This window comes from Frankia sp. CeCAU1 (assembly GCF_977971845.1).
Genome location: NZ_CDWWXA010000002.1, coordinates 72,833 through 113,591, shown reverse-complemented (window position 1 = coordinate 113,591; position 40,759 = coordinate 72,833). Strand labels below are relative to the sequence as shown.

Annotated in this window: 34 protein-coding genes, 1 tRNA gene and 1 pseudogene; 23 read left to right on the top strand and 13 right to left on the bottom strand. The window is 68.3% G+C overall.

Annotated elements, in window-relative coordinates:
- Window positions 1-133 precede the first annotated feature (133 nt).
- Window positions 134-1,546, top strand: a complete 1,413-nt coding sequence (gltX, locus tag AC08OO_RS01025; protein ID WP_476611773.1) for a glutamate--tRNA ligase — start codon at window positions 134-136, stop codon at window positions 1,544-1,546.
- A gap of 323 nt (window positions 1,547-1,869) precedes the next feature.
- Here gltX and AC08OO_RS01020 read toward each other — a convergent pair whose 3' ends face one another.
- Window positions 1,870-2,358: a winged helix-turn-helix transcriptional regulator gene (locus AC08OO_RS01020; RefSeq protein ID WP_476618153.1), complete on the bottom strand. Its 489-nt coding sequence runs from the start codon at window positions 2,356-2,358 to the stop codon at window positions 1,870-1,872.
- A complete protein-coding gene (locus AC08OO_RS01015) occupies window positions 2,348-2,644 on the bottom strand; it encodes a hypothetical protein (protein ID WP_476608597.1) in 297 nt (98 codons plus the stop codon). Before AC08OO_RS01015 ends, AC08OO_RS01020 begins: the two co-directional genes overlap by 11 nt.
- Before the next feature lie 141 nt (window positions 2,645-2,785).
- On the opposite strand from AC08OO_RS01015, the gene AC08OO_RS01010 reads away from it, so the two are divergent.
- The 8 genes from AC08OO_RS01010 to AC08OO_RS00975 all read left to right on the top strand — a co-directional run bounded on the left by AC08OO_RS01010 (window position 2,786) and on the right by AC08OO_RS00975 (window position 12,957).
- Window positions 2,786-2,858, top strand: a tRNA-Asn gene (locus tag AC08OO_RS01010).
- Window positions 2,859-3,102: 244 nt separating this feature from the next.
- Window positions 3,103-4,260, top strand: coding sequence for an endonuclease/exonuclease/phosphatase family protein (locus AC08OO_RS01005; RefSeq protein ID WP_476618152.1), 1,158 nt, complete (start codon window positions 3,103-3,105; stop codon window positions 4,258-4,260).
- A 1,032-nt stretch (window positions 4,261-5,292) separates the two neighbouring features.
- Window positions 5,293-6,348 (top strand): SDR family oxidoreductase, encoded by a 1,056-nt coding sequence (locus AC08OO_RS01000; RefSeq protein ID WP_476610028.1) that lies wholly within the window; start codon window positions 5,293-5,295, stop codon window positions 6,346-6,348.
- On the top strand, window positions 6,345-7,430 hold the full coding sequence (locus AC08OO_RS00995; protein ID WP_476610027.1) for a bifunctional lysylphosphatidylglycerol flippase/synthetase MprF: 1,086 nt from the start codon (window positions 6,345-6,347) through the stop codon (window positions 7,428-7,430). The genes AC08OO_RS01000 and AC08OO_RS00995 overlap by 4 nt, the downstream gene beginning before the upstream one ends.
- A 94-nt stretch (window positions 7,431-7,524) precedes the next feature.
- Window positions 7,525-8,226: a lysostaphin resistance A-like protein gene (locus AC08OO_RS00990; protein ID WP_476618151.1), complete on the top strand. Its 702-nt coding sequence runs from the start codon at window positions 7,525-7,527 to the stop codon at window positions 8,224-8,226.
- 19 nt (window positions 8,227-8,245) lie between these two features.
- Window positions 8,246-9,433 (top strand): MFS transporter, encoded by a 1,188-nt coding sequence (locus tag AC08OO_RS00985; protein ID WP_476610025.1) that lies wholly within the window; start codon window positions 8,246-8,248, stop codon window positions 9,431-9,433.
- A 90-nt stretch (window positions 9,434-9,523) separates the two neighbouring features.
- Window positions 9,524-10,450: a class I SAM-dependent methyltransferase gene (locus AC08OO_RS00980; protein ID WP_476610024.1), complete on the top strand. Its 927-nt coding sequence runs from the start codon at window positions 9,524-9,526 to the stop codon at window positions 10,448-10,450.
- An 80-nt stretch (window positions 10,451-10,530) separates the two neighbouring features.
- The gene (locus tag AC08OO_RS00975; RefSeq protein WP_476610023.1) at window positions 10,531-12,957 is read left to right on the top strand and encodes an MMPL family transporter; all 2,427 of its coding nucleotides are present in this window, start codon (window positions 10,531-10,533) and stop codon (window positions 12,955-12,957) included.
- A gap of 139 nt (window positions 12,958-13,096) precedes the next feature.
- Here AC08OO_RS00975 and AC08OO_RS00970 read toward each other — a convergent pair whose 3' ends face one another.
- Window positions 13,097-14,020, bottom strand: a complete 924-nt coding sequence (locus AC08OO_RS00970; protein ID WP_476610022.1) for an alpha/beta fold hydrolase — start codon at window positions 14,018-14,020, stop codon at window positions 13,097-13,099.
- 729 nt (window positions 14,021-14,749) lie between these two features.
- On the opposite strand from AC08OO_RS00970, the gene AC08OO_RS00965 reads away from it, so the two are divergent.
- Together AC08OO_RS00965 and AC08OO_RS00960 are read left to right on the top strand one after the other, a co-directional pair.
- Window positions 14,750-15,283 (top strand): NUDIX domain-containing protein, encoded by a 534-nt coding sequence (locus AC08OO_RS00965; protein WP_476610020.1) that lies wholly within the window; start codon window positions 14,750-14,752, stop codon window positions 15,281-15,283.
- A 197-nt stretch (window positions 15,284-15,480) separates the two neighbouring features.
- Entirely contained in the window at window positions 15,481-16,389 is a 909-nt protein-coding gene (locus AC08OO_RS00960) for a hypothetical protein (RefSeq protein WP_476610019.1), read from the top strand.
- 142 nt (window positions 16,390-16,531) lie between these two features.
- On the opposite strand, the gene AC08OO_RS00955 is transcribed toward AC08OO_RS00960, so the two are convergent.
- Window positions 16,532-17,032, bottom strand: a complete 501-nt coding sequence (locus tag AC08OO_RS00955; RefSeq protein WP_476618150.1) for an ArsR/SmtB family transcription factor — start codon at window positions 17,030-17,032, stop codon at window positions 16,532-16,534.
- 205 nt (window positions 17,033-17,237) lie between these two features.
- Between AC08OO_RS00955 and AC08OO_RS00950 the strand changes: the two genes are divergently transcribed.
- From AC08OO_RS00950 to AC08OO_RS00930, 5 genes are all read left to right on the top strand, one after another.
- On the top strand, window positions 17,238-17,459 hold the full coding sequence (locus AC08OO_RS00950) for a CbtB domain-containing protein (protein WP_476610031.1): 222 nt from the start codon (window positions 17,238-17,240) through the stop codon (window positions 17,457-17,459).
- A gap of 35 nt (window positions 17,460-17,494) precedes the next feature.
- The gene (locus AC08OO_RS00945) at window positions 17,495-18,283 is read left to right on the top strand and encodes a CbtA family protein (protein ID WP_476607489.1); all 789 of its coding nucleotides are present in this window, start codon (window positions 17,495-17,497) and stop codon (window positions 18,281-18,283) included.
- Entirely contained in the window at window positions 18,264-18,962 is a 699-nt protein-coding gene (locus tag AC08OO_RS00940) for a histidine phosphatase family protein (RefSeq protein WP_476610017.1), read from the top strand. Before AC08OO_RS00945 ends, AC08OO_RS00940 begins: the two co-directional genes overlap by 20 nt.
- Before the next feature lie 325 nt (window positions 18,963-19,287).
- Window positions 19,288-19,413, top strand: a complete 126-nt coding sequence (locus AC08OO_RS00935) for a hypothetical protein (protein ID WP_023842045.1) — start codon at window positions 19,288-19,290, stop codon at window positions 19,411-19,413.
- Between the two features lie 11 nt (window positions 19,414-19,424).
- The gene (locus AC08OO_RS00930; RefSeq protein WP_476618149.1) at window positions 19,425-20,489 is read left to right on the top strand and encodes a methyltransferase domain-containing protein; all 1,065 of its coding nucleotides are present in this window, start codon (window positions 19,425-19,427) and stop codon (window positions 20,487-20,489) included.
- Window positions 20,490-20,735: 246 nt separating this feature from the next.
- Here the strand turns inward: AC08OO_RS00930 and AC08OO_RS00925 are convergent, their stop codons facing one another.
- Window positions 20,736-23,354 (bottom strand): SulP family inorganic anion transporter, encoded by a 2,619-nt coding sequence (locus AC08OO_RS00925; protein ID WP_476610015.1) that lies wholly within the window; start codon window positions 23,352-23,354, stop codon window positions 20,736-20,738.
- Between the two features lie 398 nt (window positions 23,355-23,752).
- Here AC08OO_RS00925 and AC08OO_RS00920 point away from each other — a divergent pair, with 398 nt between their 5' ends.
- The 3 genes and pseudogenes from AC08OO_RS00920 to AC08OO_RS00910 all read left to right on the top strand — a co-directional run.
- The gene (locus AC08OO_RS00920; protein WP_476610014.1) at window positions 23,753-25,282 is read left to right on the top strand and encodes a phytoene desaturase family protein; all 1,530 of its coding nucleotides are present in this window, start codon (window positions 23,753-23,755) and stop codon (window positions 25,280-25,282) included.
- Between the two features lie 323 nt (window positions 25,283-25,605).
- Entirely contained in the window at window positions 25,606-26,628 is a 1,023-nt protein-coding gene (locus AC08OO_RS00915; protein WP_476610013.1) for a DUF2278 family protein, read from the top strand.
- Window positions 26,629-26,652: 24 nt separating this feature from the next.
- Window positions 26,653-26,874 (top strand): annotated as a pseudogene (locus AC08OO_RS00910) (general stress protein); the annotation flags it as partial.
- 63 nt (window positions 26,875-26,937) lie between these two features.
- Here the strand turns inward: AC08OO_RS00910 and AC08OO_RS00905 are convergent.
- The 5 genes from AC08OO_RS00905 to AC08OO_RS00885 form a co-directional block, all read right to left on the bottom strand.
- On the bottom strand, window positions 26,938-28,275 hold the full coding sequence (locus tag AC08OO_RS00905) for a 2-oxoacid:acceptor oxidoreductase family protein (RefSeq protein ID WP_476610012.1): 1,338 nt from the start codon (window positions 28,273-28,275) through the stop codon (window positions 26,938-26,940).
- A 232-nt stretch (window positions 28,276-28,507) separates the two neighbouring features.
- Window positions 28,508-28,684: a hypothetical protein gene (locus AC08OO_RS00900; RefSeq protein WP_476608671.1), complete on the bottom strand. Its 177-nt coding sequence runs from the start codon at window positions 28,682-28,684 to the stop codon at window positions 28,508-28,510.
- Window positions 28,685-28,818: 134 nt separating this feature from the next.
- Entirely contained in the window at window positions 28,819-29,151 is a 333-nt protein-coding gene (locus AC08OO_RS00895) for a hypothetical protein (RefSeq protein WP_476610011.1), read from the bottom strand.
- 95 nt (window positions 29,152-29,246) lie between these two features.
- A complete protein-coding gene (locus tag AC08OO_RS00890; RefSeq protein ID WP_476610030.1) occupies window positions 29,247-31,007 on the bottom strand; it encodes a sensor histidine kinase in 1,761 nt (586 codons plus the stop codon).
- 190 nt (window positions 31,008-31,197) lie between these two features.
- Entirely contained in the window at window positions 31,198-32,739 is a 1,542-nt protein-coding gene (locus AC08OO_RS00885) for a P-loop nucleotide/nucleoside kinase family protein (RefSeq protein ID WP_476610010.1), read from the bottom strand.
- 253 nt (window positions 32,740-32,992) lie between these two features.
- Here AC08OO_RS00885 and AC08OO_RS00880 point away from each other — a divergent pair, with 253 nt between their 5' ends.
- Complete coding sequence (locus tag AC08OO_RS00880; RefSeq protein WP_476609208.1) at window positions 32,993-33,634, top strand: response regulator; 642 nt, start codon at window positions 32,993-32,995, stop codon at window positions 33,632-33,634.
- Between the two features lie 286 nt (window positions 33,635-33,920).
- Window positions 33,921-34,505, top strand: a complete 585-nt coding sequence (locus AC08OO_RS00875; RefSeq protein ID WP_476609207.1) for a TetR/AcrR family transcriptional regulator — start codon at window positions 33,921-33,923, stop codon at window positions 34,503-34,505.
- A 16-nt stretch (window positions 34,506-34,521) separates the two neighbouring features.
- Here AC08OO_RS00875 and AC08OO_RS00870 read toward each other — a convergent pair whose 3' ends face one another.
- The 3 genes from AC08OO_RS00870 to AC08OO_RS00860 form a co-directional block, all read right to left on the bottom strand.
- A complete protein-coding gene (locus tag AC08OO_RS00870; protein WP_476609206.1) occupies window positions 34,522-35,544 on the bottom strand; it encodes a CaiB/BaiF CoA transferase family protein in 1,023 nt (340 codons plus the stop codon).
- The gene (locus tag AC08OO_RS00865) at window positions 35,544-35,666 is read right to left on the bottom strand and encodes a hypothetical protein (protein WP_476609205.1); all 123 of its coding nucleotides are present in this window, start codon (window positions 35,664-35,666) and stop codon (window positions 35,544-35,546) included. The genes AC08OO_RS00870 and AC08OO_RS00865 overlap by 1 nt, the downstream gene beginning before the upstream one ends.
- Before the next feature lie 165 nt (window positions 35,667-35,831).
- Window positions 35,832-38,240 carry a WD40 repeat domain-containing serine/threonine protein kinase gene (locus AC08OO_RS00860; protein ID WP_476609204.1) on the bottom strand — a complete coding sequence of 803 codons (2,409 nt, stop codon included), beginning with the start codon at window positions 38,238-38,240 and terminating at the stop codon, window positions 35,832-35,834.
- A 357-nt stretch (window positions 38,241-38,597) separates the two neighbouring features.
- Here AC08OO_RS00860 and AC08OO_RS00855 point away from each other — a divergent pair, with 357 nt between their 5' ends.
- Together AC08OO_RS00855 and AC08OO_RS00850 are read left to right on the top strand one after the other, a co-directional pair.
- Window positions 38,598-40,487, top strand: coding sequence for a glycosyltransferase family 2 protein (locus tag AC08OO_RS00855; RefSeq protein WP_476609203.1), 1,890 nt, complete (start codon window positions 38,598-38,600; stop codon window positions 40,485-40,487).
- Window positions 40,488-40,493: 6 nt separating this feature from the next.
- Window positions 40,494-40,634, top strand: a complete 141-nt coding sequence (locus AC08OO_RS00850) for a hypothetical protein (protein ID WP_023842071.1) — start codon at window positions 40,494-40,496, stop codon at window positions 40,632-40,634.
- The last annotated feature ends 125 nt before the right edge of the window (window positions 40,635-40,759 follow it).

The following is a 40,759-nucleotide window of genomic DNA, read 5'->3' as shown; positions in this document are numbered from 1 at the left end:
CCAACCCACCACCCCCCTCGACCTCCTCGGCTGAGCAGGGGCGTGGCCGGCCGCCCGGGAGACCGGTTCCGCGGCCGGTCACCATCGGCCCACGCCCGGTTCGCCCGTCGAGATCCGCTGTACGCTGCGCGGCATGGGATCTGGGCGGGTACGGGTTCGATTCGCGCCATCTCCCACCGGCATCTTCCATGTGGGTGGGGCGCGGTCGGCGCTGTTCAACTGGCTGGTCGCGCGGCGCGCCGGCGGCGACTTCGTGCTGCGCGTCGAGGACACCGACGCGTCCCGCAACCGGCCGGAGTGGACCGACGGCATCATCAGCGCGCTGGACTGGCTCGGCATCAGCCCCGGCGGGTACGAGGGTCCGGTGCTGCAGTCGTCGCGCACCGACCGGCACCGGGCCGCGGCCGAACGGCTGCACGCCGAGGGTCTCGCCTACTACTGCGGCTGCACCCGCGAGGCCCTGGCGGAACGCACCGGCAACGCGCAGCGCGGCTACGACGGATTCTGCCGGGACCGCGGGCTCGCCCCGGGTCCCGGCCGGGCGCTGCGCTTTCGCACGCCGGACGACGGCGTGACGATCGTCGAGGACCTCATCCGCGGCACGCCGGAGTTCCCGAACGAGACCATCGAGGACTTCGTGGTCGCGCGGGCCGACGGGTCGGCGGTGTTCCTGCTCGCCAACGTCGTCGACGACCTGGAGATGGGGATCACCCACGTCATCCGGGGTGAGGAACACCTGTCGAACACCCCTAAGCAGCAGCTGCTCTGGGCAGCGCTCGGCGCGGACGCGCCGCCGGTGTGGGCGCACGTCCCGGTGATCGTCAACGAGAAGCGCCAGAAGCTGTCGAAGCGGCGCGACAAGGTGGCGCTCGAGTCCTACCGGGACGAGGGATACCTGCCCGCCGCCATGAAGAACTACCTGATGCTGCTCGGTTGGGCCCCGCCCGGCGAGGACGAGATCGTGCCCTGGGAAACGATCGAGTCCACCTTCGACCTTGCCGACGTGAAGCCATCGCCGGCGTTCTTCGACGAGAAGAAGCTCAAGGCGTTCAACGGTGAGTACATCCGGCGGCTGAGCGTCGCGGAGTTCATCGAGGCGGTCCGGCCCTGGCTCTCGGCGCCGGCCGCGCCGTGGGAGCCGGCCGCGTTCGACGCGGACGCGTTCGCCGCTCTCGCCCCCTTGGCGCAGAGCCGGGTCTCCGTGCTGTCGGAGATCGTGCCGATGGTCGACTTCCTCTTCCTGCCGGAGGCACCGATCGACGACGCGGCCTGGGCCAAGGCGATGAAGGGGCCGGCGGCGGAACTGCTCGCCGACGTCCACGACCTCTACGACAAGATCGAGTGGGAGGCCGAGACGTTGAAGGCCGGACTCACCGAGGTGGGCGAGCGGCACGGTCTCAAGCTCGGCAGGGCGCAGGCACCGGTGCGGGTCGCCGTGACCGGGCGGAGCGTGGGACTGCCCCTGTTCGAGTCGCTGGAGGCGCTCGGCCGGGAGACCACCCTGCGGCGGCTCGCCGAAGCGCGGGAACGGCTCACCGGCGGCTGACCTCACGCCGGTCCACGACGGCCTCGCGCGCACACCGGTCCACGACGGCCTCGCGCGGCGGGCAGGGCTGAGCCCGGGTCGCGGCTGGGACGAGCCGCGACCCGGGCTGGGGAGACCCACCAGAAGCCGGGGTTACCTCTGGTGGGTGAGGCTGCTCCAGTTCGCCAGCCAGCCGGGCGACAAGGACCAGCACACCCCGCTGGGCCTAAGAGATCCTTAAAACGAGCTCAAGACAAGCTGTGATCTTGCTGTCACGAGATGCCTCTCGATAGCGATCATTCCGCGATGTCGGGATATTGCCGCCAAGCGGGAGTCCACCGAACTCAGGGCTCACCATGACCCTGGGTGGCTGATCCTCGGGGCGTGCGCTGGCGCGGGCTCAGCCCGGACCAGTCGTCCGCCCAGGCCGCCAGCGGTTCCAGCACTCCCTGCAGGCGACGGCCGTGCGCGGTCAGCCGGTACTCGCCGGCCTCGTCCACCTCGACGAGGCCGGCCTCGCGCAGCTCCCGCAGGCGTTGGGTCACCTGGGCCTGCGGCGCGTCGAGCCGCGCCACGAGCGCGCGGAACGGCAGGGCCGTCCCGCGCAGGTTCCAGTAGACGGCGAGGGCGAAACGCCGACCCAACAGGTCCACAAGACCGGCGAGGGCGGACGGTGCGCCGTCCGGAGTCTCGGGATGAGTCTCGGGATGACCGGAGGCGTGCGGTCGTCCCGACCCGTTCGGCCTCGCCTGCCTCATCGGCATGTCCCGCCGGGACCGCTCATCGGTGGTCTCCGGGGTCTCCGGCGCGAGGGTTCCTCGATCAGCGGGCACCGACCGAACCGACGCCGTTGGATCCGACACCGTTGGAGCTGTGCGAGCCGAGGGGAGCGAACAGCCTGGTCGCGGACTGCCCGGCATGGGCACCAAGCAGGTCCCGGGCCTTCTGGTAGACGGTGGCCGCCTGCGCGGAGACGAGTCCCGCCACGCTCTGGACCTCCGGGCGCTCCTGGAGGTCACGGACCTGCCGCATGATGGCGTCGTAGTGCTCCCGGCCGGCCCGGGCGCCGAGGACGTATCCGAGACCGAGGGCCAGGATGACGCTGGGCCTGATACGCATGTTGCCTCCCAGGAGACCGAGGGACGTGCAGGCGGATGGCCGCCGGCCGCTTGACGTTGTGCCGTCGGGTTGATTCCTACCCCACGTCCAAGACCGCCCGAACCTCAGGTAGGCTGACGACGTCAGGTGCACGGCACCCGATCCCGCGTAGCTCAATTGGCAGAGCAGCCGGCTGTTAACCGGCAGGTTATAGGTTCGAGTCCTATCGCGGGAGCTTGGTCTCAGGTCGGATACTTGATCCCTTTCGAAGATCATTCCGAGTCATGCCAGTACCGCTTCAGCCTCGCCCGTCCACATTACGATCTTGATCGATGCAGGATCAAGAGAGCCGTCACAGGCGCGGCCACAAGTGGACCACCGAGATCATAAAAGATTCACCTGCCGGTGGGTCGACAGCAACTCCTCGGGTTGCCACGCTGTGCAGCAGAGCCGACACGACGGTGCTGTGGGGGTGGCCGGTGCGACTGGCGTCGTTCAACGTGGAAAACCTGTTCGAACGGATCCGGGCGATGGACCTGCCCACCTGGGACGAAGGCCAGCCGGTCCTGGCCGCATTCGACCGGTTCACCACCCTCGCCCAGCACGAGGTCTATACCGTTCAGAACAAGACCGACATGCTCGCCGACCTGGAAACGATGGAGATCCTGACCCGCACCAGCGAGGGTCGGCTGCAGCTCAACCGGGATCCACAGCCGCGGTGGGCCCGGCTTCGTGAGAACCGCGGGAACTTCCTCACCCAACCCCCCGGTAAGGACGCTGTGATCGACGCGACCGGGCGGCAGGATTGGATCGGCTGGGTCGAACTGGTCACCGGCCCCGTCGACGAGACCGCGATCCGCTCCACTGCTCAGGTCATCACGGACATCAACGCCGACGTTCTCGCCGTGATCGAAGCCGAAAACCGTCCGGCGCTGGTCCGGTTCAACACCAGTCTGCTCGCCGGCCTGTACGCCCACGTGATGCTCGTCGACGGCAACGACCCCCGCGGCATCGACGTCGGCCTGCTGGCCAAACCCGGCCACACGATCGGCTCGATCGTCAGCCACGTCGACGACCCCGACCCGGCCCGCCCCGACCGGCCGCTGTTCAGCCGCGACTGCCCCGCCTACGAACTGCACACCCCCGCCGGCAACACCATCTGGGTACTGCCGAACCATTTGAAAAGCCAGTCCTGGACCTCCGGAAACCCCGACCCGCTACGCCGCCGGCAGGCCCACCGGGTGGCGGAGATCTACACCGCGCTCCGCGACGCCGGCGCCCGGTACATCGCCGTCGTCGGTGACCTCAACAAGCCACCCCCGCCCACGTTCCCCAGCCTCGAACCCCTCCTCGGCCCCGACAGTCCACTCGTCGACGCCGCCAGCCGGGCCGGATTCGACACCGGCCCCCGACCCGGTACCTTCCAGTCCTGCACCGCCCGCAACCGACTCGACTACATCCTGCTTTCCCCCGACCTCGCCGACCGGATGACCGGCGGGCAGATCGTCCGCACCGGCCTGTGGGGCGACCCCGACAACAAACACCCATCCGCCCAGTGGGTGATCCACCCCAAGATCACCCGAGCCGAACAGGCCGCCTCCGATCACGCCGCCCTTTACGTCGACCTCGATATCTAAAAACACCGCGGTATCTAGAACACCCAGGCGACGCTCTGTTGTGCCGCTGAGCGGACGCCTGCCCCGCCGCTCGATCTGGCCCCGCCCCCGAACCATCCGAGGAATTACCAGCGGAGGTGGGCGATGTCGTGGATGCGTTCGCCCGGTGCGGCGAGGTCCCAGTCGTCGCCGTGGTCGAACGGAACCACGAACCCGGCGCAGCCGTACTCTCGGCCGATCCGGCGAGCGGCCCGGGTCGGCGACCGCGGCCGGGTCCACTCCCACCCGCGGCCTCGACGACTGCCAGGTCCGCGACTACCGGGCCCGGTACGCGCACAGCACCTTGTCCAGGCTCGCCTACCGATAGTTGCCCTACAGCACGGTTTATCACTCCAGCCAGCCGCTAAAGATCACTATCCGTACGACACGTCGGTGGATGCCACTCGCATCTTCCGAATTCTAGACTTAAGTTGTGAAAATAGCCCATAACGCCCCACTGTGAGACAGCCAACATCGTAGAGACTCCAACGGAGGCTGACGGCCACCGGAAGCGCTGGTCAGCCCGCTGCGGGCACAGATTACTTGCTATTAAGCGGCAGCTTAATTTTTCTTCTCAACAACCGATGGCCCGTCCTTTCTCGTAGACTTCGCCAGTTGGTTGTGGCTAGACTGACGACCGAGCGATTCCAGGAGACGTTACAAGAACAGTAAGTCGCGGCTTCGCCTACTTGACGGCACGGATGCGACGCATGGCGACACGGGGGGTGCGACAACGTAGCGCTGGAGTGCGCAACGGCCGCTACTGTAACTACAGTAAGCGCGCCCAGGCCACGCGTATGCCTGGAGAATCACGGCAGACCCGGCCCTGTCGAATTCATCCACAGCTGATGATGATAATCAGGAAAACGATCATTGACGCAGGCATGCACGCCGTTCCACGGAATATCGACGGGCATCGCTGGCATATTTCTAATACCAAAAGGTCGTTGACAGCTTCTACCAGTGATCCGGCCGCATCGCCATGCGGACATTCCCTGCTGGAAAAGGAAGTAGATGACTGCGCAAACCGCACGACGGGTGCTTTTGACGGGGGCGTCGGGCGTGCTCGGTCAAGAGCTCCTGAGCCAGTTGAAAAGAGTTCCTGACATCGAGCCGGTGTGCCTGGTGCACCGCACCGTCCTGGCCGAGCAGACGATTACCACCGTGCGCGGTGACATCGCTCGTCCACAACTCGGCCTGGATGGATCGGAGTACCGATCCCTGGTCGACAGCGTGGATGCGGTGGTGAATTCAGCCGCCGTGGTCGCATTCAACGGTACCGAGAGGACATTAAGGTCGGTCAACGTCGAGGGAACTTCGCGGATAGCGCAGCTGGCCGCGGCGGCAGACGCACCCCTCTACCATGTGAGCACCGCCTACATTGGCGCCCGCAGCGACGGCGCCGGCGAGTCCGGTGCTCGCTACGCCAGCAGCAAGCGCGAGGCCGAGGACGTAGTGCGCGGCGCGGGGGTCCCCTATACCATCCTCCGGCCCTCGATCATCGTCGGCCACTCCGATACCGGTGCCATAGCCAGCTTCCAAGGCTTCTACCAGATGGTGGCCAGATTCCTGCACGACAAACTACCGATAATACCCTTCTCCCCGGCCTCTCGGATCGACCTGGTGCCCGTTGATTATGTAGCCGAGGCAGTTGTTGCCGCTGTACGTAAGGAGGCTCTGGGCAGCGAACTCTGGCTCGCCAATGGGCCGGCGGCACTGACCCTCACCGACGTCGTTGACATGGCGCTCGATATCGGCCGTGATTTTGGCTATCCAGCCAAGCCTCCGATGCTGATATCCGGTAATGCCCCGGATGAATTCGCCATCACGGATCCGGCACTGTACGCGGGGATGATGAAGGCAGTAGCCTATTTCTCCGCGTACGTCCACTCAAGCCTGATACTGCCGACATCGGCTGATGAGCTCGCCGCCCTCGGCGTCCGGCCGCTCCCCGACGCCAGGACAGTCGCGGATCGGAGCATGCGCTACTGGGCGGCCCGCGACGCTCGGCCGAACCAGGGCACGACAAAGATCGACCGAGCGGCCGTTGCTGGGAGCAGCCGGCCGTGACCCGTACCAGCAGCACAGGGGTCGCACAGACGCGATCCGTCGCGGAGCCCACTTTGGACGTGCTGACCCGGCACGCTCACAACCCATCTGCATACCTGGCGCTGAACGAAGGAAATCTGACGTTCGAGGTGGATGGAATCGACGGCGTCGTCATCTACCGGCCAAGCGGGAGGTTCCTGATCCAGTTCGGCGGAGTCTTCGCGCCGCCGGACCAGCAGGCTGAGCTGCTGACTGAGTTCGTCCGTTGGGCCAGGCAGAACCGCCGTCGGGTGATTAGCGTCCAGCTGATGCCCGAAGATACTGACATCTACCTGCGTGCCGGTTTTGGCGTGAACCAGCTCGGCGCCTCCTACGCCCGTTCACTGGACGGGTTCAGCATGTCGGGGAAACATTTCGTGAAGATCCGGAATAAGATCTCCCGAGCTAATCGGGACGGCGTCCGGGTACGCGAGGTGGCGGCGGTCCGTGAGCGGACGCCGCAGCTGGTGGAGGCACTGAACGAGGTGGACTGGGTATGGTTGAAGGCAAAAGGTTTTGGCGTCGCCGAGATCGACTTTATGATCGGCCAACGGGGCGGTTGGGCCGAGTGCAGGCGCCGGTTGTTCGTTGCCGAGCACGCCGGCCGGCTGGTAGGCTACCAGGTATTCTCGCCGGTCTTCGGGCGGCACTCCGGTTGGCTGCACGACCTGAGCCGGCGGATACCGGACGCTCCCACCGGAGTCAGCGAGCTGATCCTGTCCACGGCCGTACGGCAGTTCGTCGGGGAGAAGACGCCGTACCTGCACTTTGGTCTCACTCCCTTCACTTCGCTTGATCCGAAACATCGGCTTCCTGGACACAGCCCCTTCGTGGACCGTTTCGTGCACTGGCTCGGCACTCGCGCCGAGTGGATCTACCCAGCCCAGTCCCAGGTGGCATACAAGCTGAAGTGGCAACCAGACCTGATCCAGCCGGAGTATGTCGCGTTCCAGGACGGCGTCTCGCTCTCCGCCGTCTGGCGGTTGATGCGGGTGACGAAGGCCGTCTCGCTGCGCCGGGGTAGGAAGAGCGTCACACGTCGCCCAGCGAGTCCCCATGAGTGATAAAATTCTTTCTCGCGATGTCGGAAATAAAGATCAAGTCCTTCGCTCCGCCCCGAACGCGGTCCCGCATGGGAGCGGGACGGCGGAGTCGGGGGTGACCGGGTCCGGTCGGGTCCCAGGCCGGCGGCTCCCGCGTTACGAAGCGCGGCCCGTGCTTGTCGCCTGCGTTGTGTTCGCCATCCTCGGAACGCTACGTATTGCCGGCGCGTTCGACGAGTGGCTCATGGTGTTCTCTATCGTGCTCACCCCGTTCGCACTGTTCGTCGTGCCGCGGCGAATGTGGTCGGATGTCGGCGTGCAGGCCATATCCTCGCCACGGCAGTTGGCCCGCGGGATCGGGGTGGTGACCGCCGGCTACCTGCTGGCCCTCGTCGCCTGCCTGACGCTGCTCGGGCGGGGTGAGGACAACTGGGCGGCCCTGCTGCCCGGCCTCTTCCGCGAGATGTTCCCGGACTCTCCGGCGCTCGCCTACATCTCCTTGTTCCTCTGTATGGGTTTGCTCGTCCCGATCGCTGAGGAGGTCTTCTACCGAGGCGTGCTGCTGCACGCCGCCTCCCGGCGCATGGGGCTCTGGAGGTCCGTCGTCACGGTCAGTGCCGGCTGGGCACTCGTGCACCTCGGCGATTACGGACTCAATCCTTTCAACCCGCTGGTCCTGGCCGGGATGGTCCCCTCGGTCTTCGTGATGGGCCTCGCCCTGGGTTATTGCCGGGTGGTGACGGGATCGGTGGTCGGTACGACCATCGCGCAGGGTGTGGCCAACGTTCTGTTCACCATCTGGGCAATCTCGCTCTAACGTGATCGGAGAAGGCGAGATGACTGCCAGCCAGGACGCGGTCGAGACGAACTCCACCGCGGTTCGCCACGACGTATTCAAGGTGACCGCCGCGACCTGTGGCGCGCTGTTCGTGGACAGCCTGCTCTACAGCATCGTGGTACCTGTCCTGCCGAACTACGCGGACCAGTTCGATGTGGGGTCGGCCGGGGTGAGCCTGCTGTACGCCGCGTACGCGGTCGCCCTGCTGGCGGGGACTCCCCTGATGGGCCGGGTCGGCGACCGGTTCGGGCATGAACGGCCATTCCAGGTCGGTGCCGCCGGTCTGCTGATCTCGACGGTCGGTTTCGCGCTGGCTCATAGTTATCCCGAACTTCTGGCTGCCCGCACGCTCCAGGGAGTCGCCGCGGCGGCGCTGTGGACGAACGGAATCGCTCTGCTCGCCCAGCGGGTGCGGCCCCCCAGGGCCGGCGGCGCGATGGGAGCGGCGATGTCCAGTATGTCCGTCGGTATGGTCGCTGGCCCAGTGATCGGCGGGCTGCTGGCCGAACGCTTCGGCGACGCGGCGCCGTTCGTGGTGTGCACGGTGCTCACCGCGGTACTCGCCGCCGTCCTGCCGTGGCTGGTCCGCGGCGCCGCGCAGCCGGTACGTGAGCAGCAGCCATCCGGCTGGCGTTCGCTCCTGCCGACCCTGCTCGCTGTCGCCTTCGGAGCGGCGACGCTGAGCATGCTGGAACCGCTGCTCCCGCTGCACCTGGCCGACCGGTTCGGCAGCGGCCCGGCCACGCTGGGTCTGATCTTCGGAGCGGCGACGCTGGCGCACGGGCTCGCCGGGGTGCCGGTCGGCCTGCTTGGGGACCGGCGGCCGGATCTGCCGTTGATCCCGGGCGGGTTGCTGGGGATGAGCGCCGTCCTGCCGCTGCTCCCCAGGTTCGACGTTGGCTGGACGACGGTGCTGCTGGTGACGTTCGCCGTTTGCTTCTCCTTTGTCCTCATCCCTGCGCTGGGGATTCTCACCGCAGCGGCGGAACGGCGGGGGGTCGGGCATGGGGCCATCTTCGCGATGTTCAACATCGCCTATGCCGTGGGGATGATGAGCGGCCCTCTGCTCGGCGCGCTGGGTACCGGCTTCAGCAGTGTCACCACCGCGCTTACCGGCATGGCGGCGGTTCTCGTCCTGGGCGCCGTCCTGATCCTGACCGCGGCGCAACGCCGCTCCGTCACCTGACGTCCGAGCCAGGATGCCCGGCTGCAGTCGGGCATCCACCTCACCGAAAAGACATCCCGTCCTTCTGCTCGCGATCCACTGGGAGTTGCTATGAGCCGAGCCGGTCTGGCGCTGCGCGCCGCCCGTCTCCTACTCACCCGCGCCGTTGCCGACACCACACCTGATTACGACATCGCCAGCAGCACCTATGACGAGGCGTTCACCGCCCTCATGGGCCCGAACTCGACGGCGATGCTGGACCTGGTGGGGATCGCCCCGGGGATGGACGTCATCGAGCTGGCATGCGGCACGGGTCACCTGTCCGAACAGATTCGGATCCGGCAGCAGGGCCTCGGTTCGCTGCGGGTGGTCGAGAAGTCCCCGGGGATGCTGGCCGTCGCGAAGGCCAAGATGGAGACGCTCGGCCAAGCCTCCAAGGATGTCAGCTGGCAGCAGGGCGACATGCTGGAGTTCCTCAAGGCCCAGGCGACCGACAGCGCCGACGCGATCGTCTGCGGTTGGGCGATCTGCTATAGCAAGCCCTCCCAATTGTTCCGCGAGGCGCGGCGGGTGCTCCGCCCAGGAGGTCGGATCGGCATCATCGAGTCCCGCGCGGACGCATTGGCCTCGCTGCGCAAGGCTTTCGAAGACGTCGTCGCGGACGAGCCGACTCTGCTCACCGCGATGGTGCGGGTGGCCCTGCCGAAGGACGCCGAGACGGTGGCCAGGTGGATGCGCAAGGGCGAACTGCGGGTAATCAACCAGTACGAGGGTGAACAGCGCTGGCCGGTGGCCACCGCCGAGGAAGCCGTAGAGTGGGTGGAACGGTCCGGCGCCGGCGCCGGCTTCCGGGACTCGTTCGACATGTCCCGCGAAGACGACGTCAGAGGCAAACTGACAGAGGCGCTACGCAAGCAGGCCAGCCGGCCGGGGGGCCTCACACTCCTCCATCCGTTCGTCGTGGTCGTCGCCGGGACCACACCGGAGCCGGCAGCTCCCGTCCAGCCGGGCGTCACCAAGGCGAATGGGATCCAGTGAACTCTGGGGCTGGCGGGATCGGATCGGAGTCGACGCCTTCCCCTTCCGCCCATCCGGTGCTGGGACGGATCGCCCGGGCCGTGGTCAGACACCCCGTGGTCGTCATCGTCCTCTGGCTGGTCGCTATCGGGGCCTGCGCGCCGTTCGCGCTCAAGCTCTCCGAGGTACAGTCTCGGCAGGGCAGCTCGAAGATCGTTCCCGGCTCGGTCGGCGACGCCGTAGCGCAACGGCTCGTACAGGCATTCCCGCATCACTCCGAGCGGGAAACCCTCATCGTGCTCAGTGCGCCCGATGTGACCGCCGCGAGTTCGCGGCGGCTGATGGGTATGCTGGACGCCTCGCTACAGCCACTCGTCCACGATGGCTCAGTCATGAGCACGACGTCGCCGTACACGCTGCACCGCGACGCTCTCCTGGCCGCGATGCGCCACGTGCTCGCGCCGACGGGTACGCCGCCACCGAGCACCGAGGAGGCCATGGGCCGCCTGGCCCAGGCGCGGGCCACGGGTCAGGTGCCCGCGGCGCTGGTTCCACTCCTGCAACGGGCCGCACGTACCGACCAGGCGGAATGGCCGACGCTGGCCGGCACGCTGGCCGAGGAGGCGGACTGGGCGGACTTCCCCGTGCCGGTGGACGCCGCCAGCCTGATCTCCGATGACCACAGGGCGTCGCTCGTTACCGTCGCCTACTCGAAGCATGGACCTGACCCGGACCTGACAGCGCTGCGCCGCACTGTGGCCGCGGACACAGCCCGGCTGGGCCCAGCCTCCCCGGTGCACGCCGCCGTCACCGGCGAACTCGCACTGATCAAGGACACGTACGACAAGGCCGAGGCCGACAACGCGAAGATGGAGTACGCGGCTTACATCATCATCATCATCGTTCTGCTGCTGTTCTTCCGTGCCGTCGTTCCGGCAGTCCTCACCCTGACGATGATCGGGCTCGCCATGACGATCAGCCAGGCATGGCTGTACGCCGTCGGCAGCCAGGTGGAACTAACCCAGTTCACCACGACAATCATGACCTTCGTCATGCTCGGTGCTGGCGTCGACTACAGCATGTTGCTGTCCTCCAGATATCGACAGGAACGCCTGGCTGGCCGCGACCCGAAAGAAGCCGTCGTCAACGCCACCATCCACGCTGGTGAAAGCATTGCCCTCGCGGGAAGCACCGTCATCCTCGCGTTCGCCGCAACCCTGCTCTCACCGGTCGACTGGATCCCGCCGCTCGGCTATGGGGGGCTCGCGGGCATCCCGGTGATGCTGCTGGCCGCACTGACGATCACACCGGCGCTGCTGGTTCTGCTGGGCGACAAATTCTTCCTGCTCGGTGTCCGGCCGCTCACGGATATGGAGTCCAAGGGCTGGCTGACCGACCTGCTGCGACGGCTGGCCGTGCTGCCGCGACGGGCACCCGTCGCCGTCGTCGCGGTGTTCCTGCTGGCGACGATCCCCATCATTGTCCTCCTGGGATCCCACCGGCTGACCTCCGACCCGGTCGCGCTGAGCCCGGACACAGACGCCCGCCGCGGCTACAATCTTGTCGCCGAACACTGGCAACCCGGTCTGTTGCAGCCGACGACCGTCATCGGTGACATCGGCGACAACGGTCACCGAGGCGACACTCTCACCCTTGCCGGCTGGCAGCGACTGGACAGCCTAAGCGACGCGATCGCCCGCACTCCCGGCGTGGTCTCCGTCTCGAGCCTGTCCCGCCCCACGGGCACGAAGCTGTCCTGGGAGGACACGTCGGCGCTACCACAAAACATCCGACAGGACTTTCTGGCCCCGGACGGCGCCCTGCGGCTGTCCATCGTGCTGGCTGGGGACCCACTGTCGGAGCAGGCGAGGTCGACGATCCGGACGCTGACCACGCTGGTCGCCGACAGTACCATCGACAACGCTCAGGTCGGTGGTGCCACCGTCATCGACCAAGAATACGATGCGGCGCTGACATCGTCCTTCTGGAAGATGATCGCCTTTGTGTGCGCCGGCGTCATAGTGCTGCTGACCTTCGCATTACGATCCATCCTGGTCCCGATCCGGCTGATCCTGACGATCGCGCTCAGCAACATTTGGGCACTCGGCGCCACGCTCGCGGTCTTCGCCGTCTGGCTCGATGAACCCGTCATCAACGACCTACCAATCTTCCTGGTGATCCTCATGATGGGTCTCGGCATGGACTACGAAATATTTCTGATAACCCGGATCCGAGAAATAACCCGGCAGGGAAGCAGTGACGCCGACGCGGTGACGACAGCTATCGTGGACACCGGCCGGGTAATCACCGCTGCCGGCCTGGTTATGGCGGGAACACTGGGGACGATGATGCTCTCGTCAACGTTGATGCTGCGCGAGTATGGCTTCGGCCTCAGCGTCGCGGTGCTGCTCGACGCCACGCTGATCAGGCTCGTCCTGGCGCCCGCCACACTCCTGATAGCCGGGAAGTACAACTGGTGGCTGCCCTCCCTACGGCGCCGCGCCGCCGCCCCGGACGGGCCGGCGTGAGGTAGACGGCGCCATTCCGTAACCATGCCGTGTCACGCGTGACACCGCCGTATCCCGCATGACACCAAGATTTACCGGCCAGGCCAGGACACGCCCGACACGGCATACCGGAGTTGACACTTCCTTGCAGGATGCGCCATTATTGAAGAAATTTCAACAAGAGTGCGTTGACCCTTTCCGGCTGCTCTTCATGCGGTAGGTGGCCGGCATTTTCTATGGAGACGAACCGGGCATTTGGAAGCCTCGCCTCAAGATTCTGGCCAAATTTTATTGGTATGTAACGATCATCCTTGCCCCAGATCACAAGAGTCTTGCTGTGTACCTTTTCGAGATGCCGGTCGACTTCGCTCCAGTTCAAATTACGTTGCAGGATGTACTGAGCTTTGAGGTTGCGAGAATAAGTGATAGGAATATATATCTGGCGAATCTCCGCGTCAGATACGGCCGATGGGTTGCTGAAGAGATTTTTGTGTATATCCTTCCTGACGTTGCCAAAAGAAAAGAAGTGTACGAGCAACTCGCCTACCAGCGGATACGACAGGTACTTCCAGGAGCTCCCGTCGTGAGCCGCGATCTCCGCCGTCCCCGTGGCATCAATGAGCACTATCCTGCCGACCTCACCAGGGTAAACCTCGGCAAAATAAAGCGCCCAACCGCCACCCCATGAACTCCCGATAAAATCAGCCCGGACAATTCCTTGCTTTGCCAAAAAACCTTTCAGGAGCGTCGCGAATCCGTCCAAGGTGAGCGTAGCAGGATCCTGGTAGGTGGTGAAACCATGCCCGGGCATATCCAGGGCATACACAGTATGCTCCCGGGCAAGCTCATCGATGTTCTTCCGGAAAGAATACAGCCAGGTGCCACCGCCATGCAGGAGAATGACAGGGCTACCAGCGCCTTGCTTCAGATAGTGGAGCCGCGTATCACCTATGTCCGTGTATCGAGTTGTACGTTCCTTCAGAAACGAGGGCGCCTCCTTGAGATTCCGCCCGGGCTCGACGCCGTAGGCAAAAAAGCTAACAGCCAGAAAGCCCAACAAGAACAGGATAATAATAGAAAGCATATATATCCTGGCTACAGCACAACTCATTCTTGGACTCCAACTAAAGTGCCAAGCCTGCTAGCTTGACAAGTCCTGATTCCACGCCAAGAAATCTATCCTTAATCTTCTTGAAGAATAGAACGCCCTCGCCCACCGTAACACGGTCGGGAACATACTCTTCAGCTCCACCAAGCCCTATAGTGCCAAGGCGCGAGGAATCTCCCGGAAAAATGTCTGAACCGCCTCGGCGTGTCCGGCGCTGAGGTGTCCTCGGTTCTGTGGGGTCGGCTTGCTGGATGGTGACCATCCAGCCTTGGCGGCTGGCCGGCAGACGAGGATGTAGCCGGGATGGTTACCGTCCCCGTCCCGTGCCACCGCCCTACCCACCGGTCGGTACGGGACGGGGACGGCGCGTCAGGAACTCCAGGAGGGAGAACTGCCGTGGCGTCGGCTCGACCGGTGACTCACCCCGCCAGTCCCGGTGCGACGCGGGTCGAGCCGGAGATCGCCAGCCGCCAGGACGACCGGGCGCTCCCCACCACCACGGCGCAGCAGCGCCCGCAGTCGCGCCACCAGACTCCGGTCGTCGTCCGCCACCAGGATGCGCATGCGCGGAACAGTGCCGCCCTGCCGCTGGGCGCCGGCCGAATCCCTGCTGAATCTTCACTCTGAAGGACGGGGCCCTGCGCGCTACGTTTCCCGGTCACGGGCCTCGAGTCGGTCCGCGGGAAGAAGAGCACGAGGAGGATCATGCGGCACGAACACCGGACCCCGGTCGACGTTCTTGCGCTACTGATACGGGACGGCCGCCTGCTCCTGACGAAACGCGCGGGAGGCATCTACGGAAGCGGCTGCTGGGCGCTGCCCAGCGGACGGATCGAGCCCGCCGAGGACGTCGTGACCGCGGTGATCCGGGAGCTCGACGAGGAGCTCGGTATCGGGGTCGGACCCGAGGAGGTCACTTTCGCGGGTATCACGCATGCCCTTCCGCCGGACAGCGACGCTCGTATCGGTTTCGGCTTCCTGGTGTCGCGGTGGAGCGGCGAGCCCACCAATCGGGAGCCAGCCACCTGCTCCGCCCTCGCCTGGCACCCACCGGACGATCTGCCGGCCGACACGCTGGCGTACAGCAGGGAGATCATCCGTCTGCATCTGCGGGCGGAACCGTTCTCCCGGTTCGGCTGGCCGCCGAGTCGGGGAGCGGGCGCACGATCGCGGCAGGCTTTCTCGGCTATCCGGTCCCGCGACCGGTCCACGGCTCCCCCGCCAGACCGAGCTGGCTGATCCAGGTCTGGTAACAGCTGCGGTCGGCGCGCCGGGTCCAGTCGCCGCCCCACCGCTCCATGGCCGTACGGACACCGCACCCGCAGAATGCGCATGGCGGCGACGTGGATGCAACATGTAACAAAACCTTCACGGCCGTCGACCGATAGCAATGGAGATGCTACTTTCAGTTCACACCTTGAGCGAGAGGGGAGAGGGTGACGATCATCGCCATCGCGCCGCATCGAACGCCCGTACGTACCGCCGTCGCGATGATCATCATCCTCGCTCTCACCACCGTCCTGATCGGCGTCGGCCTGGCCGGATCCGCCGTGGCCGGCGCCTGCCCGACGGCCGGGTCCAGTGACGTGGGGAAGACGGGGAAGATCAGAAAAACCGAGAAGATCAAGAAAACCGAGAAAACCTGTCCCGATGGGGACGATGCGCCGCCGTTCGGCTTTCTCGATCTCGCCGACGCATCCCCCGCCGGCATCCGCGTCGCCGGCTGGACCATCGACCCGGGGGACCTCACCCGCCCCCTGGCCGTAACGATCATTCTGGACGACGTCGCCACCGCCACCGTCGTCGCCGACCGCTCCCGTCCCGACGTCGCCCGGGCCCACCCGGGCGCCGGCCCCGACCACGGCTTCGACACCACCGTGGCCGCCGCACCCGGCACCCACACCGTCTGCACCGCCGCGGTGAACATCGGCCCGCTCGGCTCCTTCCACCGGCGGAGCCTCGGCTGCGCCACCGCGACCGTGGACGCGCCCGCCGTCGACCACACGCCCCTCGGCTACCTCGACCTCGCGACGCCCAACCCGTGGATCACCGCCGGCTGGAGCAGCGTCCGCGTCGCCGGCTGGACCTACGACCCCGACGACCCCGCCGACCCCCTCATCGTCACGGTCACTCTCGACGGTGCCACCGCCACCACCGCCACCGCGGACGCCTCCCGACCGGACGTCGCCCGCTTCTACCCCGACGCCGGCTCCGACCACGGCTTCGAGACCACCGTCATCACGAGCGCCGTCCCGCACACGGTGTGCGCCTACGCCACGAACGCCGGGCCCGACGGCCCCATCCGGCATCAGCTCGGCTGCGCCACCGTCTCCTGGCTCCCCTGACCGCTGCTGGTCCCTGACCGCTGCTGGTCCCTCTGACCACCGCCGGCCGCGATGCGCAGGTCCCGCCCGGCAGTCGTCTCACTCGGTAGGCGTCTCACTCGGTAGGCGTCTCACTCGGTAGTCGTCTCACTCGGTAGTCGTCTCACTCGGCGTCTGGAGCGGCGGCCGGAGCGAAGACCGTGGCGAGCGCGGGCAGCGCTCCGGGCACGAGTCGGTAGTAGGCCCACACGCCACGCTTCTCCCGGCTGATCAGGCCGGCGGCGACAAGAACCTTCAGGTGGTGGCTGACGGTCGGCTGGGTCAGCCCGAGCGGCTCGGTCAGTTCGCAGACGCACGCCTCACCACCCTCCCGCGCATAGATCATCGACAGCAGCCGCAGCCGGGCGGGAACGGCGATCGCTTTGAGCACACCGACGAGACGTTCGGCGTCCTCCGCGGACAGCGGGGTGCGAGCCAGCGGCGTGCAGCAGGACGCGACGGTGCCCGCGAGCCCGCTCGGTGCGTCACCCTCGTCACCCTCGTCACCTTGATCACCTTGATCACCTTGATCACCTTGATCACGCGCGGTCAGGGGCACCAGGGTCGATGCGAACGTCGTCGTCATGCACACCAGCATGCCCCACGGGACCGCACCCGGGCCCATCCAGCCATCCTGGCGGCCCATAAAACTTGACAGGATTACATAGCGCTGTTTATCTCTACATGTTCGTGTGATGGAAGCCGGTGTGATTCCGGCATGGTCGCGCCACTGTGATCGGCCCGTCCGTCCTGGATGGTCTCGGAAGTCAGACCCATTGCCCGAACCCGTCCTACCCGTGGAACGCGTGATTCCAGTGGAGGTTCTCCTCATGGCGCACCCCGCCGTCTCCCCCGCACCGCTCGCCCTGCCGGCCCTGCCGACCATCCCGATACGTGAGCTGGTGCCCTTCCTGCTCTTCGGCGGGCTGCTGGCGCTGCTCGGGCTGTACTTCGTCGGCGCCGAGCAGGGCGCGCTGTCAATCTTCGGCGGGAACTACGTCCACGAGTTCGTGCACGACGCCCGCCACCTGCTCGGCTTCCCCTGCCACTAACGCCTCCTCCCGATCTGTTCCAGCGAGGAGACGCTGTGGCACGAACACTGTTGATCCGTGGCATGCTCGTCGGTCTGGTCGCAGCCGTGCTCGCCTTCATCGTCGCGAAGACCCTCGGCGAGAGCCAGATCGGTCACGCGATCACCTTCGAGTCGGCAGGCGAGAGTTCCACTCATGCGCACGAGGTGGTGGGTCTCGCCGCTCACGCGCACGAGGAGTCCGAGCCGGTGTCCCGGACCGTGCAGTCGACGCTCGGTCTGTTCACCGGTCTGCTGCTCTTCTCCGTCGCCATCGGCGGCATGTTCGCCCTGGCGTATGCGTGCGTACAGGGCCGCCTGGGCACCCTCGGGCCCCGCGGGACGGCCGCCCTGGTCGCCCTCGCCGGGTTCACCGCGGTCTACCTCCTGCCCGATTTGAAGTACCCGGCGAATCCCCCCGCGATCGGGAATCCCGACACGATCGGCCGGCGGACCGTCCTGTACTTCCTCATGATCCTGATCTCGGTGATCGTCGTGGTCGGGACGGGTGTGGCCGCGCGGCGGCTCACCGGCCGGCTCGGCGGCTGGAACGCGACGATCGCCGCCGCCGTCGGCGGGCTGGTGGTCCTGGGCGTCGTCTACGCCGTTCTGCCCCGCGTGCACGAGACGCCGGAGGGCTTCCCGGCCGACGTGCTGTGGCGGTTCCGGATCGCCTCGCTCGCCATCCAGGCGACCGTCTGGGCGGCCATCGGCCTGCTGTTCGGCACGTTGACCGAACGCGCGTTCCGACGTACCGCGGCCCCCACCAGCGCGATCGGTGCCGCCGGTGCGGCTGGCCCTGGTTAGTTGCGCGCCGACCGTGGCCCTGCGGGCCGCCCGGTTCCCTGTCGACGAGCCTCTCGACGCCGACGGGCTGCGCCGAGCCGCCGGCGCCGCCGAGGCGGTAGCGGCTGGCGCACTTCCCGCGACGGGACGGGTGCTCTGCGACGGATCCGCGCGGGCCTGTCAGACCGCCGCCGCCCTGGGCCTCGGTGCCCGCAAGGGTGACGTCACCATCCCGCGGGCCCCGGGCCCACCCGTCGTCCCCGAGGTGGATCCGGCCCTGCGCGACCTGGACGTCGGGGCCTGGCGGGGGCGCAGCCTGGACGAGATTCCCCCGGACGAGCTGCGCCGGTGGCACAGCGATCCGGCGGTGGCCCCGCCGGGCGGCGAATCCCTACTGAGCTTGCTCAGCCGCGTCGAGAACTGGCTGGTCCGGCGAAGCACCGAACCGAGCCACATCATCGCGGTGACCCATCCGGCGGTCATCCGGGGCGTGCTCGTGGCCGCCCTGCGCTGCCCGGTCGAGATGTTCTGGCGGATCGACGTCGCCCCGTTGACGGCGACCCTCCTGCACCATCGGATCGGCGCGGGCGGTCATGACGGCACGACCGGCACGCAGCCGAAAACGGAGAGTGCCGCGACCGGAACCGGAACCGGAACCGGAACCGACTGGACCTTGACACACGTCTGCCGCCCGCTTTAGCGAGATCCGCCGGGCCCGGCGTCCATCGGCGCCGGTGCGCGGGTGGGAAGGCTCATGGTCGCCCAGGGGGCTCGGGGTGACCGTTCTGCCCGACTACAGCATCGTGGGCGACCCGCCCGAACGCAGCGGCGTCATCACCCACCGCTCGCTTGGAGGTCGAGTGAAAATCGCATCAGAATCGTCAGGTTCGACCGGTTTCCCGGCCCGGCCACGAGGCTGCCGCGGCCCCTTGACGCGCGGCACCGTACGGATGGAATCATGGCCGTGGGTCCGAACCCCCAGGTGGCCCCAGTTGGCTAGATGACCCCGGGTGAGAGGCGGTCGGGTGGGTAAGCACGCGAAACCGGTAGCCTGCCCGACCTGCAACGGCAGCGGGAAGATCACCGTGACCAGCGACGGCAAGAACGAGACCGTCTCCTGCGGCGTGTGCAAGGGCTCAGGGAAGGCGTGAGCGTCCGCCGGGTGAACCGCGAGGATTTCATCCCGGATGAGATCTGGGTCCGGGACGAGGACGGGTTCTTCCTGGTCCCGCTCCGGCGCCAGGATGATCCACAGCGGTGGTCGGAGCTGTGCCGCGGCGACGACGGGATCACGACGCAGGTCGACGACGGGACGGGCAGGTACGACGGTAGGGGCGTCATACCGACCAGTTCCAGCAGCGCGCCGTGGGTCATGGCCCGGATGCTCGACCTCCTCGATGTGCGGGACGGGATGAACGTCCTCGAGATCGGTACCGGGACCGGCTATAACGCGGCGCTGCTCGCCGAGCGGACCCCGACCGGCCAGGTCACCACCATCGAGATCGATCCGGGAATCGCGGGGCACGCCCGCGCGGCCCTCGCCAGGATCGGCCGTCCGGTGACGGTGGTCGTCGGGGACGGCGCGGCGGGGTTTCCCGATCGGGCTCCCTACGACCGGATCATCGCCACGGCGTCGGTGGTTACCGTTCCCTACCCCTGGATCACGCAGACCCGGCCGGGCGGGCGGATCGTGCTGCCGTTCACGAGCGAGTTCGGTGGGGCGCTGCTGTCATTGACCGTCGCGGACGGCACCGCCTCGGGCCATTTTCATGATGATGCGGGTTTCATGCGGTTGCGCGGCCAACGGGCCGACAAACCCGTCTGGTGGCTCGGCGAGGACGACGCCGACGTCAGAACAACCTGCCGGTATCTGGATGAGCCCTTCGCGGACGCCGCGGCCGGATTCGCGGTCGGCCTGTGGCTGCCCGGCTGCACCACCGGGCAGATCGAGGAAGGCGGCCCGGCGAGAACACTTCTGCTGTCCCACGCGGCGTCACATTCGTGGGCGTCACTGACCGCCGGGTCGGACGGGCAGTCGGACGGGCAGTCGGACGGGCACGAGGTCACCCAGTATGGGCCACGACGGTTGTGGGACGAACTCGAAATGGCCTACGACTGGTGGGTGAACGCAGGGCGGCCGTCCTGCACCCGCTTCGGGCTCACCGTCACCCCCGACGGTCAGACATCCTGGCTGGACTACCCGGAGCGGGTCATCCCGGCCTCGTGACCCCCGCGGACGAACCGCGCGACGGCGAACTGGCGCGACGGCGAATCGCCGAGGGTTGGTAACGGTCTCCGGTCTTGAAACCGCGCCTCACCCTCGGCAACTCTCTGTCATCAAAAGGTCGACGTCATCAAAAGGTCGACGTCGCCGACCATCGGTGCATCTGCGGGGTCAGCACCTCGGATCCCTGGATCCCGGGATCCGGGATCCGGGATCCAGGGCGATCGGCGGCCCTTCACCGCTGCGGCATTACCGCGGCAGGCCGAGCCACCGGGCCCGCCTGCCGGCGGGCGGCGGTTGCTCGTCGGCAGAAGCCGCGCCGACCACGACCATGGGTGCGGGCACCCGCACCGGTGCGTCCCACCGGCGACGCGAGCCGGTCCCGATGACCGCCGTCGGCAACGCGTCCATCGGGTCGACGAACCGGCCGGTCGACTCCTCGAACACCCAGATGCGCGCGTCGGCGATGTCGAAGTACAGGCCGACGAGTTCCAGCGTGCCGCGTGCCAGGGCACGGCGCACGGCCGGATGCGCGCGCAGGTTCTCCAACTGCTGCGCCACGTTGGCGCGGCCCAGCCTTTCCACCGGGGGCAGGTCCTCCGTGCCGGCAGGGGGCGTCCGCTCAAGCGAGGCGGCGGCGTGCGACAGCCAGCCCGCCAGGGCCGAGTCGGGTGCGCCGTCGAGCGCGCCGGACAGCAACGCCTGCATGGCGCCACAGCCGGAATGGCCGCACACCACGAGCGAGGGCACCCGCAGGACGTCGACGGCGTAGTCCAGCGCGGCGGTCACCGACAGGTCGCCACCGCGCCGCAAGGGCGCGTCCGGGTCGGATCCGGCGGGGTCGTCCACCGGGACGATGTTCCCGACATTACGGATCGTGAACAGATCACCGGGACCGCTACTGGTGATGATGTTGGGAACAATGCGGGAGTCGGCACAGGTGAGGAACAGGGCGCCGGGCTGCTGTCCCCCGGCGAGCTCGTCGAAGGTGCCCCGCAGGAGCGGGGCGGCCCGCCGGTGGAACTCGTTCACCCCGAACAGCATTGTGCTGACGTGGTCGAATGTCCGGTCGGGGGAGGCCTGCGCCGGCACCGACACCGCCGTGTCCGGGCCCTGGACTGGGTGGATCGCCGGCGGAGTGACGCCGGCGGGCTGGGAATCCGAGGACCGCGATCCCGACGAAGGGGAATCAGAAGAGGAGGGATCCGACGATGACGAGGCGAGTTCCAGTTCCTGCCACTGCGACCAGGGCGCGAACCAGCGCGGGAGGTGCGGGACGACGGTACGGCGCCGCTGCTCCGCGACCTCGGCAGGCCGGCGGAACCAGACCTGGCCGATCTCGTCGACGCTCACCGTCCCGCCGGACGCCTCGTGGTTCGCGCACCAGCCGCGCAGATGCTCATAGGCGGCGTGGTCAAGGTAGTCGACGATGAGTTCGATCGAGACGGGGGCACCGACGGGGATACGGCCCAGGATCCGCGCGAGGCGGGGCAGGGACAGGAAGCTCAGTGTCCCCTCGACTTCTACCTGCCAGAGCTCGCCGGTGCGGACCAGCCGGACACTCGACCACAGCACCCGGCGCAGGACCAGGGCGAGCGCGGTGAGCAGACCCAGGGCGACGCCCTGCAGGAGGTCGAGGGCGACGACACCGACGATTGTCACCAGGTAGACGGGCAGCTCCCCGTGCCGGCGGACGTGGCGCAGATGCGCGACGTTGACCAGCCGCGCACCGACGACGACGAGCAGGCCGGCGAGGGCGGACAGCGGGATCCACTCCACGATGCGACCCAGGAACACGGCGAACAGCAGCACCCAGACGCCGTGCAGGACGGCAGACTTCCGGGTACGCCCGCCGGAGGCGACGTTGGTGGAGCTGCGCACGATCACCCCGGTGATCGGCAACCCGCCGGCCAGGCCCGAGACGAGGTTCGCCGAGCCCTGCCCGAGCAGCTCGCGGTCGAGGTCGACGCGCGGCCCCCGCCAGCCTCGGGTGGTGGCAAGCTGGTCCACCGCGACGGCCGAGAGCAGGGACTCGACGCTGGCGACGATGGCCACGGTGACGACGCCCAGCGCGATGCCGGACCAGTCGCCGTGTGGGAGGCCCGGCAGGGCGACCGCGTCGAACAGGGACGAGGGCAGGTCGACCCTGGGCAGGTCGAAGCCCGCGACGGCAGCGAGCAGGGTGCCCGTCACGACCGCCGCGAGATAGGCGGGGATGGCTCGGACGGCGTTCGGCAGCCTCTTCGGCAACCGGGGCCAGAGCAGGATCGTGGCGATGGTGACGAAGCCGACGAGGGTCGCGGAACCGTGCGGATCGATGATCGCCTCGGGCACTGCCACGACGTTCTCCCAGGCGTGGCTCTCGGCCTGTCCGCCCAGCACCACGTGGAACTGGCCGAGGACTATCGTCAGCCCGATGCCGCCGAGCATCCCGTGGACGATGGCCGGCGAGACGGCCAGGGAGGCGCGGGCGACCCGGCAGAGCCCGAGCAGGATCTGCAGAATCCCGGCCCCTGCGGTGATCAGGCAGGTAACGCGCCACCCGTAGGTGTGGACGAGATCGGCGACGATGACGGTCAGCCCGGCTGCCGGCCCGCTCACCTGCAACGGCGCACCGCCGAGGGCGCCGGCGACGACGCCGCCGATCACCGCGGCGAGGAGACCCGCGGCGACCGGCGCCCCCGAGGCGACGGCGATGCCCAGCGACAGGGGCAACGCCACGACGAACACGACCAGGGAGGCCTGGAGATCGGGACGCAGGGGGTTGTGGTCACCCCGGGTCCGGCGCACGTTCTTGGCGGTGGACCCGGACATGGGCGGCGAATGGCTGTGCCGGGACGGTGACGGCGGGGAAACCGAAGCGGTCATGGCATCCTCCTCGAGTTCGATGCGGCGGGACGGGTGTCTCGTCGGAGATCGGCCCCGAAGTGTCACCATTGGCGACGGTTTGCCGGCGCCCGTCGGACACTGCGGTCCGACCACATCCGACGCCCACCCTGGACCCGCAGAAACGGAAAGTGACTAATGATGCACAGATCTCAACGTGCAAGTCCACAGCCGAGTTTCCCTCTGTGACAAAAGCCCCATTTATGCGTGACGCTGGACACCTTCTGTGGCATCTGCTCCTGGGCTCGGACCAGCGGCGCGACGGCGGCCCCGGGTCGCTACCGGACGGGCGGGCATCACGTTCGGGCGGGCATCACGTTCGGGCTCGATGCCCGGCGGCGGCACGATCCTGCCTGGAATCCGCATGGAAGAGGTGCACCGTGAGCACGGACAGCTTCGACGCGGTGATCGTCGGGGCCGGTCCAAACGGGCTGACCGCAGCCCTGACGCTGGCCGAGGCCGGCTGGCGGGTACTCGTCCGGGAGGCTGCGGGCACTCCCGGTGGTGGGCTGCGAACAGAAGAGCTGACGCTGTCCGGCTTCCGGCACGACGTGTGCGCAACCGTTCTGCCGCTCGCGCTCGCATCCCCCGCCCTGCGCGCCTTCGGCACAGGGCCGGCGTCCTCCGCGAACCCGGCGTCCTCCGCAGACCCGACCCCCACCGCAGACCCGACCCCGACCGAGGGGCTTCGGTGGGCGCATCCGCCGGTGCCGCTCGCCCACCCGCTCGACGACGGCCCGGCGGCGCTGCTGCGCCGCGACCTCGACGCCACCGCGGCGGGCCTCGCCGACCGGGACGGCGTCGATTCCGGCTGGCGCTGGCTGGTCGGCCCGCTGGCGTCCGACGGCTCGCGGCTGGCCGAGGGTGTGCTGGCACCGTTCGACCTGCCGCCCGCCGCGCCCCTGGCCCTCGCCCGGTTCGGCGTGCGCGGGCTGTGGTCCGCGACCGCGCTCGCCCGCGCCGCGCTGCGCGGTGAGGCGGCGCGAGCGCTGTTCGCCGGGCTCGCCGCCCATTCCATGATCGATTTACATCGCCCGGTCACCGCGGGCTACGGGCTGTTCCTCGGGGTGCTCGCGCACCAGGTCGGCTGGCCGGTAGCCGTCGGTGGATCATCATCACTGGCAGAGGCCCTGGTCGCCCGGCTGCGCGAACTCGGCGGCGAACTGGTCACCGGCGCCCCGGTGACCAGCCTGTCGGAACTGCCGCCCGCGCGGGCCGTGCTGCTCGATCTCACCCCTCGCCAGGTGCTCGCGGTCGCCGGCGCCGCGCTGCCCGGCCGCTACCGCGCCGCGCTCGGCCGATACCGGTACGGACCGGGAGTTTTCAAGATCGACTGGGCGCTCGACGGACCGGTGCCCTGGCGCGATCCGGCGGTCGCCGGGGCGGCAACCGTGCACCTGGGCGGCACGCTCGCCGAGATCGCCGCGGCCGAGCGTGCCGTCGCCCGCGGCCACCATCCAGACCGGCCGTTCGTACTGTTCGTTCAGGCGTGCGCCGCCGACCCGAGCCGTGCCCCGGCCGGCCGGCACACCGGGTGGGCCTACTGCCATGTCCCACTGGGCTCCAGCGTCGACATGACCGACGCGCTCGAGTCCCAGGTCGAACGCTTCGCCCCCGGATTCCGCGACCGGGTGCTCGCTCGCCACGTGATGGGACCGACGGCACTGGAGGCGCACAACGCCAACGAGATCGGCGGCGACATCGGCGGTGGCACCGCCGACCTGCGCCAGTTGGTCGCCCGGCCGGTGCTCTCGCCACGCCCCTGGGCGACGCCGCTGCCCGGCGTCTACCTGTGTTCCGCCGCCACCCCTCCCGGCGCCGGGGTACACGGCATGGCCGGGCTGCACGCGGCGACCCTCGCCCTCAGCCGGGAGCGGCGAGCGGCCTGGCCCGTAGGTCGGCCGAGATGAGATCGTCGCCGACCCTGATCTCGCCGCCGTAGGCGAGACACGCCGGGAAATGCGCGACATGCCGCCGCCTACGGATCTTGTCTCCTGCCTGGAGACACCCCGACGGTAACCGCCCGGGCGCCACGCCGACCATGAATCACCGCCTTTTCATGACCGCCCCTCCATGATGGGGGTCGGCCGCCGGCCCGCGGGCGGCCTGCATCACCGTTGGGTGACCGCAGACCAACCGATAGGTGAACTCCCCCCGCCGCACCCGCCTGGCCAGACGGGAATGATATCGTTCAACCGGATCTTTTCATCGCCGCGGAAATCGGGGAAATGTTATGCCGCTGGCAGGCTACGGCGTCTTGAAAGGCCGGCTACTCGACCGGCGCAGGGAGGGCGGGCACGACAGCCCGCATTACCAGATACACGTCGAGGGTGGTGGCTCTTTCCGAGTCGCCGTAAACGTTCTGTCCGCCCAGCCCCCGTCCGAACTGCTGTACATCGCGGTCGAGGAGTTCCACCATCCGATCCTCGACCGCCTCGTCGACCTGCCCGACGGGTTCACCCCCCTGAAGTCCAGGCCCGGCGGCCTCGCCCTGGACTTCGTCCGGGGCAACCTGTTCGATCGCACCGGGCTGCACGCGCTCCCCCCCGACCGCCCCGGCCCGGACAACGATCTCGCCGACCGCCTCGACCACCACGTCCAGCGTGCGACCGCCGATCCGACCAGCCACATTTACGCCTTCGGCCAGCGATGGGGGCCCGAGCCCACGAAACCAGATAAGATCTTTGGCTTCGTACCCGGCAACGGCGTGCATGACGTCCACATGAACCAGGGCAACAGCGGTCGCTTCATCGCCGACGACGGCAGCTGGCAGGACGGTGCCCTGCTCTTCCACTTCCCCACCGCGGGCCGCTGGACAGCACTGTTCCTGGCCTTCCAGAGCCAGGCCTGGCACACCGACGACACGACCGGCCACACCCTGCGCGCCGTTCCATCAGCCGGACCGGGCGGCCAACCAGCCCCCGGGGAACCCGACCGGCGCCTGCGCATCGTCGCCGCCCTGGTCAACCCCATCGGACCGGCACCGGAAGCCGAGTCCGTCACCCTGCTCAACACCACCCCAGGGCCCGTCGACCTCACCGGTTGGACGATCATCGACAGCGGTCGGCACCGTTTCCCCCTTCCGCCCACCAACCTGCCAGCCGGGGACACCGTGCGGATCCCGCTCGCACCCCCGGTCGGGCTGGGCAACCGGGGCGGCATCATCACCCTGCTTGATCAGGACGGTCTGAAAGTCGACGGCGTCGCCTACACCGCCACCGACGCATCCCGCGAAGGACACACCATCGTCTTCTGACCTCGGATCACCTTTCGGCCTCGGATGGATGTTCTCCACCGCGGGAACCCGCGCTTCGATGATGCTCCGGGCGGGACCCCGGTGGACCGGGTAGGCGGGCCGCAGCAGGTGGTGGCCACCTTCGACACCTACAGCGAGGCCGAGAGGGCCGTCGACCAACTTTCCGACCTTGGTTTCCCGGTGGAGAAGACCGCCATCATCGGCTGCGGCCTGCGCACGGTCGAGCAGGTCACAGGTTGGCTGACCTGGACCTCCGCCGGCCGGCCGGCGCCCAGGCTCACTGCCGGCACGGCCTGCCTGCGCCCAGGCTCATTCCTGGGCCTGGGCTACCGGCAGAAGCCCGGCCCTGCGCCGCTCGGTGTAGCGGACGAACGCAAAGGCGTCCCGGGCCGCCTCGATGCCGTCGTCCGCGAGCCGACCGGCGAACCGCTCCCGGATGGCCGTCTCGACCGCGATGATCGAAACGATTCCGGTCAACGCGGCAAAGCCACCGAGCAGAGCCGTGTTCGGTAGCGGATGCCCCAGCTCGCGCTGGGCGATCTCGCTGGCGGGCATGCTGATCGTCCGCTCGGGCCGGTACCGGGTGAGCCTGGGCAGCCCGAAATCGTCAAGGTCGCGTGCCGAGTCGAGCAGGATGAACCCATCCGCCCCGAGTCCATGGAAAACATCGGAGACGTGCAGCAGCGCCGCGTCCCGGACGATGACCGCATCCGGGAACACGACCGGTTCCCACCCGGGCAATGGATCGTCGTCGATCCGGCAGCAGGCGACCGTAGGGTGGCCGATGTGTTCCGGCCCGCCGGCCATGGATGCCTGTCCGTAGCGACCCTCCGTAACTGCCGCGATGGTCAACAGCTCGGCGATGGTCAGCACGCCCTGACCGCCGAACCCGTGAATTCGTACCGCGAACATGACGGACCTCGTCTCTCCCGACCGGGCTGCTTCGCAATGCTGCTTCGCGACGCTGCTCGCGACGCCCCCGCTGCTCGCGACGCCCCCGTCAGCTGCCAGGGTCCTCTCCGCCAGTGGATCGCGGGCCAGGATCGCCATCGTGCGGTCGTCCCCGTCGACCCCGTGCGCATGGATGGCGAGCTGCGCGAAAAGGCGGTCAAGCAACGTGTCAGGCGAGTCGGTCCCGATCCGGCCGGCGGACAGGGATTCCGTCCCGAACTGTGTGCCGTGCGCGTCGCGCGCCTCGCTGATGCCGTCGGTGTACAGCAGCAGGCGGTCTCCGGCGTCCATGGTCAGCGATCGGGACGACCAGATCTCGCTTCCGGCGAAAAGGTCGGACAGGATGGGCCCGGTCGGGCCGAGCGACCGTGGCTCGCGGGCGCCGCTGCCGCCGCCAGCCGCGGACCCGGGCAGGTGCAGGGCGGGCGGATGCCCGGCGTTGACGTAGACCACCTGGCCTGACCGGGCATCGACGACGGCGAGAAAAGCGGTAGCAAACATTTCCTCGATATCGCCGGGTCCAGCGATATCGTTCACCGTGCGATGCATGGTCGCCTCGGGCTCCTCGCCCGCGAGCAGGTGCCGGCGCATCGCCTCCCGAAACCGTCGCGCGAACCTCGCGGCCTGCTCGCCGTGCCCGGCCGCGTCGCCGACGCAGATGGCGAGCCGGCCGGCGCCGGTATCGACCGCCTCCACCCAGTCTCCGCTCGAACCGGGAGTCGCGGGATGCGACCGCCAGAATACCCCGAGACGATGAGCGTTCTCTCTCACGCCCCCGGTCACACAGGCCGCGAGATCGGTCTCGTCCCAGGATTCTGCAGCCGGAAAGTTGCACACGGACGACCTCCAGAACGGCGCCTCGCGGGGAGAACTCAGTGGCCCTTGACATCTCAGACCCGTGCTCAGGCCTGCACCAACAACAGGTCATTCATTCGACTTCGGTTATCCGCCGAACATCAATATTGACGATCAGATCGGCCCAGCACGCATACTGGCCGACCGCACGCTCCTGCCGGGTCACCCGCAGGACTCGTGCCGGACGCTCGGGACCGGCCTTGACGACCGTCTCCTCGATGAGATGACCATCCGCTGTCATCCATTTCATGTGTCACCGCCTTCCTTGGCGTCGACGCGGGGCCATGGGACCTGATGACACAGCCTGACAACCTGGCGGAATCAGCGACGACGGATCATTGTTCAGTCGTTCACGCGAACCCGACGGGTCAGCCGAACCGAGGGTCAGCGGCCCCGGCCGAACAGCGTGGCCGTGTCCTCGATCGGGTTTCCCTGCCGGTCGTAGACGGCGACGCCCAACGACCTCAGTGTCAACGCGCTGCACCGCAGGTGATGGGCGCACAACAGCACCTCGACCTCATGGGAACGCGTGTCACCGGGGACAAATATCGCCTGCGCCACCGGTTCGGAGGGGCAGCAGCAGGACCGACTGCCCGGTTCGATCGCCCGGTACGGTCGGTGCGTGCCCGCGGCCGCTGTGCCGTTCTCCGCGGCTGACGTCGGAGCCGGCATCGAGCGGGACAGGCGAAGGGCGGGGAGATTCACGGGAAGGTTCATGAGTCAACCATCCCGTGGCTGCCGCCTGGTCACATGGGCCGATCGTCCCCCCTCAGCGGACCAACGGTCTCCCCGCGCAGGGGCGCAGCCCAGCGTCACAGGGGCGCAGCCCAGTGCAGGTGGGTGCCCCCGCCTGCCGGTGTGGTGAGGGTGAAAGATCCGCCGAGCTGCTCGGCCCGGGTCCGGAGGTTGTCCAGCCCGCTGCGCCGGCAGCCGGGACCTATGCCGACACCGTCGTCGATCACGTCGACGACCACCGACTCGCCGGCCACGCCGATACGGAGCTCGACGGTCCCAGCCTGCGAATGCCGCGCCGCGTTGGTCAACGACTCCCGGGCGACAGCGATCACCTGGTCGGCGAGATCGTCACCGATCACGGTTTCGAGCGGTCCGGAGTAGCGGACGGTCGGCGTGAAGCCGAGGGCCGGACGCACGTCCTCGGCGATCCGGTCGATCGCGGCGTGCAGTCGGCTTCGCTTGGACGCGCCGCCGGCACGCAGCTCGAAGATCGACCGCCGGATGTCCTTGATCGTAACGTCAAGGTCCTCGACGTACTGGTTGATGCGCTCGGCGTTCGATGGACGTTCGTACTGGGCGATGTCCTGCAGGCCGAGCGCAACGGCGAACATCCGCTGGATGACGTGGTCATGCAGGTCACGGGCGATGCGACCACGGTCGGCCAGGACCACCAACCGCTCCCGGTCGGCCTTGACCCGCGCCAGTTCCAGAGTGATCGCAACGTTGCCCGCGAAGCTCGCGCCACTGGCGAGATCGGTGTCGCTGAAGGGACGCTTCCCCCGGTTCCGACCGACAAGCAGCACTCCGGACACGTGGTCGGTACCGGCGACCATCGGGAGGACGATCAGGGGGCCGGTGGCGGCGTCCCGTTCCTCGGGGAGGGCGTCAAGCTGCGCATCCTCCACGCGCAACGGCTGTTGCTCGGCCATCACCCGACCGGTGAGGGTGCCGTCGAGAGGTATCCGCTGACCGGCGCCGGAAACGGTGTCCGCTCCGACCGTGACGGCGACCCGCGCGCTGCCAGCCTCCTCGTCGCGCAGGACGATGGAGACGAACTCCGCGTCGGCGACCGTGCGGACGCGTTCCGCAACAGACTCGAGAGCGCCGTCGGCATCGGCCATGATCTGGCGGGTCACGTCGGCGGACGCGCTCATCCACCGGTGCCGCTGCTGGGTGTCGTGGAACAGCCGGGCGTTCTCGATCGCGACACCGGCGCTGGCGGCCAAGGCGAGCGCGAGTTCCTCGTCCTCGGCGGTAAAGGCCGTGCCGCCGCGTTTCTCGGTCAGATAGAGGTTGCCGAACACCTCGCCGCGCACGGTGATAGGTACGCCGAGGAAGGTCCTCATCGGCGGATGGCCGGGGGGAAAGCCATACGCACTCGGGTCACGGGAGATGTCGTCGAGGCGACGCGGCCGAGGATCATCGATCAGTAGACCGAGCACCCCGTGGCCGGTGGGCAGATGACCGATTCGGTCGACGTCCCGCGGGTCCATGCCGGCGTGGACGAACTCCTCCAGGGTGCGGTCCGGCGCGACGACGCCCAGCGCCCCGTACCGGGCGTCCAGCAGCTCGCACGCCGCCTCCACGATGTGCCGGAGCAGCACCGGCAGCCGCAGGTCCGTGGCGATGGCCCGGCTCGCCGCCAGCAGCCCGCGCAACCGGCTCTGCGTGGCCAGCACATCCTGGGCCCGGTCAACCAGCTGCGTCAGCAGTTCATCGAGTTCGAGCCGCGCGACGAGCGGGAAAGTCAGGTTCTCGCCCGTCGGTGAGCCCGTCGAAGAGACCGACGAAGGGTCCGTTCCCGCCCGCTTCTGGTTGGCTGCGGACCCAGTTTCCATGCCCACGCCCGAACAGTACTAGAACCGGTTCGGTTGCCGCGGATGCATTGGCGATCCCCATCAGCTGTCGATGCGTTACCCGCGCTCGGCGGTGGCCGCTCCCGGGCCATCCGGTCTTCCCCGAAACACCCAGAGCACCCGAAGCACCCGAAGCACCCGAAGCACTGCGGAACATCGCTTCGCGTGCCGATCAGGCCGCGGCGCGGCGGGCGTTGTGCAGCGACTCGGCGATGGCCACCGCCGTATAGATGATCTTGGCTTCCGGCCAGGGTTCGATCCGGGAGACGGTGTCGGCGAGACGGCCAAGGCCGACGGACCCTGTGGCGCTGGTTGCCGCGGAACGCCGGTCGGTACGGGTTGCCGCGAGATCGGGCGGGGCCGTGCAGCGCAGTTGCACCAGATCCGCGGAGGCACGGCGAGCGACATCGGCCGCCTGCGCGCGCTGGCTGTGCCGGTTCCACGGTGCGTCGACCACGACGGACTCGCCGCGGCGCAGCGCCGTGCCGGCCTGGCGCAGCAGTTCCTGGTGAACCGCGTCGACGTCGTCGGCCGGTACCCATCCCCCCGCATCTGCCCATCCCCCCGCCGCGAGATCGTGACGGTTGGCCGAGGCCGCCAGGTCCGCCGCGGCGTCGTCGAAGCGGAGCACGGTCCACCGCTCCGTGCCGGCGAGCCCGCCGGCGAGCGTGGACTTCCCGGTGCCGCGCTGGCCGCCGACCAGCACGAGTCGGACCCGGCCCCAGCGCAACCGGGCCAGTGCCAGGTCAGCGAAGGCCCGCGCCTCCGCCGCCGCCGCGTTCTCGCCGGCCGCGACACGCTGGCACGCCGCCTGGCAGCGCCCCAGCGCGGCCAGCGCCCAGTAGAAATCCTCAAGCGACCGAGGATGGGTCTCACCAGCCATCTCACGGTAGTGATCGAGGAAGAGCCGGGCGAGATCGCGGCGTCCGAGCCACTCGAGGTCGACTGCCAGGGCGCAGGCGTCCGCGAGGACGTCGGCCGCCCGCAGCCCGGGTTCGAACTCCAGGCAGTCGAGCACCCTGAGCCCGTCGTCAAGGCAGAAGATGTCCGCGGCGGACAGATCGCCGTGCCCGTCGCGGATCCGCCCGGCCTCGCGCCGCTCCCGCAGGAGCTCGTCGCGGCCGTCGAGGTACCGCACGGCGAGACGGTTCACATGGTCGAGGATGCTGGCGCTCACCGCCGCGCCATGGTCACGCTGTACCCGGGCGAAGCAGGCGTCCCACCGCCCACGCAGGCGGTCCAGGCCACCTGCCTCGGCGATCTGGGACGAGGTCTCACACCGGGCGTGGAAGTCGACCAGCACCCGGGCGAGGGCGCGGATCTCCGCCCTGACCTCGGTGCCACCTTCGGCAAGCGTCGACAGCCGGCGCGCCTCGGGCAGTCGACGCATCACGACCATGTGGTCGCAGGGCTCCCCGTCCGGTCCGATGACATCGGCAACGCCGAGGTAGACGTCGGGCGCGAGGTGACGATTGAGTCTCACCTCGGCCTCGCAGGCGGCCAGCCGTGCCTGCCGGCCGCGGAAATCCACGACACCGAGGTCGACCGGCTTCTTGACTTTGAAGACACGATCTCCAAGGAAGACGAGCACGGACCGCGCCGTCTCGACGACCCTGGCAGGAGGCCCCGGCGCCACCGTCGGCGCCACCGCTGGCGCCGAGGCCGAGGCGCCTCGTTCCGCCGGGAGCGGGTTCACCGTGGTCTTCAGGATCATGGCACAAGCCTGCCCGCGTCTCGGCGGCCGCGGCAGCATGCTCGGGTCGTGCGTGGAGAGAACGAAGGTCCGTCCTACCTGGGACCAACGTCCCCACCGTCCCCCACCGTCCCCCACCTCCGAGCGCAGCCGCGGTGGCTGGCAGACACCCGTCGACACCGGGCCAAGGACCGGTCCAAGGGTCGAAGGTCCCGAACCCGGCATCCATTTCACAGCGTGGCGGCTCCGAGGACGGCGCCGTATCCTCCTCCGCATGAAGACGATCCGGGTATTCATTCTCGACGACCACGAAATCGTGCGTAACGGTCTACGGCAGACCCTCGATCGCCACGACGACATCGAGGTGGTCGGCGAGGCCGGACTCGCCGCCGAGGCGATCCGCAGAATTCCGGCGCTCCTGCCCAACGTGGCCGTCCTCGATGGCCGGCTCCCCGACGGAAGCGGCATCGACGTGTGTCGCGACATCCGCTCCGCCCATCCAGACGTCGCCTGCCTCATTCTCACGTCCTATGACGACGACGAGGCCCTGTTCTCCGCCATCATGGCCGGTGCCGCCGGCTACGTCCTGAAGGAGATCCGCGGCAACGACCTGGTGAGCGCCATCCGCACCGTGGCCGCCGGCGGGTCGCTGCTCTCGCCATCGGTCACCCGCCGCGTCCTCGACAGAATGCGCCAAGGGCCCAGGGAAGACCCGACGCTGGCCTCCCTCAGCGCCCGGGAACGCGAAATCCTCCAGCACATCGCCGAAGGTCTCACCAACCGGCAGATAGGTACCCGGATACACCTCTCCGAGAAGACCGTGAAGAACTACGTCTCCAGCATCCTCGAAAAACTCGGCATGACCAGCCGGACCCAGGCCGCCGTCTACGCCCTGAAGAAGACGGGTGAGGACTGAACACCCACACCCGACCATCGACATACCGGACCATCGACATACCGGACCATCGACATACCGGACCATCGACACACCGGAGCATCCCTGTGCCTGAACCGGGTCGAAGGACCCATCCTGGTGGGAGCCAGGTCCCGGATCCGAGCACCGCGGGTCGGATGTCGCATACGCGGGCGAAGGGCACGCTCATCACTGTCGGCAGGACGCCGACGAGGAGGTAGCGATGAGGAAAGCGGAGGAAAGCGACCTCACCGCCGAGGCCCGAGGCGCCACCGAATAGGATCATGCCGTGCCGACAGCACGAACACGCCCCGAGGTTCTGCTCGACGATCTGGTCGACCTCTTTCTGGCCGAGGGATTCCGCACTTTCACGCTCGCGCAGCTCGCCGCGCGGCTGCGCTGTTCCAAGACGACGTTGTATGCCCTCGGGCAGTCCAAGGAGCAGCTTACGGTCAACGCGGTGAGGCACTACTTCCGCCGGGCCACCGCGCAGGTCGAGACCGAGACCGCCGAAGCCGCGTCCTCGGCCGACCGGCTCGTGGCCTACCTGGCGGCGATCGGTCGCGCGCTGCGTCCGGCATCGCCCGCGTTCAGGCTCGACCTCGCGGCGCACCACGTCGCCCGGGAGGTGTATGAGCACAACATCGCCGCGGCCGCCGCGCGTGTCCGTCAGCTCATCGGCGACGGCGTCGCTGCGGGAGAATTCCGCGATGTTCACGCGGCGTTCATCGCCGACACGATCGCCGCGACGATGGAGCGCATCCAGACCGGTCGCGTCCTTGCCGCCACCGGCTTACACGACGCCGATGCCTACGAGGAGCTTGCCTCGCTTGTGCTCGACGGCATTCGCAGCGCCACCGCAGCCGGAACCTAGCCGTCGCCGAAACGCCCTAGCCGTCGCCGAAACGCGGAGCCGGTTGCGGATGGCGGACGCCGTCCAGCTCACGGAACACGCCACGGGCGACGTTGTGCTCGTCGGCGGCAGCCTCGGCCAGTGACAGGACCGGCGCCACGCAGCACTCGGTGTCCTTGAAGAGGACGTGCCACTCGTCGCGCGGACGCTTGGCGAAGGTCTCGGTGAGCTTCGCCCGCATCGCGGGCCACCGAGCCCGATCCAGGTGGTCGCCGTGGAATGCCGGATCGTCTTCGAGGCCAAGCCGCTGGACCAGCGCACGAAAGAACTTCCGCTCCAACGCGCCGACCGCGACATACCCGCCGTCCTGACAGACGTAGGTGTCATAGAACGGGGCGCCGCCGTCCAGCAGGTTGACACCCCTGTCGTCCCGCCATGACCCCTCCGCCAGGAACCCGTGCACCATGCCCGTCAACAGCGCCGCGCCATCGACTATCGAGGCGTCCACGACCTGACCGCGGCCGGTGCCTCGCGCGTGGAACACGCCCGCCAGTACCCCGAAGGCGAGCAGCATGCCGCCCCCGCCGAAGTCACCGAGCATGTTGACCGGCGGCACGGGCCGCTCCCCCGCACGGCCGATGGCGTGCAGGGCGCCGCTGACGGCCAGGTACGTGATGTCGTGGCCGGCGGTGTGGGCGTATGGCCCGTTCTGCCCCCACCCCGTCATCCGACCGTAGACCAGCCGCGGATTGCGGGCCAGGCACTCGCGCGGCCCCAGGCCCAGCCGTTCGGCCACGCCGGGCCGAAAGCCCTCGAGGAACACGTCCGTGTCGGCCACCAGGTCGAGCGCCTGGGCGACCTGGCCGGCGTCCTTGAGGTCGAGCGTCACGGTGCGCCGGCCGCGGTCGAGGACCGGCGACCGCCCCCACGCGCCGGCCGGCCCGGCCGGCCGCTCGACTCTCAGCACGTCCGCGCCAAGATCAGCAAGCATCATGCCGCAGAACGGCGCAGGCCCGATCGCGGCGAGCTCCACCACTCGGAGTCCGTCCAGCGGCATCATCAAGCCTCCAGGGTGACAGCGTCGTCCTGGCCGCCGCCCGAGCAGAGTGCCACGCAGCCGAGGCCGCCACCGAGCTTGCCGGTGGGCGTGCGGGCGGCGCCGAGGGTAACGGTTCTGGGCATGAGGCGATAGTACCGTGATGGTAGTACCGTGTAGAGTACCTCGGTACTTGTAGAGTACCTCGGTACTTAACTAAGTATCTGTCGGAGGGTGGCGAAGCGTCACCAAGCGACAACAGCCTCGCCGCGCAGGGTGACGACCACGCCGGCCCGGCCGGGATCACTCCGCTATGGGCAGCGCGACGGGTAGGGGATCTGCGGGGCGCGCCGCTCCCACTCGGCCTCGCTCATCACGGCCGTCGGATCGGTGCAGGCACGTTTGGCGATATGGGCCGGGTCGATGTCCCACAACCGAGCGGTGTTGTCGTCGCCGGAGGTGGCGGCCAGTGTGCCGTCCGGGCTGAACTGGACGCGCCGCACCGTCGCCGTGTGTCCGAGCAGGCCGCCAACCGGGCGGGGATTGCGCGGGTCGGAGATGTCCCACAGCCGGGCGGCCTTCCGCGCGGTCGTGCCCATCAGGTGCAGGTCGACGCGGAAGGCAACGCTACTCACCCAGTCCGATCGGTCGGTGAAGGTGTATAGCATTTTCGGTTCCGTCGGCGTGGCGATGTCCCACAGCCGGGCGGACCGGTCCGCCGACGTCGATCCGAGGATCCTGCCGTCGGGCCGGAAGGTGAGCCCGAGCACCGCATTCTCGTGCCCGTTGAGGATCGCGAGCGGCGTGGGCCGGGTCGGGGTCGACACGTCCCAGAGCCGGATGGTCCGGTCGTGGCTGCCGGTCGCGAGCATCCTCCCGTCCGGGCTGAACGCCACGGTGTTGACCCAGTCGGTGTGTCCCACGAGGGTGGCCACCAGCCGCGGCTGATGGGGATCGGTGATGTCCCACAACTTGGCGGTGTTGTCGGTGCCGGCGGTAGCCATGGTCTTTCCGCCGACCGCGAAGGCGACGCTGTTGTTGACGTCCCGCAGCACCGCCAGCGACCTGGGCCGCTCGGGCACGGAGATGTCCCAGAGGCGGACAATGTGGTCGTCGGTGGACGTCGACAGCAGCCGCCCGTCCGCGCTGAAGCCGCCCTGCAGAAAGGTGCCGCTGTCCCCCGGGATGACCGCGAGCGGTCTGGTGGCCATGGGGTTGCTGATATCCCAGAGCCGGACGGTGCTGTCGTCGCTTCCCGTCACCAGCATTCTGCCGATGGGGCTGAACCGTACTCCGATCACCCGGTCGGTGTGGCCAACCAGCGTATTGATCTCTACCCCGCCGAAGTTCTCAATCAGGCTGCGCTGGGCCTCCTCCGTGGGCTCGACGCGGTAGGCCGCCAGCGCAAGTTGGCGGGCCAGCTGCGGTTGTGTCGTGCTGGCCGCCGCCGCCTCGCTCGCCAGCCGGCGCGACACCTCGATGCTCTCGGGGACCGAAGCGGGGTCCTTGTGGGTGACGAACATGAGGGTGGCCGTCACCGCTACCGCGACGGCGCAGAGACTGGCCACCAGCGACACCACCGTGCGCCGCTGCCACCGGCCGCGCCGCTGCCGCTGCTGCTTCGGCTCGCCACCCTCGGGGTGACCGCGGCCGGGTGCCGGACGGTCCAGTGGCGACAGGTCCAGCGGCGACAGGATGTCGTCGCTCGGCGGTGGCATCGCCGGGTTGACGGAACCCACGGAACCCACGGAGTCGGACGGTGTCCGCGAGGCTCCGGCGTCCATGCGCGCCGGCGGCTTGACCGGCGGATCCGTGACCACGGTGACGGCGGCCTGTCCAGCTTCGCCTCGCACCGCCTCGTCGACGTTGGACAGGCCGAGGAGGGACTGGTAAAGATCGCTGGCGGTCGGCCGGTCCGCCGGCTCCTTGGACATCGTTTTCGCCACGATCGAACGGAGTCCGTCGGGCAGGCCGTCGATCTTGGGCGCCTCGTGCACCGTTCGATACAGCAGAACCGGGGTCGTCGCCTTGCCGAACGGGCCGATCCCGGTGCCCGCGAACGTCACCACCCCGCCCCAGGCGAAGATGTCCGCGGCCGCCGTGACCAGCACGCCGCGCGCCTGTTCGGGAGCCATGAAGGCGGGGGTGCCGATCAGGCCGGTGGAGGTCGTCAGCGAGGTCGTGGAATCCATCGCGCGCGCGATGCCGAAGTCGATGACCCGCGGACCGAGTCGCGACAGCAGGACGTTCGACGGCTTCAGGTCACGGTGGATCATTCCCGCGGCGTGGATGGCGGTGAGCGCCGCCGCGACCGAGATGGCGAGGCGTTCGAGGTCGGCCTCCGCCATGGGACCGTTGGCGGCGATCGCGTCCGCGAGCGTGGGACCGTCGATGAACTCCGTCACCAGGTACGGGCGATCGGCCTCGACATCGACCTCAAGCACCTCCGCGGTGCAGAATCTGGCGACCCGCTGGGCGACTTCGGCCTCACGACGGAACCTGGCCAGGAACTCGGGCTGCCGCGCGAGGTCGGTACGGACCACCTTGACGGCCACGGGCCGCCCGTCCCGGCTCCTGCCGAGGTAGACGATTCCCATCCCGCCTTGGCCCAGCCTCGCCACGAGCTGGTACGTCCCGACAGTGACGGGGTCACTGTCGAGCAGCGGTGTCGCGCGGGAGTTTGCCACGTCCCACGGAACTGACCCGTCAGGCGTCGTCACGGCAACCGTCGCCGCGCGGTCTGCGAACCCACGGCCGCCCCCTCCCGCCGGAACCCGACCTTCACGCGCACTCATTGCGCACCGCGGCGCCGCACGCATGAGTGCCTACCGTCTCCGTTAGCAGCCGTGGTTCTGACAACCGGCTCACGACGGAATTTGTGCCTGGATTCTAGAGGTGCCTGAAGGCGCGTTCACGGCGCGGCCCACCCCCGAGAGCCCGACGTAGCGCATCGTAATTGAGCAGCAACTTCCCGTTGGCGGTATCGGTCGCGATGGCCCTAGCGACGCCGGGGCCACCGGGTCGCAACGACCCACATGGGCTACCATCAGCATTGATCAAAGGGTACCGGGGGGACCGTGGAGGTCGATCTTGGCGAGGAGTTCCTTGCCGCCGAGCTGGGCGCCGCCGAGCTGGGCGAACAAAGGAGAGACTCTTCCGTCGCGGCCTCGGTGATGCCCCCCAGGGAATATGCGGCGGATCGGATTGCGCCAAGGAACGGTGCCGTCGACGGAGCGCCGGTCCCAGAAGCGCCGGTCCCAGAAGCTCGGAGCGAGTCGCTGCCAAGCCCGCCGTCGGACCGACTGGTGTACGCCTACCTCGGCCGACAGCGTCGCTGGGTACTACTGTGCATGACCGCGTCGTTCACCCTTGCCTCGTTCAGCCTGGTCAAGTTCGCGCTGCTGGCGTCGGCGTTGTGGGTGTTTCTCCTGCTACTCGGGCTCAACACGGTTTGTTCGGCCTTCACGATTGTGGCCACCCAGCACCGGCGGCGCGTAACCAGACAGAGCCATGAGAGCCTGGCCCGCGGCTGGCGGCCGATCTACTACCCCAGCGTCGACATCTTTCTTCCCAGCGCGGGCGAACCTCTCCCGGTGTTGCTCAACACCTATTCACACATCGCCCGGGTCAGGTGGCCGGGGCAGCTACGGGCGTACGTCCTCGACGACAGCGGCCGCCCGGAGGTCGCCGCCGCGGCCGCCGCCCACGGCTTCAGCTACCTGAGCCGGCCGGACCGCGGCCGGATGAAGAAGGCCGGTAACATCCAGTTCGGGTTCGAGCACTCGCGCGGCGACTACATCGCCATCTTCGACGCCGACTTCTGCCCGCGGCCGGACTACCTCTTTCACCTGGCACCGTACCTCGACGACCCGAGCGTCGGTATCGTGCAGAGCCCGCAGCACTTCGATACGAAACGGTCGATGGGCTGGCTGCAGCGGACCGCCGGCGCCACCCAGGAACTCTTCTACCGCTGGGTGCAGCCGTCCCGCGATGCCGTCGGCGTCCCGATCTGCGTCGGAACCAATGCGATCTACCGGCGCGGCAGCTTGCGGAAGGCGGGCGGCTTCGCCCAGATCGAACACAGCGAGGACGTCTTCACCGGTGTCAAGCTGCTGGCGGCGGGCTACACCACCCGCTATGTACCGGTGGTGCTGGCGACTGGCCTGTGCCCGGCCGACCTGGCCGGTTTCATCAACCAGCAGTACCGCTGGTGCAGCGGCTCCATGGCCCTGCTGCGGACCCGTCAGCTACGCCACATCAGACTCGGCTGGAAACAGCGGGTCTGCTTCTGGAGCGGGTTCCTCTACTATATTTCCACCGCGATCAACGTCTTTACCATTAACATTCCTGGCCTGTTGATGGTGTACGTCTACCCGGAGCTGGTGCGGCCCTATAATTTCCTGCCGTTCCTGGCCGCCGCCTGGGTGTGGCTGGTCCTGCTCCCGGCCACCAGCCGCGGTCGATGGCGTTTCGAAGTGCTGCGGGTGCAACTTGTGTACAGCTTCTGCCACGCTGTCGCGATCCTGCACATGGTGCGTGGTCGCACGGCATCCTGGGTGGCGACCGGCTCCGTGCGCAAAAGGGGGAACCCGATGGTCCGCGGCGTGGTTCGGACCGCCTTCTGCTGGCTGCTGCTGACGACGTGCGCGACATGGACCGGCATCGGTCTCGACGTCTGGAGGTTCGGCTGGGGAAACTTTTGGCTCGTGATTCTGTTTCAGCTCGGCCACAGCTATCTGAGCGTCCCGCTCCTGTTCGACCTGAGCCGCCTGCTCGTGGGACGCGGCGACCGGCCGGCACGCAGCCGGCACCGCGCCAGGCAGTCTCAGCCCGACTCCGTGGTCCGGGCATGGACCGGCGGTCCGCGGGCTCACAGCGCGCCGGCTCACAGCGCGCAGGCTCACAGCGCGCCGGTCTCGCCCTCGCACGGCGCTCCACCCGCCAGCGCGGCCCTGCGCCAGGGGTGAAGCGACGTGGAACGTCACGACGACGATCTGGACTTCCCGGCCTCCGAGCACCTGCGCTGGCCCGACGGGCTGGCGATCACCGTCGGCCTGGCGGTCATCGCGTTGCTGGCCACCGGCTGGGTCGACCCGACCGTGCTATGGCACTGATCAGGCCGGGCGGACCGTGGGAACGGTCGGCCTGAGGACCATGAGGACCATGAGGACGACGGACGACGCGGTCACGGACGGCGCGGTCACGGACGACGCGGTCACGGACGACGCGGTCACGGACG

Coding starts and splice junctions, on each gene's coding strand:
- gltX (WP_476611773.1), top strand. CDS start 134: ATGGGATCTGGGCGGGTACGGGTTCGATTCGCGCCATCTCCCACCGGC.
- AC08OO_RS01015 (WP_476608597.1), bottom strand. CDS start 2,644: ATGCGTATCAGGCCCAGCGTCATCCTGGCCCTCGGTCTCGGATACGTC.
- AC08OO_RS01000 (WP_476610028.1), top strand. CDS start 5,293: ATGACTGCGCAAACCGCACGACGGGTGCTTTTGACGGGGGCGTCGGGC.
- AC08OO_RS00985 (WP_476610025.1), top strand. CDS start 8,246: ATGACTGCCAGCCAGGACGCGGTCGAGACGAACTCCACCGCGGTTCGC.
- AC08OO_RS00980 (WP_476610024.1), top strand. CDS start 9,524: ATGAGCCGAGCCGGTCTGGCGCTGCGCGCCGCCCGTCTCCTACTCACC.
- AC08OO_RS00970 (WP_476610022.1), bottom strand. CDS start 14,020: ATGCTTTCTATTATTATCCTGTTCTTGTTGGGCTTTCTGGCTGTTAGC.
- AC08OO_RS00965 (WP_476610020.1), top strand. CDS start 14,750: ATGCGGCACGAACACCGGACCCCGGTCGACGTTCTTGCGCTACTGATA.
- AC08OO_RS00955 (WP_476618150.1), bottom strand. CDS start 17,032: ATGGGCCCGGGTGCGGTCCCGTGGGGCATGCTGGTGTGCATGACGACG.
- AC08OO_RS00950 (WP_476610031.1), top strand. CDS start 17,238: ATGGCGCACCCCGCCGTCTCCCCCGCACCGCTCGCCCTGCCGGCCCTG.
- AC08OO_RS00925 (WP_476610015.1), bottom strand. CDS start 23,354: ATGACCGCTTCGGTTTCCCCGCCGTCACCGTCCCGGCACAGCCATTCG.
- AC08OO_RS00915 (WP_476610013.1), top strand. CDS start 25,606: ATGCCGCTGGCAGGCTACGGCGTCTTGAAAGGCCGGCTACTCGACCGG.
- AC08OO_RS00900 (WP_476608671.1), bottom strand. CDS start 28,684: ATGAAATGGATGACAGCGGATGGTCATCTCATCGAGGAGACGGTCGTC.
- AC08OO_RS00895 (WP_476610011.1), bottom strand. CDS start 29,151: ATGAACCTTCCCGTGAATCTCCCCGCCCTTCGCCTGTCCCGCTCGATG.
- AC08OO_RS00890 (WP_476610030.1), bottom strand. CDS start 31,007: ATGGAAACTGGGTCCGCAGCCAACCAGAAGCGGGCGGGAACGGACCCT.
- AC08OO_RS00885 (WP_476610010.1), bottom strand. CDS start 32,739: ATGATCCTGAAGACCACGGTGAACCCGCTCCCGGCGGAACGAGGCGCC.
- AC08OO_RS00880 (WP_476609208.1), top strand. CDS start 32,993: ATGAAGACGATCCGGGTATTCATTCTCGACGACCACGAAATCGTGCGT.
- AC08OO_RS00870 (WP_476609206.1), bottom strand. CDS start 35,544: ATGATGCCGCTGGACGGACTCCGAGTGGTGGAGCTCGCCGCGATCGGG.
- AC08OO_RS00865 (WP_476609205.1), bottom strand. CDS start 35,666: ATGCCCAGAACCGTTACCCTCGGCGCCGCCCGCACGCCCACCGGCAAG.